The sequence below is a fragment of the Moritella sp. Urea-trap-13 genome (assembly GCF_002836355.1).
Lineage (GTDB): Bacteria > Pseudomonadota > Gammaproteobacteria > Enterobacterales > Moritellaceae > Moritella.
In genome coordinates this window covers 1,326,447-1,384,117 of record NZ_PJCA01000031.1, presented here as the reverse complement: position 1 = coordinate 1,384,117, position 57,671 = coordinate 1,326,447, and the positions used below count along the sequence as shown (strand labels likewise).

The following is a 57,671-nucleotide window of genomic DNA, read 5'->3' as shown; positions in this document are numbered from 1 at the left end:
AGATGATAACTATTGACTCTAGTTGAAAATTATATACCATACCGAGCGGTACATAATAATTTGTACTGATCGGTATGTAACGTTTTGTACCTTTCGGTATTAAATATAGCTCAATACGGTGCAATAAGCGCGGTATCAACTGACACTAATTATCTTGATTTGCTGATTACAAAACATTGTAACGAAGGGACACCATCACATGAGAACAAGCACTATATTCCGCACATTTATACTTACCAGCTTCACCGCGCTGGTATTAACCGCATGTGATAGTGAAACATCACCACAATCCCAAACTCAAAGTCGACCTGCACCCAAAGTCAGTGTGGCTAAGGTGATAAACGAACCTGTTACCGAATGGGACGAATTTACTGGCCGTTTAGAAGCGCCAGAACAAGTTACCTTGATCCCGCGGGTATCTGGTTACATCAATTCAGTGAATTTTGATGAAGGCAGTATCGTCAAAAAGGGCGCGGTTTTATTTCAAATCGACCCCAATGTGTTTACTGCTGAAGTACAGCGCTTAAAAGCGAAATTAAGCAGTGCCAAAATCGCTGAGCAGTTGGCTAAAAATGATTATCAGCGCGCGTTTAAACTGTATAACAAAAAAGCCGTATCAGAAGAGTTAATCGATACCCGTCAAGCCAATATGCATCAAACCACGGCAGAAGTGGCTTCGGTTAAAGCGGCGTTAATGAGTGCCGAGCTCGATCTGGCTTATACCCAAGTTAAAGCGCCTATTGCTGGGCGTGTTTCTTATGCCAATGTCACTATGGGTAACTATGTGACCGCGGGGAAAACAGAATTAACCAGTTTAGTGTCTACGGCGCATATGTACGCTTATTTCGATGTGGATGAGCAAACGTACCTTAGATATGCGCAATTAACGGCGCAGCATAAACGTAATGATCAACGTTCAGACCATAACCCGGTGTTTATGGCACTCGCCAATGAAAACAACTTTACCCATACTGGGGTGATTGATTTTGTTGATAATGCGATCAACCACACCACGGGTACGATCCGAGTCAGAGCGCGTTTTGCTAATCACGATAATGACTTGTTACCGGGCTTATTCACCCGCTTACGGATTGCCGGTAGTGCGACTTACGATGGTATTTTGGTTGATGATAAAGCCATTGGCACCGACTTAAACAACAAGTTTGTGTTAGTTGTCGATGCAGATAATAAATTGCAATATCGTGGCGTTGATTTGGGTGAAAAAGTCCAAGGCCTGCGCATCGTTAAACAAGGTTTATTTGCCGACGATAAGATAGTGGTGAATGGATTGCAAAAAGTACGTCCTAATATGGTCGTTACACCGAATATGGTGGATATGGCAACGCTAGATAATTTAGCGGCATTGCGCCACGAGCAAGCGGTATTAGAACAAGCGCGCGAATTAGTCATAACCCAAGTAACGAAATAAGTTGTTTGCGTTTTTCTAGTCAGTCCAACAGACAAGGTTGTTAACTATGTTTTCTCAGTTTTTTATTAAAAGACCCATTTTTGCAGCGGTGATCTCATTGCTGTTCTTTATCTCGGGGGCGATATCAGTGGGGTTAATGCCGATCACTGAATATCCCGAAGTCGTGCCGCCAACGGTTGTCGTATCAACAAGTTATCCGGGTGCGAATCCGAAAGTGATTGCTGAAACGGTGGCGTCACCTTTAGAACAAGCGATTAACGGTGTGGAAAACATGCTGTATATGTCTTCACAAGCGACCTCTGATGGCCAGTTAAAATTAACCATCACATTCGAGATCGGCACTGATGTTGATAAAGCGCAAAGCCAAGTGCAGAGCCGTGTTGATCGCGCCGTGCCGCGACTACCTGAAGATGTACAACGTTTAGGTGTTGTCACCGAAAAATCATCACCCGATTTAACCATGGTGGTGCATTTAACGGCGCCTGATAATCGTTATGACATGTTGTATTTATCTAACTATGCGGCGTTAAATGTACAAGATGAATTAGCCCGTATCGAAGGTGTTGGCGCAGTCAATTTGTTTGGTGCTGGTGAATACAGTTTACGTATTTGGCTCGATCCAAACAAAGTGGCGTCTTTGGGACTCGCGCCTGCGGATATTATTAAAGCGGTACGTGAACAGAATAAACAAGCGGCAGCGGGCAGCTTAGGTGCGCAGCCAAGTGGCGCAGATTTCCAATTACTGATCAATGTCAAAGGACGTTTAACTACTCAGCAAGAATTTGAAGATATTATCATTGCTGTTGGCGAGCAGGGCGAGATCACCCACTTAAAAGATGTGGCACGGGTTGAACTCGGTGCACAAACTTATGCCTTGCGTTCATTACTCGATAATAAAGAAGCCGTGGCGATGGGGGTATTTCAAGCATCCGGTTCTAATGCCATCCAAATATCTGATGATGTACGCTCAACCATGGCGCGTTTAGCGTTGAATTTCCCTGATGGGTTAGAATATTCAATTGTTTATGATCCGACGGTATTTGTGCGTGGTTCGATTGAAGCGGTAGTGAAAACCTTGTTTGAAGCAATATTGCTGGTGGTATTAGTGGTGGTGTTGTTTTTACAAACCTGGCGCGCCTCTATTATTCCCTTGGTTGCCGTACCTGTATCATTAGTCGGTACCTTTGCATTCATGTATATCATGGGCTTTTCATTAAACGCCTTGTCGTTATTTGGCTTGGTGTTAGCCATAGGTATCGTCGTCGATGACGCTATTGTGGTGGTCGAAAACGTTGAACGTAATATTGAAGACGGTCTTGATCCTGTCGCAGCCACTCAAAAAGCCATGCGCGAAGTGACCGGGCCGATTGTGGCAACAACATTAGTACTTGCGGCGGTATTTATTCCGACAGCATTTATGAGTGGTTTGACCGGGCAGTTCTATAAGCAGTTTGCCTTAACTATCACTATCTCGACCTTTATCTCGGCAATTAACTCACTGACATTAAGCCCAGCGTTATCGGCGTTATTGTTAAAAGGCCGAGATGAGCCGAAAGACAGATTAACCCGTGGTATGGATAAGTTATTCGGTGGTTGGTTGTTTACGCCCTTTAACCGTTTGTTTAATCGTGCCTCGATGCGCTATACCTGGCTGGTACGTAAAGTCATTCGTTTTGGTGGCATCATTGGTATTTTGTATTTCGGTTTAGTGGTATTAACGGGTGTACAGTTTTCACAAACGCCGACCGGTTATGTACCCGGACAAGACAAGCAATATTTGGTGGCGTTTGCGCAATTACCCGATGCGTCATCGCTAGATCGCACAGATGCGGTGATCCGTAGAATGTCCGATATTGCCCTCGATCATCCTGGGGTATTACATTCCGTGGCGTTTCCAGGATTAAGCATTAACGGTTTTACTAACAGTCCTAACTCGGGTGTGGTTTTTGTGACGCTGGATGAGTTTGAAAATAGAACCACGGCTGATTTGAGTGCGAATGCCATTGCCCAGCAACTGAATCAAAAATTTGCCGGAATCGAAGATGCCTTCATTGCCATTTTTCCACCACCACCGGTACAAGGACTTGGCACTATTGGCGGTTTCCGTTTGCAAATTCAGGACAAAGCCAATTTAGGTTATGAAGCCTTATATAAAGCCACGCAAGCCGTGCAATATAAAGCCTGGGCCACGCCTGAGCTAACGGGGGTATTTTCAAGTTATCAGGTTAATGTACCGCAACTTGATTTAGATATTGATCGTACTAAAGCCAAACAGCAGGGCGTTTCATTAGATCAGATCTTTCAAACCTTGCAAACCTACATGGGCTCGACGTATGTGAATGACTTTAACTTGTTTGGGCGCACTTATCAGGTGACCATGCAAGCAGATGAAGCGTTCCGCCAAACACCAGAGCAGGTTAGTCAGCTTAAAGTACCTAATCAACACGGCGATATGGTGCCGCTGGGTTCATTTATTAATATTACCCAGTCATCTGGTCCCGATCGAGTGATGCGCTATAACGGCTACACGACCGCCGAGATTAATGGTGGTCCGGCAGCGGGTGTCAGTAGTGGTCAAGCACAAGCGGCGATTGAAAAGATCCTTGATGAGACGTTACCGATTGGCATGAGCTACGAGTGGACTGAAATCACCTATCAGCAGATCCTCGCTGGTGATACCGGTATGTTGGTGTTCCCTTTGATTATCTTGTTAGTATTCTTGGTGTTAGCGGCGCAATATGAGAGCTTGAGTTTACCACTGGCGATCATCTTGATTATTCCGATGACCATACTGTCAGCGATCAGCGGGGTACTCATGTACGGCGGTGATAACAATATCTTCACGCAAATCGGCTTAATTGTATTGGTTGGTCTGGCCACTAAAAATGCCATCTTGATTGTCGAATTTGCTAAAGAAAAGCAGGATTCAGGCATGAATACCATGGATGCTATTTTAGAAGCGGCAAGGTTACGTTTACGTCCTATCTTGATGACATCGTTTGCCTTTATTATGGGGGTTGTACCTATGGTCTTGTCCACGGGCGCGGGCTCAGAGATGCGTCAAGCGATGGGTGTGGCAGTGTTCTCGGGTATGATCGGGGTCACTATCTTTGGTTTAATTCTAACGCCGCTATTCTATTATGCTTTAGCCAAACGTGGTGAAAAGAATAGTCTTGCTAATGCTAATGCTAATGCTAATGCTAATGCTAATGTGGAGAGTTAGAAGTTAGAAGTTAGAAGTTAGAAGTTAGAAGTTAAGAACTAAGCTCGGATTAGAGCTTAGCTTTAAATCAGTTAAATCAAAAGGCGATATCGTTGCTATATCGCCTTTTGGCTTAATCAGTATTAGAAAGCAAACCTTACCCCAATACCAGCAATTGAAGTGTCAATGTCGGTATCAAACATCAAGTACTCAGCATAAATATCAATAGTATCTAATATATCAACACTGGCCCCGATACCGCCGAAGAACTCTTCGCCATCAGCATCTTCTTTCGACCCATTGACTTCAATGTCAATCGAAGTCAATGCTACGCCCGCTTTGGCATAAATTTCAAAGAATGGCCCTATTGGCAGGTAACCAACAGCGGCGAGTGTGAAAGCTGAGGCATCGATATCATAATTGCTGCTCAGTACAGAGCCGCTATAGCCACCTAGGTCGTAATAACCTAATTCAGCAGAAACCATAAAAATATTCGAATCGATGAGGTTGTAACCGGCAAATACTGCCGGTACCACATCATCGTCATCGAAACTGCCTTGCTCGGCATTGGCTTGATAGGCGCCGGCACCAATATAAAAACCTTCGGCATAAGCTTGTGAAGGGGCTGTTATCGCCAAGACTGAAATGATGCTCGCTATAAATCGAGAATATTTATTCATGTTAGTATCTTCCTCATACATTGAAAATTAGTTTATTCCGTTAACAATGTCATTGAGTATAGTGTAAAACATTAAATGTGAGTCGTTAGGGTCTAAGCCTTTATTTTATAATGTGATCAGAGATAAATTATCGGGTCTCTACAGCAATGATATCAAGGCTGATGAACTGTTTCTGCCATTGCGAGGGGTCAATATCATCAAGTTTGAAAATGCGGCTATCACGCTGCTGAGTCTTGCGTAAATAGGTTTCTGGTAATCTATTTTGCGCCTGCCATACATTAAATTCGCGAGTTGTTATCTTGCTGCCATTATCGTCAAATAACGTTGCGGCAATCGTCACCTTGAGTACAGTTAATGGCGAGGTATTGTCAATACTGAAATCCAGTCCTAACTCTTCATCATCCCAGTGAGCAGATTTGAATGTAACCCGCACGCCTTGCGATACCGTGGTGGTCATTAATGCTGAGTTAGCCATTACTGCGGGTGTTAATTGCACTGTTAATGGTGCCGTTTCTACTTGATTATCCGACTCTGTCAAGAGTACATATTGCCAAGTGAAATCGTCATTCAGTACCACTTCAGTGCCGTCTTCAAGCATGGCTCGGGTGACTTCCGCGGCGGCGCAGTTGCCTGAAAAAACTAAGCTGAAGGCAATAATGTAGGCTTTGTTAAACATGGTAATACTTCCGATGGTCGATGGTGAACGTTCTAGTGGTTAATGTTGTAATGGTTAACTTGGTATAATAGCGCAGATAAGAATTGGCTAGTTTAGCAAGGCGCTATTATGCATGCTACTAGCTGGATTGTCTTAATTTGCTCTAGCTCACAGTTAAACTAATAAACATACTTATTTATGATTATATAGAGGAGCGTGTAAGCGGAGGTTTATTTTTCAATCTAGTATCAAGTAGTTGGTCAGTGGTTGATTTTATCAAAATATAACGATTTTTTGGTCATTAATACCAATAGTGAGTATCAATAATTTCGATTGGCATGGCATAGTTATTGCTTTGTTTTATAGCTTGTGGTGGTTTATTGACATGCTCGACGTGAATTTTAGCAATATGTTATATTTTCTATTTTTGTCGTAGACGACATAGTGTTGTTATCGTGTCAGCGTTAGTATCCGCACCCTAGAATTTATATTCATAGATGATGGTACCCACTTGTGGTTATTTATGATTATTTATAACTGATAATGGTCAATTATGACCCGTTATGGATAGTTATAATTCATGTGTGATGTTAGTGTGTTTTGAATGAAAATTCAGTGGTTGTATTCTTCACTGCCTCGTTACATCGAAGTAACGCAGTGAAAGTGTCATTTTATTATTGAGGTGTGTTAAGCAAATGAGCGATATTATAGGAACTGGTTCAAATACCAGTAAAGTTAACGATAAGGATGTTGAAGAGCTTAGCAAACATAGTCGGTTTTTACGTAAAATCGCCTGGTTAGTTGAGATCATCGTAGTATTTATCGGTCTTTGTATTTCGATATCATTAATGACAAGTGGTAATGATTTAACCAGTGCATTCACATTGGCAGCGCCTTTTGTGATGATCTCGCTGGTGGAATTAACCAAGATCCCGTTTGTGATCGGACTTTGGCATTCGCGTAAATCATTTCTTATGTATTTGTTGATCATTAGTTTCTTGTGTCTTATCACGTTTGAAACTTTACTCAATGGTTTTGAACGCGCATTTTCATCGATTAATCGTCAAATTAATCTCAGTGAAATTGAGATCAGCAAAATTGAAAATCAGATCAAAATCAATGAAGATAATATTGCCATTGCACTGCAAGACTATAATATTAAAACCCAACAAATTGACAGCGATACGACAACAGTTAATACAAACTATCAATCGCAATATGCTAATGAAGTTAGACGTAATAAGCGCTTATCAAAAGATATCCCGCAGTTAAGTCGCGCTCTAACAGCAAAGAAAGAGCAGTTAATTCAGCTTAAAATTGAAAAGTCAGAGCTGTTGCAAGAGCTGTCACTGAAGAAAGAACAACGCTTCAAATCATCGATGGAACGTACTCAAGGTAACGCAGATTTAGTACAAGCTGAACGTACCCGTTTATTAGCCCAGCTTGATAAACTTAATGCCGACAAGATTGTTGCGTTAGATGACTCGAATTTCTTTACTTCACCAGCAGTGAAAAAAGACTACGATGAAAAAATACGTCATGTTGAAACTCAGCTTAATAACATTAATAACAACACCATTATTGCTAAAGATAACAGCCCTGATTTAGAGTCTGTTCAATTCCTCGATGATTATTATACTGATTTACTCGGATTGAAAGATGACATGATCCAGCAGAAAAACGAAGAAGTGCAGCAACTTAGACGTAGCTATAAAAATGCAGTGAGTGCGAGTAATAGTAATTTAGCGGTTAAGCAAAGAAAACTAGCTCAGAATAAAACCACCGCGTTACGTAACTTAGAAATTAAGCGTGATCAAGCTGATGTTCAATTCTTAAGTGAGAAAGACTACATCAGAGAGATCAAGCAAAATAATATGACGTTACGTTATGATATTCGCGTGATCGAAATAGAAGCGAATACGATGGCCTTATCTAATCAGGTTTATCGCATGGCGTCTTATATTGATAATGTCGACCACTACAAAGAAGTTAAAACAGAAACCTTAACACTGGTTGGTTTGGTGTGGTTTGGTTCATTAGCCTTAATTGGTTCTATTACCGGTATTGCACTGACCTTGTCAGGTTTACACCTTAATAGCCTTGCTAAAAAACGTGAGCAAAAAGCGCGCGTCTATTTAACTGACGAAAGTTAACAGACCAAAGCTAACGCTGACGTTATTAATCTAAAAACCTGCCTTCGTGCAGGTTTTTTTATAACGTATTTTTATGATGTATTAATCAATGACCAATAGTCAGTAAAACGATAGACCAAGTCGCGATAGAATACAGCCGAATAACCATGTAAATCATAGGATAATGTTGTTTTTGTTATGGTTGTTTTGATTTGATTACCCATATAGAGGTTTATTTCACTTAATTTAGTAAATAACCGTAAATTCTCAACGATTTCCCTTATTTTATTCCATAATATTATTATGAGTTGAGGATATAAAAGGGAGTTTATATGAATCCAGCTATGCAATATAATGACGATATGATCCGGATAACAGTATTGTCGTTTATGGACCAAGAACCGCTTCTAGTTGATCTTGAGAATAATGACGACATTATGTTTCACACTATTAGTGTCGATGAGTGTGTAGAAGGCAGAACTGAACATGACGTTGAGCAAGAAAGTGATCTATCGTCACTTAATTTAGTGCAATCGGATTTGGTGGTCGTGGTGTATCAACAAGCGCACGTTGACTCTGTTGGTTATCGTTCGAGAAAGCAGATTATTGATGATAATTATATCGCCACTATTTGGCTTAATTTGGACGAGCTTAATAACTACCATCGTCTGGCGGCATTTCGTTTCATTAATCATATGGCAACGATGTTGAATCAAAATAACGTGCTGAAATTTAATATCAGTGACATCTCGTCATTAATATCAAATTCGAAGTCGTTACGATTTTTGGAAGCTGATTGTGAAGACTTAGCGATCGTCATTGCAGCAAACGACAGTAGCATGGGCGCGGATACCGTCAAGAGTATTATTCCTGATGCGGCGATAACGGATTCAGCAGCGATGATTATCGTTACCAAAGAGCCCATTTCAATTCGTAAAATCAATGCTGGATTTGATGTGATAAATCAGGTCTGTGAGCACAAGATACCTTGCTATTACGGTGTGCATATTTCACCTAAATATCGGGCTAAGCACACCTACTTGTATCTTGTTGGTGAGCGTTAACCCGCGAGATACTGCTGCAACTCGACACCAGGAATGGAGCTGGCGGTGGCAACTGCTATCGCCGCCCACTCCGAACCTGTTGTCATTGCTTGTGCTATATCCTGATTAGCCAGTAACCCATGCATTAATCCCGACGCGAACGCATCGCCAGCCCCTGTTGTATCAACGACACTTGCAGCCACTGCCGTAACTGCAATAGCCTTGTGTTGACTATAGGCAACCGCACCATGTTCACCATCGGTAATAATAAAATAACGTAACTGCTCACCACTAATCTGTTGGCCATATTTCCAGATGGCTTGATGAGCGTTCGTGTCTACCCCATGATTGTGCATATCCGATTTGGACGAAATCAACACATGGCAAGGACGGGAGCGATTATCTTTGGCTAATTGCGCGACCACTAAAGTAGAACCAAGTGCGATTTGCGCCCATTGTTCACTGCCGACGGCGGAAGAATTAATGTATAGCGCCTGCCATTGCTTGAAGTCGGGCGCTGGACCTAAGGTAAAAACCGGGCGCTGTGGCCGAATAATAGTGCGTTCACCATCGGGTGTCATTACTAATAATAATTCTGGTGTATCGAGATCATTTCGTTGGAGCAAACTACAGTCTAGCCCTTGAATACTGGCTTCTGCTAATAACCAGTCGGCGGTCTTATCATTACCCACTTGACTCACTAACGCCACTCTGTGACCTGCATAAATCAACCCTAACCCGGTATTGGCACCGCCACCACCTAAGCGTCGGCCATTATCAGCATAATAATGGCGGCCACCGGTTGCTAACTGTCTATCTAGTTGTAACACCCGATCGCAATTTAGATTCGCAAGTAAGAGGATATTTGACATCGTTGTTGGCCTTAAAAGTAGGTAGATGATAATTATCTCTTAATTGCCTAGGAAAGGAAATAACGGCACGCTGACAAGCGATTAAATTGAGCGATATGGCACACTTTTGCGGTAATTTAAACCCAAGGTTAGGCTATGTCTCACCACACCGTATCACCTCAATACGGATCGCCATGGGTACTGATTGATAACCACGATATGTGAGAGTGTAATATATGTAAGTCCGTAGATCACAAATGTGCATACTAAAGGTGATTTAATAAATGTTAATTTAAAGTGACGGTGATACACTCATTATTCATGCTTTAGCATTAGTTTATTTGATTTTGACAGGGCCGTTAAATGACAATGAAAAGGACTTTTATGTTTACCTCGATTCGAGCCAAGTTAAATTTGCTGATGGGCATTTTTATATTCTGTTTGTTGTTTTCTATTTATGAAGGCTCCCGCCTTATTGATTCTGGTAAAACTGCAGTTGATCAGCAAGCAAATATTTACCGTCATGCCAGTACCCTTATTCTTAACGCAGACCGTGATGCGTATCAAGCCTATTCCGCGTTTCAGCAATACATTATCGATGGTGACGTTAATGCGTTTACTGTGATCAACACTAATTTAGATCAAATTAAAACGCGATACGCTAAATATGTTGAACTGGATCCGACACACGAAAATTACAATATATTGTCGCTGATGGCAGGGTGGCGGCAATTAACCAAAGACTATGCCGCTAGTCTGGACGATGAAGACAAAATCATCATTCACTGGGCGATCACTCAAGAGTTTCAAGTATTAAGAACGCGTCTGAACCAAGAGTTCGACCAGATTAATGCGAAATCAGAACAAGCCGTTAACGATTTTCATGTGCATCTATTTAAAGCCTTCACTTGGTTATTAACTGTCTTTAGCATTTTGTTGATATCTATTTTTTGTATTTACGCCTTAATTAAACGCAGTATTATTGCCCGCCTTAATGACTTAAACCGTAATATTGGTTTTATTGCCGCTGGTGATCATGATAAGCGAGTTGCGAACAATATTAATGATGAAATGAGTGATTCTTTTAGTCATTTAGCGGCGCTGCAATCCGAGTTAAAACAAAATATTGCCACTATCACCCAAGAAAAAGATAACGCCAATAAAGCGAATAAGGCCAAGAGTACATTTTTGGCCAATATGTCACATGAAATACGCACGCCACTCAACGGTATTATAGGTATGGCTGAGATCTTAAAAGACTCACAGTTATCGCCAATCCAAAAAGATTACCTGATGACGATTGATTCATCCTCGCAAACCTTGTTGATGTTGATTAACGATGTACTCGATTTGTCAAAGATAGAGTCGGGTAATTTGGCTATTTCGCCGCACACATCCAACGTTAAAGAAGTATTGTTTGATACTGCGTCATTAATCGCAGCCAAGGCACAAGCTAAAAATATTGAACTCGATATTCAAATTGACCCCGAGTTGCCAGCGTTCGTGACCTTGGATGAGCATAAGTTACGGCAAGTGCTGATGAACTTGGCGTCTAATGCTGTTAAGTTTACAGCCGCAGGTAAAATCACGCTGGCATTACAGTCTAAAGCCCTAGATGCTGACAATATGGCCTTATCGTTCTCGGTCAAAGATACCGGTATCGGTATTGATTCAGGTAAGCATGGCAAAATATTTGAAGCGTTTCAGCAAGAAGACAATGACACCACGCGAAATTTTGGTGGCACCGGTTTAGGCCTTTCTATTAGCGCTAAGATTGTCAGTTTGATGGGCGGCAATATAGCCATAACGTCGGTTAAAGGCGAGGGCAGTGATTTCTACTTTACCATCGCAGTCGGCATCGAAAAGGAGCAACCGAAGCAAGTTATATCAGCTCATCAAGCTATTATAATTAATCCTGAAGATACCCAATTCTTACAATTTGAATTGGGTAAATTGGGCATTGAGTCTACCGAGTGTGCTGACGTTAATTGTGTGGCGGCAAGTGTGAAAGCTAACTCCATTATTATTTATAACCAGCAAGAAACCGAACTGGCGAAAATAGAATTGCAAACCTTGCGTCAAAAAGTAGGGAAAACGCCAATATTAGTAGCGCGCAGTAATCACAGTGAGCAATTTAATTATGCACATTTAGTCGATGGATATATTACTAAACCACTGTTCGGATTACGGTTAATTAATATGATCCATGATCTTAATTTAAATGTGGCTGTTGACACTGATGAGATAGCGGCAAAGGTTAACCGTGCTATTTTGTTAGTGGAAGATAATTTAATTAATCAGAAGGTCGCATCAATTAACATTAACCAACTCGGACTTGATGTGATAGTGGCTAAGAATGGCCAAGAAGCAATTGATATGTATGCTGAAAGTCATCAACATATTAACTTAGTATTGATGGATTGTATGATGCCAGTGATGGATGGCTTTGATGCCACAATTGGTATTCGTGAATATGAAGAGAGTTATGCTTTGTCGCGTATTCCTATTATCGCGCTAACCGCGAGTATTTTAGAAGATGACATTCAACGCTGCTTCGATTCAGGTATGGATGATTATTTACCTAAGCCCTTTAAGAAAGAGATATTTAGAGAGAAGATCAACAAGTATAGCCGATAAAATTCCGACCTAAATAGGTAACTTAAAGGTGCCGGGTTAAGCATGCTCACAGGGTGTAACTTGTTGTTTTGTTTCTGGTGATATCCTCGTTGTGGTTAACTGATATTGGTTTATCGGGCTGTTACACATTTCCGAGGCGTTACAAACCTTATTGCGGCCTTCTGACTTCGCTTGATAGAGTGCTTTGTCTGCAGCGTTAATGACGTCATGAATCGATTCCATAGTCAGTGACGCTTGAACTATACCGATGGAAGCTGTTAGTTGAAGAGTTTGATCTTTATGGTGAATTTTCATTTTTGCTATGGTATTTCGGAACCGTTCTGCAATGATTAAGCTTTGTTTGGTATCAGTATTAGGTAGTATTATCGAAAATTCGTCACCACCGATTCGCGCAAATAAATCCCTCTTTCGCAGTTTTCCCTTGATATTATGGGCAAATTCCTTGAGTGCGGTATCGCCTGCGGCATGACCAAAGTTATCGTTAATAGACTTAAAATTGTCGATATCGATGAGTATTAACGTCAGTGGTTGGTGTCCGATTTGAGCATTGTGAAACTCTATTTCTGCCATTTCGTAGAAATTATGGCGATTGCTGATCGTGGTGAGTTCGTCAGTTGATGCTCGTTTATGTAGCTCTTTGGATAATGCTTCTAATTGCATTTCAGCTTGTTTTTTTTCAGTTATATCGGTACTGCTAAAATACAGGATATCGCCACTAACGACTTGCTCTGTAATCAAATACCAGCGACCATCCTGAGTGTCAGTTTCGAAACTGCGAAATGGCACACTGCGTCTTTTATCAGCGGCGGTTGCTAGCCATTTTTCGACGTTATCCGCTTCAATATTAATCCCAGCAGAACGATTGAAGCATTGCTTGATTAGTTCACCAAAGGTTTTGTTTAATGCCTGTGCAGCGGTGCTATCAAATAGCTTCGCCATACTTTCATTGCAATATATGACGGTGTCATTGGCATCAAAGACCGCAACACCGTCATTGGTTAATGACAAAGCACTGAATATAATATCTTGTACTTTTTTTGTCGGAAGAGTCAACATCCATGTACTCCAAGCTGATGTTTTTAAAAATCAATAAAGATTAATTTTTTGAATAAATACAAACTGTCATTGCTGACAATTATAGTGGCCACACTAAAAATGGCCGACTTTTAGTGTGATTATGCGATCTACGCCCCAATTAGAGTTACTACTTAAGGAATATTTCTTGTCAATTACCAGTTATGACTCATGAGTTGGTAGTTATGTCCATTTGTTGCTAATCGTTAATAATATCGATGCATTGATTAGCATGGCTGGTGACTAAAAAGTGACTCGCGCCTGGTATGGTATATTGCTTGTTGTGGGGTAATTCACGACTTAGGTGGTGAACAATGGCTTGTGCAACCGGGTTTGATGCCGAGCCACACACCAATTTTGTGGGTATGCTTAAGGTGTTAAGCGCTGCGCGCTGGTGATAGGTATTTGCGCACAGGGTCCAATGACGGTTATTATTTTCGGTTAATAACACCATTGCTTCTTTGATGAAATCGGGCAGGGGGTTAAATGCGCCTTCGCCACCCCAGAAATCGATTACCTGTCCACATACGTAAGGTTCGTTATTAGAGATACCCTGACGATAACCTTGAATGAATTTACTCACCTGAGTGGTCATTTTTTTATCGCCCACCGATTCAAAAACCCACGTTGAAACTGGTTCAAACAGGGTTAGTTCTCGTATATTTACCGATCCTTTCAGGGCTAACGCAAGTGCGACGACGCCTCCAAACGAATGGCCGATAAGATGAATAGCTTGGTTGGATTGGGCGGGCTGCTCGCACAGTTCAGCAATGACAGATTCAATGATATTCAGTTCAGTCTCTATGTTTGGTGCGGTAAAATCATCAGGATCTGGCGTGCCACAGTGACCGGGTAACTTAATCGAAATGCAATGATGTGTACTGGCGAGTTGCTGGACTATCTTCTTCCATGTCGATGTGGTCGCGTAAGAACCGTGAATAAACACAATCGGACTGCCGCTACCTTGTTGTTCATAATAGCAAGGTGCAGTGTTATTGACGTTAGCGGCGTTGGTTTGATTGTTCTCGTGCTTGCTGTTATTACTCATAAGACGTCCTGTCGACAGAAATAGCTCTTATTTAAGTTTAGCAAATTATGCAGTGAAATTGAGTTAAAAAAATACCGCAGACTGGCTGCGGTATTGTTATGTCGATCGTTATGTCGATCGATTATTGATGTAGACCGATGGTTTATGCCTGTGACTTGACGTCAGCCGACAGTGACAAACGCCGAGTCAAACGTTTAGGCTTAACGTATTACTTTTTATTTTGTAAATCTAAGCTGTAGATAGCAAAACCAAGTTTATCTTCTTTCATAAACTGCATCGGGTATTGGCCTTTGTCCTTGATGAACTGTGCGGCTTTTTCACCTGGTGCGGTTTCAAACGTGATAGTCAGTTTCTTATCGCTTTGTAATGGCGTGAAGTACCAGTTGTTATCGGCACTTGGTGTTACTTGGCCTTTTTCTTTACTTACGCGACTGATGTAGTCAGCAAGTACAGTACGGTTTTCATCGGGTGATGCAAATGCCACAAACGCTTCACCGGTACCCGCAAATTTAGCACTGTAAGCACGGTAGTTATTTGTTGCTACGAGGAACGGCTGCGCAGGATCTACTGGTTTACCTTTAAAGGTTAAATCAGTAATACGGTTTGAGTCCGGATTGATTAGCTTACAGTCACCGTTATAACGTGCAGGTTGCGATAAATCGATACCGTATTTAACCCCGTCAATCACGTCGTAGTTGTAGGTACGGAATTCATCCCAGTTAATGAGACCTTGTGGTGCCGTGCTGTTTAGGTCGATTTGATTAAACTGACCAGCAGAGCATTCCAGCCATTCTTTTACTTCTTTACCCGTTACTTTCATTGCCACTAGGGTATTTGGGTAAAGGTAAAGATCGGCAGCGTTACGGAAGGTTAACTGACCAGATTCAACTTCAGTAAAGTTGGTTGGATCGTTACCACGGCCGCCAGCTTTAAACGGTGCTGCAGCTGAAAGTACTGGAATGCCGTCTAAATCAGGATCACCTTGGATAAAGCGTTCAACGTAATCTGTTTGCGCCAAGTTAACAATTTGAATGGTTGGATCGTCTTGTACTAGCGCAAGGAAGCTGTACATCACATCACTTGCTTTACCGATAGGTTGGTTCACAAAGTTACGTGTTGCTTTGTGGTCAGCTGCTACTGCCGCTACCATTTTTTCATCTGCGGCAACTAATGGCTTTTTCGTGAACTTGTCAAAAATTGGACGCGCTTCAGTCTGGGCGTTGGTTACTTTCCAAGTATCACCTTGCTTGTCTAACACCAGATCCATGATACCCACATGATCACCCCAGCGACCAGGCATAACTGCTGGAATACCGTTGATTGTGCCTTTTTCTATATCAACACCCGGTAGTTTAGAGAAGCTAGCACTTGGGAATACAGCATGGGAATGACCAAACGCAATTGCATCAATACCCGGTACTTGTGTTAGGTAGTAGACTGAGTTTTCAGCCATTACTTTATACGGGTCAGCGGATACACCTGAATGCGGGATAGCCAGAATGATATCTGCGCCTTCAGCTTTCATTTGCGGAACAAATTTTTCTGCTGTTTGTTTGATGTCTAAGGCTTCAACTTTGCCTTCTAGGTTTTTCTTATCCCAGATTAAGATTTGTGGTGGTACAAAACCGATGTAACCAATTTTAACTTGGTGCTCAACGCCGTCAGTATCGGTAAAGGTATTGGTTTTGATGATGTACGGGGTAAACATGTTCTTACCGGTCTTAAGATCGATAACGTTAGCGTTAATATACGGGAAGTTAGCGTCATTTGTCGCTTCTTGTAAGAAGTCTAAGCCGTAGTTAAATTCATGGTTACCTAAATTACCGACTTCATAACCAAGCTGATTCATGGCTTTGTAAACTGGGTGTACATCACCAGGTTGTAGGCCTTTATCTGCCATGTAGTCGCCCATTGGACTACCTTGCAGTAAATCACCGTTATCAACCAGTACACTATTTTCTACTTCAGCACGAGCTTCTCTTACCAATGTTGCAGTACGAACTAGGCCAGTTTTTTCGGTTGGTTTGTTTTTGTAATAGTCATAATCCATTACGTTGGTATGAATATCCGTCGTTTCTAGAATACGTAATTTGATGGTTTCGGCATAAGCAGGTCCGGCCATAGTAAGTAGCCCACCGAGTACTGCGATAGCGACTGGTTTGATAGATAACGACATGAATTTCTCCAAGTTAAATAGAAGTAGATACAGAAAACGCCAAGGTAGCATAAGTTGGCTACTCTTGGCGTTAAATTAAGGCTAATGCATTGCTTTATTTGAGATATTTAGTGCATTTGATTATTTATGTATCAACGTCAGAATAATCAACGCAACAGTGGTGTTATCAGCAGTGTGCACTCATCGTATCTAGTTTGCTGGCACGTGATTAAGCATTGAGAACATCACCGCTGCAATTTTGTCTTTACGTGCTTGCTGCGATAGCCCAACTTTAGCAATGCCTTGGGCTAGTACCTGCCACTCGGTTTGAAAAGTCTGCGGGTTATAAAAGGCGATAAGGGCACTGCCTTTTTGAAATTTATCAGGGTCGAGATGACTCATTGATAAACCAAGATTTGAACCTACCTTGTTAAAAATCTGATCATCAGAGAGTTCAGATTCTACGGCTAAGCCATAACCAATAAGAAAGTCAGCTTGTTGTACATTATAGGTGAAGATATAGCCTTTATCCTGCATTATCTTGGTGATGGCATTTTCAGTATAGTCAGTCAATAAGGCGCTATTGCTGTCTGCGGGCAGGAATGTTTTACCGCGTCCTGGATACCAAGCAAAGGTTAATTTTTGTTGGCCGAATTGAGTGAGATCGCCAGTCTCTACTTTGGTCAATTGATTGATCTTGTTGTAGCCACTCGTGATCGGGTATTCAGCCGTGGTACAGCCGACGAGTAATATAGCCACAAGCAATGGCATGGTTAGCTTTATCATCATACTCTCCTTTGATAGTCCGTTATCAATGTGTATAGATCTATGTGTCTACCTATCTATAGTGTCTAGGTTTCTATTAAACACTTTACCATTGCTATGCGATCATTTATGCGATTTTTACAATTTCTAGTATTTCTACTACGTTTTACTATTTTTTGAACTCTCGATCCATTTTAAATGAAAATGAGATCACGTAGTTTTCCATTTTCTGTAGATCTTGGTCGATATCGTCGAGTTCAGCGGTAATGTTTTCGAGTATTTTCTCGGCTGAATGGCCTTGCTGCCACGATTTAGTCTTCATCGAATGGTTAGCATAGGTACTGTTTTGTTGTTGCTTTTGGATGGGCATTTTTTCTAATAGCAGGCAAGCGATGATATAAATGAGGATCGCCAGAAAGAAACCGGTAAATAAGAATAAGGATACAAATAACAGTCGAACCAACCAAACTTCCGCGCCAAGGGCTGTCGCTAACCCAGCACATACACCACCGAGTTTGCCATTTTGAGTGTCTCGATATAGCTGTTTGTTGATCATCTATCTCTCCATTTCGGCGACTCTTCATCTAAGATCAGTTCGAGTGAGATAATACGATCTTGTAGCTTTTCCGTGCGTTCAATTAGCGAGTGCAGGTTTTCTTGATCTTTTTCTGATAGTCCTTGATTAGTTTGGCGCTTACTACGGTAATGTAAAATCAGCCACAGTGGTGCGACTATGATTAAAAAAATGCTGAGAGGTACTTCAATTAAATCCATGTGATCCCTTTTGCGCACAGATAGCGGTAAATTAACGATGCGGTAATGCTTAATTAATTATGGTTTATTACCGTATTTTATACATATATATACGATTTGTATTGTTTAAAACCCTTGTTCTTATAATTAATTATGCCAGAAATTATTTAAGTCTATATAGACTTGCTGGTATATTTAAGGAATTTTATGATGAGGTATAAAAATATTTACTGTTTCTCTTTTAGCTGTAATGTCACTTAATGCACAGGCTGGAGAATGATCATTAAAAACTGTAAGTGAATGGACAAAAACTGAGATTTATACTGTGGTAGATGAGGCTCTGTTCCCCAAATTATTGCTATTAGCGAGGTGGTTGATTTAATCGATTACTGACTAAACTTGCCACCATAATGGCCAAGTAAAAACTGCCTAAAATAGCTTCAATAAAAACAAAGAACCTCGGTATGGGTAACGCAGGGGAAATATCCCCATAACCCACTGTTGTTAACGTGATAAAACTGAAATAAACCACTTCAAACATATTGTCAAACCAAGGTTTAGCCTCGATACCGTTAAATGCCTGTGGGAAAAGTTCTATCTGGATTAGATAAATAATTGACCATGAGACTCCAATCAGTAGATAAACACATATCGAACCAATAATCTGATTTTTACTGACGTACTCACTTAACATTACTTGTTTTAACGCAGCGAAGGTATGAGAGAGTAGAAAAACTAGCAAGGAGAATAATGTCACTAGAGAAAAGTCATATTCATCTAAAAAGCTAATACTACCTGATATTGCGGCGAGGCTAAGTAAAAAAACATACCAATTTCGATAGAAATAGGGCTTGTGCTTAACGCCAGCAATCGAAACAGCCAAACAAATAATAATCAAGGCCAGAATAGTTCTCTGACCACCATTGAAAAGCTGTTGTAACATGGCACTGGTGAACAATAGCCCTAATAATGCCACCAGTAAAAAGTAGAAATTGTCATCTTTAGATACTTGTTTCATCATGATTTTTCTTTTTCTTTTTCTTTATCTTTGGTTTCATTTTCTAACCAAACTGTGAATAACTGATACGTGAGACTTAATATCACAGCACCGACAAATAAACCGATAATACCTGACATTACCATACCGCCAAGCGCACCCAGTAAAATAACCAGTATGGGTGTATCTGATCCACGGCCTAATAACATAGGTTTAAGCACAGCGTCGCTCGCACTCACCAGAATACACCATATTAAAAATAGTACGGCAGTTGTGGTCGTGTCTACTGTGAATGCATAAATGATAGCGGGCAGTAATGCGAGGATGGGTGGAAGTTGAATGATCGCCACGATCAATATTAGAAACATCCATAGCGCAACCCCTGGGATACCTGCAATTGCAATACCTACCCCAGCTAAAATGGACTGGATAACCGCGACACCGATAACGCCTTGCACAACCCCCCTAACCGTTGTTTTCGATATCGTGGTTAGCTCTTTACCCTGTTTGCCGCCAGTTAAACGACTTGCGACGAGTATGAAGGCTCGTTCACATTTTTCAGCATGAACCATGAAAGCGCCAGCGATGACGGTTGAGATAATAAATTGAATAAAGCTGCCTCCTAGGCTACCGATAAATGAGGCCATTTTACTTATTGTGCTTTTCACTTCGTCACTGTAGTTGGTTAGCATGCTTTCTAAATTTGATGACGCTTGTAGCGTAAAGCCATATACTTTTTCACCAACGATAGGCCAATCTTTGATACTGATATTTGGCGTTGGGATCACTATCGTCCCATCCTGAACGCCTGTGACTAATGCAGAACCACCAGTATACAGTCCTGTTGAGAGCGCTATTAGCGGCATGAATAGTAGTAATACACCGATTACTGAAAGTGCAGTACTGGCTTTAGCCTTACTTATTCCAAACTTGTTATTTGCCCAAGTCACGATCGGATATAATGCTGTTGCGATAATCCCGCCCCAGACCACCATAAGGAAAAATGGCTGTAAAATAGCATAACACCAATATATGAGTAGCGAGATTGCTGCTATTTTTATATATACGTCAATTGCTTGAGTTGAAAAGTTACTATTATTTGTCATGGACATTCCTTGTAGTTATATCAAGACTAGGGCTATATTTGTAAAAACTTCCAGTTTCTTGTTTCTAAGAAGAAAGATACAAAGATCATGTAACCTGCAACTAAAAATAGCTGGAAGATACGTATAAACATATTATTATCGATATCACCTCCGCTCATCAGCGTGCTGCCTAGCAATACTAATACGGTACTAAAAGCTGTGGCATAAATAGGTGCTTTTTCAGGATTAGTATAAATCTGTGTGGCAATCACAATGGCGACTAATGACATAGATAAAGTATAAAATAATACATTTGGTACGAGTGACAGCATGGCGAAAATACCAATCGCTAAGACGCCGCCAATGCTATTACTGATAATGAGGAAAGTACTTAATTTTACTGATTTTTCACCCGTGATCATTAATGACAGTAAGGCAATGAACATCATTGTAAATAGTGCCTCAGTTATCTGAAAGGTAAAGAAAAAGCAGACGATAGGAAAGGATATTAGCATAGCTCGAAAAGCCGCATACCAGCGTTTCTGGGTTGTTAACGGCGATAATTGGTAGCCTTTAAAGTGAGCTTGTTGTTCAGGAAAGTAAATATGCACGAAGGCAAAAATAGCCACTGCTACCACACCGGAACCCGCTAATCCTGTGGCTAAAAATATAGATATACCAGGATTTGAAATTGCCATAAAAGGTAATAATAAGATTGCAATGATAAGAATTGTTGCAAAGAGATTCCATTTTGGATCGGTAAATAAGTAGTAGCCCCACAACATCATTAAACCAATTAACACTAACATGGGTAGTGGGTAGTGGGTGATCCCATTCGATAAGAGTAACCCTAAGGCGATGGTTGCCACCATTGCCATCATCAATTCATAGATAGTTTCTTTATTTAACTCGGCCTTATCAACCAAAAACTTGGCGACAAAGACGGGTGAGACAAATGCTAAAGGCCAATTGAACAATGCAGCAAGTAATACCGCGAGGCCAACACCGACGGTATAGCGGATGATTCTAACTTGAACTTGTTTATTGTCGATCACGCTATTGTCTAAGATGTCTTTGTCGAGCATATTATCGGACATAAGACATCACGCTGACAAAGCGGATCCAGAGCTTACCAAGCATATTAAATATGGGATTATCATCACTGTAAACAATGACATCGACTTGGCCTCCTATACGTATTAAACCACTTGCCTGCGCTTGATCGAATTCGATTGAAATAGGGAGCATTTGCGTTTGCCGTAGCCAGCCTGTTTGCTTGTAGGCTTGAGCTAGTTTTCCGGCTTGCGGATCTTGTCCCCAGTCGACGCCCCAATCGACACTGGTTACTTTGCCTTTAATGACTTTACCTGGCGCAAAATCTAACGCCACTTCGACCTCATCGCCAGCTTCAATATTACCTAAACTGTTTTCACTGAAATAGGCTTCAATCCAAATTTTTTCAGTCGAGACGAATGTCATTAATGGTTGGCCTGCAGATGCAAAAAAACCCTCTGAAAGACTGAAGTTGGAGACTGCACCTATCGTTGGCGCCTTAATGCTGGTACGTTCTAGATTGATTTGAGCCTGTTCAAGCGCGAGTATCGCCGCCTTTATTTTACTGTTTTCTTCGCCATCTAGACCTAGTTGTGATTCAGATTTTTTGAGTTCAGCTTCAAAATTAGTCACGTTGGCTCGCGCTGTGGCTAAAGTGGCACGAGCTTGATCTGCATCGGACTGAGACATAATGCCGCGTTTAGCCATCGCTAGAATACGGTTAGTTTGTAATTTGGCATTTTCAAGTTCAACATTCGCGCTGGTTAAACGTGCTTGTGACGATGCGATCACTGCTGTTTGAGCGCCTACATCTTGTCCTGCGATCATTAAATTTTGTTCTGCTTGCTTGACGGCGATCTCAAAATCGCTTGGATTCAACTTAGCCAGCACATCACCGGCTTGTACCTCTTGATTAGGACGGACTAAAATATCGATAACCTGACCGGAGACTTGCGGCTTAATCGGTACAACGTAACCTTTTACGCGAGCACTGTCTGTAGAGGGAATAATACGGTCTGCAACAATACTAAAAACCAGCATGCACGAAACTGCAATTAGCAAATAATTGGTAAGTTTACGCACTTTGTTGTGCGTTCTCTTTTCACTTCTTTCTATGGCGTTTGGTGTTTCTATGTCGTTGTCTTCAGGCATGAGGGTTCCTAATGATGACTTATGCTTATGCTAGTGGCTGGTTGATTTAGGATTTGTTTTGAGTCCAAGACTAAGCTGTAATATTATTATAGTCTATATTATACGCTTGGTTTTCATGGTGTTATAATTATGCAGTGAAGAGGTGTTACGTGGGATTTATCATCGTATTTACTGTGGGTTATATCGTAATAAAGGCAAATAAAAAGCACTTTAGTTTAAGTGCTTTTTATTGTTTTAAGTAGGTCATCATCTCAGGTTTACTAAGGTGGTTTATCCGATTACGAATCCAGATCTAACTCATCATAGCTGTTATCAATATCTTCTAGTGTCGATAATTCATCCACAAAGTAATCACGACTCGGCTGCTTTGCATGTCGCTTAGTTATTGAATTGTTTGATGTATTTTGGTAAGTGATTTTATGGCTATATTTGCGCCAGCAGCGGGCGAAGTCAGAGGTTAATTCGAATTCACCATCAAGTTCGGCGAGAAAGAAGTGTTCATCAGCAGTGGCGGGTAAGATCTCGCCTTCTTGCAGTCGTAGCATTGTTAAACCGTAATGTTCTAATAACTGTGATTCATCTACATTAAATGCATTTTGTTGTTGAAAACCAAGTGGAAAATGCACTTCATCTAAAAATATACCCATGCTTCTCATATCGATTACCTTGCGTTAAATAAACTGTGTCATAACTATGATTACGGTGAAACAAGCATGATTAGCCGTGTTTATTTCTATACTGAATTATCAGGCTGTCACCGCAATGCCGTCTTCAATCTTTATCATTTTTAACTACAGACTTAGCTGGACTCTAAATTAACGGTAGATGTTGACAGTTTAATGACAATGCTAAATTTTTTTGTAATCCGACGTCACAAATTTACCTTTCGATGTCCTATTCTCGTGCTATTTTTTTCTAGTTATCAATCAATTTTATTCATCGTCACGACAAAAAGAACTCATTTGCCAAACCTTACCTCAAAGCGTTTAATCGCATTCTTTCGCGACTAAAAAGGGATAGGCGGAAATGACATTTACTCAACGACTACGTCAGAATTTAAATCTTTGGTTTTGTTCGATTAAAGTGTTACGACCTTATAAACAGCAATCGACTCCCGGTGCTGTTTTATTAGGTGTGGCAGCGGATGGTCGATTCCCGAGTAATGTCGTTGCGGATAACAGTGTCGTTAATCTGCTATCACAACCTGGGGGCTTAGAAAGTATTGCTCGACGTGTTATGCATACTGCATTCACCAAAACTAATATTCCGGTTTATAACGCGGGCATGCTCGATGATATCGACGGTTTTGATGATTTGGATGTCGATGATATTCAACTGGAACAATACCTAAAAGTGCTGGTGTATTTAATGGCTGGTCATTTCCCTATTACGGTAGGCAGTGCAGATTCCATTTCAATCGCGAACTATCAAGCGTTATCGGCGCATTTATACCAACAGCAGTACCACCAACATCAACACAACAGGTGGTATGGCAGTGAGTATGTAGCGGGTAATAACAAAATAGGCATTATTAATTTTGACCCTAACTTTGAGTTGCGATTAACACCGTCACCTAAGCTAGATTCGGCATTCAATGCCGTGAATCAATATTGCTTAGAGACATTTAGAATTTTTAATTATTTAGGATTAGGCATTTGTAAACGAACAAACACTGAAGATACCTTTGAGTATGCAAAACAGCTTGGTTGTGATTGGCTATTGGATAAACACATGAGCATAAGTCATCGTGAATTAATTCAAGAAACATTAGAACGATTCATTGAGCAAGTAGACCATATCCATTTAAGTGTCGATTTAGCCGTTATATATCAGCAAGTATTACAGTCGAAAAATAGTCATTTACATTCCAGTCAGACGCAGGGCATTACCCTCGAGATACTGACTTTTGCTTTAACGATTATTGCACGCAGTGGCAAATTGAAAATGCTCGATGTTGTCACGCTTAATCCCGATCTGGAATACAGCCATAAAACTGCTGCTTATGTATCGTCGATTATCTGCCCGGTATTACAACACCTGAAGGTATCGAGTTAATTTAGAACATAGTTGGCTGTTAGTGATAATTAATCGCTAACCGTTATTAAAAGTTAAATAGAGAAAGTTAAAATGAAAATAGCCATTTTATCGCAAGGCCCAACGTTATACTCAACACGCCGCATTGTGGAAACTTGTTTAAACCATGGCCATGAGCCTGTGGTGATTGATGTATTACGTTGTTATATGAATATTAACGATACCAAACCCTCGATCCACTTTGATGGTGAAAACTTAGAGGGCTTTGATGCGGTGATCCCGCGTATTGGTACCGAAGTCAGTTTTTACGGTTGCGCGGTATTACGCCAGTTTGAAATGATGGGGGTATTTACCATTAATCCGTCGTTGGCCATTACCTGCTCACGGGATAAATTACAATCGTTGCAGCTGCTCAGCCAGAAAAATATTGGTATGCCAGTGACTGGATTTGCCAATTCACCAACCGATATTCCTGATGTGATTAGTTTGGTGGGCGGCGCGCCTTTAGTCATTAAATTGTTAGAAGGTACCCAGGGTATTGGTGTGGTGCTAGCAGAAACCAATCAGGCTGCTGAGAGTGTGTTAGAAGCGTTTATGGGCATGAAAGCGAACATACTGGTGCAAGAATATATTAAGGAATCGAAAGGCGCCGATATTCGCTGTTTTGTGATTGGTGACGAAGTGGTTGCTGCCATGAAACGCCAAGCGCCAGAAGGCGAATTTAGATCGAACCTGCATCGTGGTGGGCATGCGTGTCAGATTGACATCACCGCTGAAGAGCGTGCTACCGCTATTGCTGCCACACAAGTGATGGGGTTGAAAGTTGCGGGTGTTGATTTGTTACGCTCTGAGCGTGGGCCGTTGATTATGGAAGTAAACTCTTCACCTGGGTTGGAAGGTATTGAGCATACAACAGATATCGATATTGCTAAGTTAATGATTACGTATATTGAAGAGAATGTTGAAGATAGTGTTGAAGGTAATATCGAAGAGAGCCTTGAAGATAACGTGGCAAAGTAACTGAAGAAGAATGTAGATCCGGTATAACTGGGCTATTGATTATTAAATCGGTAATCGACTTTAGACTTTCTGTAAGCTGTAAGCGTTAGTCATTATATAGATAATATCCACCGTCATTGTTATGGTGGATATTACCGTTCACTGCGCGGTTCCTGTCATAAGTCGAATGTTAAACTCCCGTATTCATCATCATCTTCTTCGGTATTTATATTCAAACCTGAATCATCACGCATTGTTGTTGGTCGTTTTGTTTTTGCTCGGCTGGTGGCATTATTATCGAAACGTGTGACCTTGGTGTTGTACTTACGCCAGCAACGAGCAAAGTGCGAGGTGATGGGAAATTCACCATCTAACTCTGCCAAGAAATAGTATTCAGCAGCGGTTAACGGTAGCAAATTGCCTTCTTGTAATTGACGCATGGTTAAACCAAAACTTTCTAGCGTGGAGATTTCTTCTGGACTGAAGGTATTATCTGCATTTAAACCAAAAGGAAAATGTAATTCATCTAAGAATACACCCATATTTCTCATGTTCTTGACCTCATCATTTTTTTGCAGATAATCGTTTAGTTTTTACGACTTGTACAACAAAAAAATTTGCTGCTGACGATGAATAGATTGATTTATGTTTTTGCCTGAGAAGGTGTAGTATTTGTATCTGGTGTGGTGCGTCAACACCTTCTTATTAAGGAATAGCAAGTGGCTAAATTAGATCTTAAATTTAAAAAAAAACCAGTCTTTAGATTTGATGATGACAATGAAGTAGGTGTTGAAGTACGTAAGCAAGAGCAGCGTTCACGCCGCAACTTACGTAAAGCGAGAAAAGAAATGGATGATGATGATTTTATCCATTAGTACTAGACAGGTTAAGTGAAATAAATCAGCGCCTTAGTAGTTTGAACCCCTGCTAAAGCGCTTTTTTTTCAGCATTAATATTATTTTTAACGATTAACGATTAACGATTAAATTAAACTATCAAAAGCCGCCATGGTTGAGTCGCATTTGATTACCCGTCCATGACCTTGACCTTGCGTCGCAATCAGCTTGATATTGCTGGCTGCATTTGCGGCTAACTCTGAAGTCGCGAAAGGGGCAAATCTATCGCGTTTATCGTGCACAATCGTCGTGGTATGCTGGCGAGATACCAGTTTTTGATAAGGGTCGATAGTATCTAAACTGTATTGATATTTATCTTCAATATGGGTGATCATCGCGCCAAATAACTTCATTGAATATCCTGATTTTCCCACCATGTCATATAAGTTATCTACGTAGTCGAGTACCGGTGCAATTAATAATAGTGGTAGCGTATCTACTTTCGGATGACGGCTTTCGAGAACTGATGCAGAGCCCATACTATGAGCAATAATACCCGCGACATCATCGACATTATCAACCAGTTCGTCAAAAGCTTGTACAAACGCGGGTAGGTGAGCATAGCGACCTTCACTTTGTCCATGAGCGGGATGATCGTAAGCCAACGCGGTAAAACCTTGCTCAGCGATGTGCACCATTAACGGGAAGAACTGACTGGCACTGCCAGACCAACCATGGCTTAAGATCCAAACCGGACCATTACCCATTTGATAAGTATTTAGGCGACCTTCAGATGTCAGGTGGGTCGAGCGTAACAAACCTTCTGGATCATCATTCTTCGCGGTGCTACGTACTGGTGTGAGCAATAAGTTACGTGCTGTTTTTAGGGCGTGTTTGGGCGCAATACTGTGGTGTAATCGCGTACCGATATTAATCATGCTACGACGGATAGTAAACTTGCTACGGGTATTAAAATAAATGTTACTGCTCATGGTAAACTCCTAAAATAACACCCTTTAAACGAACGGTCGTGCTATTTATATTGTGTTTAAAAGGCGTTTCCGCCCATTAATTATTATCGATTAATCACTATGTATTTATTATTCACTAGTCGTGGTTTATGAGTAACAACAACGGTGAAGTATTATTGCCACTGCTGATAAAGTTGTTTTACGCCTTGCCAAAACAGTGTGCGTTCATCATTCTCAAGTTCGATGGAATGGAACAGGTGACTACTTAAATACAGGCCGTAAAATTGAAACACCGCTTGTCTTGGGATTAAGTCTTCACGAAATAAGCCACTTTGTTGACCTTTGCTAATCTGTATTTCTAAATAGCTGATCCAAGTGTATAGCTGCTTACGTAATGTTTGCTGCAAGATGTCTTGGTTATTATTACTTTCTTTCCAAGCGTCCATAAACATACAACTGCCTTGGAATGAATGGTTCCAGTCTAACCAGTGATGCAACAGTGATTGTAAGCGTGTACTCACATCGTCATGTTGTTCATGTCTCACCGCAATAATCACCCGCTCGTTGAAACATTCACCGGCGTATTCAATCACCGCGACTTGCAGGTTTTCTTTAGAATTAAAATGTGAGAATAAGCCACTTTTAGACATGCCACAGGCTTTGGCAAGCACACCAATGGTTAGGCTCTCTAATCCCGTTTCACTGGCAATGGTGAAGGCTATATTCAGGATATGTTCTCGGGTTATACGGCCTTTAGTCATAAGTATCACTTGTGCTTTTTAGTGTGGTGAATCGAACGTTATCGGCGATGTCATCAGTGCTTCATCACTAATAAAAGACATTTTTAGCACGACCGTACTTTTAATGCCAGCGCCGCGCTTAGTTATGCTTTAAAATATAACTAAGGGGGTAGGTGAGAGGTTGATAAAGAGGTAACTGTCTATGTCGCGGAGGGCTATTGCTTTGATCTCTTATGTTTAAAGGTGGATGTATCGGTGTTATTTACTGTGGTCGATTATGATTCACTCAAGGTAAAGCTTGGTACTTTTGTGCTGGTTTTTGTCAAAATATGGAAATTAAATAAGCTATTTAGTGCTATTAATAAAGATCTGCTCTACACAGTTACACTGGGATCGTTTATGCTTAAGTCAATTTTTAAAGTAAATTAAGGAAGTCGTATGCGGATCACCGCCAATTTTGATGCTGGTAATATTGAAGTTATTAATTTAGATGATAAAAATGATATTCAACTTGCGATCCGTCCGGACGTAGGCGAAGAATTTTTCCAATGGTTTAACTTCCGTGTTGAAGGGGTAGTCGGTGAGCAATACACCCTGAATATCCTTAACGCTGGTGAAGCCGCTTACCTAGAAGGTTGGGAAAACTACCAAGCAGTAGCATCTTATGATCGCCAGCACTGGTTCCGTCTTCCGACTTTCTATAAAGATGGCAAATTAACTATCATTGCGGATATGGACTGTGAGTCAATGCAAATTGCTTATTTTGCCCCGTACAGCTACGAACGTCATCAAGATCTACTAGCGGCAGTGCAAATGCACCCATTAGTAAGCCTAGAACACCTTGGTGAGACTATTGATAAGCGTGACTTAACCTTAGTTAAAATCGGCGACGGTGCTGAAAACAAACGTAACATCTGGATCACTGCACGTCAGCATCCAGGTGAAACAATGGCTGAATGGTTAGTTGATGGCCTAATGCACAGCTTACTTGATAGTGATAACCCAACGGGTAAAGCATTATTAGACAAAGCTAACTTCTACATCGTACCAAACATGAATCCAGACGGCAGCGCACGTGGTCATCTACGTACTAATGCACTGGGTGTTAACCTTAACCGTGAATGGTTGAACCCAAGCTTAGAAAAAAGCCCTGAAGTGTTCCATGTCGTGAACAAAATGCATGAAACTGGCGTTGATTTATTCTATGACGTACATGGCGATGAAGCGCTACCTTTCGTATTCCTAGCGGGTTCACAAGGCACGCCAAGCTATAACGATAGATTAGCGAAACTACGTGATCGTTTCTCTGAAGTATTCAAACTAGCAAGTGCAGATTTCCAATCTGAATTTGGTTATGAAGTTGATGAACCAGGTACAGCCAACATGACAGTGGCTACACATTGGGTAGCAGAAACATTTGATTGTCTTGCTAACACCATGGAAATGCCGTTTAAAGACAATGATAACTTACCTGATCCTATGATGGGTTGGTCACCAGAGCGTTCTATTAAGCTTGGTGAAGCATCATTAGTTGCTATGCTAGCTGTGGCTGACGATTTACGTTAAGTTGTAAACGAACACTAACGCTATAAGCCCGTGAATTGCTGTTAAAACAGTGTTTACGGGCTTTTTTTATAGCTTAAATTCGCAATTGATGTGCTTTTTCGACCTTTATCAATTTGTTAAATGAATTAACGTGGTCGAAATGACGAATGTAGACATATACTCATTAATGTTGACTAAGTTGGTGGAGGGTATGGGGTTATGTCACAAGAAGGCAATCAGATCATTGTACATGGTAAGGTGCAAATGGTCGGTTTTCGTTATGCAACCGTGCAGCAAGCATTACAACTTGGTTTAACTGGGCGTGCTATTAACCTTAAAAATGGTGATGTCGAAGTACAGATTTTTGGTGATAAGACCGACCGTGATAAGCTTATTTTATGGTTAAGAGAAGGGCCTGAAATGGCACAGGTAGATGCCTTAGAAATTAGTAGTGTTGATTATAAAAAATTAGCCGGATTTACTCAGGGTTAATTAGCGAAAGTGATAGCTCTTACTCTTAAGTGAACACTTATATGCTGTTAGTCCGTATTCTATATGTAGTCAGTGGCTATTCTGTAGGTCTTGAGTGAAATAGTGCCGTGTGCAGAAAGTAGAATACCTTCGGCGGCAAGCTGTTGCCTTTGATAATCACCTCGATCCCCTGGCAGTGATATTTTCCCTTGGCTATTCACAATACGATACCAAGGCAGTTTACTGTCGGCTGGTAAACGACTGAGCACTTTACCAACCTGACGTGCGTTACTAGGCATTCCCGCTAATTTAGCGATATCACCATAGGTGGCAACTTTACCTGCAGGTACTTGATAGACGAAAGCAAATACCTGCTGAGCAAAATTATTCACATTAAAAACGCAGTTTAGTCACTAGTTGCTCACCTAACTGTACGTTATTTGATGAACCACTTAATGCTTCACGGGTATCATTAAGCAATGATTCCATACCCGTTTTAATCGTGTGTGAATGGCTTAACTGTTGTTGAACTTGACTGATTGTCTGTTCAACTAAGCTTGAGCTTGAATTCGCTTGTGATACCAATTCTTGTAAACTTTTCATCGTTACTGTCGCGATATCGACACTGTCATCAATAATGCTGGTTACTTGCTTCTGCTTATTAATGATAGCTGCAGAGATATCCATGATTTTTTTCATTTCACCTTGGATCTGATCAGCTGATTGATTCGCGGTATTAGCAAGTGCACGTACTTCATCGGCTACCACGGCAAACCCGCGGCCATGTTCACCCGCACGTGCCGCTTCAATCGCCGCATTTAGTGCCAGTAGGTTCGTTTGATCGGCAATGCCTTTAATCGAGTCAACTAATTGACCAATATTCTTGTTGTTATCGTCTAAGTTGGCTAGCAAAATAGTGAATTCGGCAATAAAGCGTGCAGAATCGGTAATGTTACCGGTTAGCTCTTCAAGCTGTTGAATACCAGTCTGAGAGATATTCGCCGTGCTTTGCGCAGAACTGAAGGAGTCATTAGAAAGACTTTCAATGCCTCTTGATTGTTCCATAAACCCTTGAACTAAATCGAAATTTTGTTCAATGTTTCCGAGTCTTTTCGCCGACGAGGTATTTACACTTTGGGCATTTTTGGTAATTTCTTGAGCAATAGACAGTGCGCCACTGCTCTGTAGTTGCTCTAACATGCTAACTTTACTTTGCAGCGCTGCTAAGTCTGTTTCTGAGATAAGAACTTGTCCAAGAGGGACTTTATTAGAATTGAAAAAATTAAACATAGCTTAAATCTGCCTTATGCGAGTCGTTTATAATTTATAGCGGCAAATTTTGCTCCCGCTGAATACTATTAAGCAATAATTAGACCGTAATTATTAATAATCTAATATTTATTTTTGTTATTAATTATATAGTTATTATTTATTGGCGCAGTGACTAACCAATACTGAGTCATACCGTCACATTTTGGTAAATAGTCAGTCACAAGTGTCGCTAACAATCGTTGGTAAACAGTTGATAACGAATTGTTAAAATAGTGATATAAGTAATATCGGCAACAAGTGCTATTTGTTTAGCGATTTGCTCAGCTATTTACTCGGGAGTGGTGTGCGCTAAATTTAATGATATGGCTATCTAGCGCTATAATGTTAACTGTGCCGAGTTATGAATATGAATATGAATATGAATATTTTGGTAAAGCTATCGACATTTATAAAAAGTTAAGTATATTGTGCGCAAGACAATTAAGAGAGGTTACCCTGATGTCAGAATTGAATGAAGAGACGATGTTGCACTTAGATAATCAGGTTTGTTTTGCTTTATACAGCGCTACGAATGCCATGGTGCGTGCGTATCGGCCAATGCTAAAAGCCCTTGACCTAACTTATCCGCAATACTTAGCTATGTTGGTTTTTTGGCAACAAGATGAAATTAGTGTGAAAGTATTAGGCGAGCAACTACATCTTGATTCGGGCACCTTAACACCTTTGTTAAAACGTTTAGAATTGAAAGGTCTTATTCGCCGTGACCGCAGTGAAGAAGATTCACGTGCGCGTATATTATGTTTAACAGATGCTGGATTTGAATTAAAACAACAAGCTAAAGCCGTGCCGGTGAATATGTTTTGTCAGGCAGGTTTACCAAAAGAAGAACTGTTGATGATGAAAGCCAGTTGTGAAGCATTGTTGAATAATCTAACTGATTAGTCGTGATTATAGCCGTGGAAATAACTGCGGTAATAGTTGTGGTAATAACAACGACAGAAGAACAAGAGGGCTGCTGATTACAGCCCTTTTATGTTAATACGGCATCATCACATGATGACGATAATCTAGGTTATTCTGGACGCCAGCTTAGTGCACTTGCGATCGAACCTACTACGATCAGGTCTTGCTTGTCAGCCGATAAGTCAGGTAGTGTTTGTAAGCTCAATAAACCATTAGTTTGCACTGCGGCAATACTTTGTGTGCCTTGCTCAAAAACGTAGCCAAGTGGATTTTCAACAGTCATGAATAAGTCGTCAGACTTATGCACTGATTTTACGTTTAAGTGCTCGTTGTTGATACGGACAACACCCGATTCATATTTTGCTACATCAAGTGAGATTGCAGCGCTTGATGATTTCATTTCATATTCACCAACAGTTTTGCTATCAACGCTAATATCACAACGGTATGGGTCGTTACCACCGAATGATAAACCGCCAATATTGACACTGGTACCGCCACCGCTACATACCAATACCCAAGTATCGCCATTATCTGTACGGGTAATTTCGGCAACCATGTCACCTTCAGTGGTGCTAACCGTGTTAAACCAAGTTGAACCAGACGAACTGCGATCGTATTTCCCGGTATATTTTCCTGCGATATCAAAGCTGCCTTCTTGGCCTAAACCCCAAAAATCGCCATCTGTTTTGATCAACATTTCTGGCTGTGCTTTCAATTCACTCGTTTTGGTCATGAGTGCAACGCTACCGCAGCCTGAAATTAGGGTTGCTGCAAGTACAGGAAGAATAATTTTTTTCATTATATGTCCATTGTATATATCGGAAAATGACTGGAGTAGTCTGTATCGCGGGCATTATCATTATAAACATACACTAAGTCTAGTTTGGTGAATCGATTAAATGTAAGCGAATGTAAGCGTTTGTCACTTAGCATTTCAGGGGCTGGAGAGTTAAGTAAATAAGCAATAAAATAAGGTGTAAGAAAGGTATAGTAACGGTGTCGTTACGGCGTTAAATAGTCTGCATTAGTACTCTTTATTTAGTATTCTGCAAAGTATTGATTAAGCGCCTGCTGCCATTCTGGACTTTGGCGTACATTCAGCAGCGCGCGGTTTAATTGTTCCGTGTAAGGGCTGCTGTCTTTAATCGCTAAACCATAATTTTGTTTTTCAAACTGATAAGGTAATACCGATATATGCTGATAGCGTCCCTCTTGCTTGGCCTGCTTAAGCTTGTATTTTAATATCGCATTATCATCGACAATCGCATCCACCTCACCGTTATTTAAGGCTATGAGCATTTCATCAATATTATTAAATGTCTGGTGCACTATGCCTAAGTTAGTTAGATAAATAGAGGAGGTGGTTGATACTTTTGCGCCAACATTAAGGTGAATGAGATCGTACGGCCCCTTAATGTCGCTGTTCATCAAACCTAGAGTGAAGGTACTGGCAAGAATTGCGGTCACACTGGCAATAAATAGCGTTGAGGTGATACCAAGTAATACCGTGACTACCCGACCTGTCAAGGTCTTAAACTCGAAGTAATTAAACGGCCCTTTGGTGATAAATAATAACCCTAAAATGAAAGCTTCTAACCATTGTCCTCGCTTTGATGGCATTGAATAAAGTTTATCGTTAACGCTATGTTCGAGTTTGTAAAATATCCAGCCTATGATGCCCGCTAGCAGTACTATAATCGCTAAGATTATAAGCAGGGTGATGTTGGTGATTAAATCGATGAACGAGCTGAGGTAGCCTTTTTCTTTTACTGCAATAGCCAAGTGGGTTTCGTAAAAGGAGTGAGAGAAGTCCATGACTAACTCACGCTCTGGGGTAATGGAGATACAGGAAATACCGACTTCAACATTGCCTGTTTCAATCTCATCGAGTAGATCTTGTAAGGCATAGTTTTTAATTTTGTATTGCAAATCAAGACTGTTGGCGATGCGTTGCCATAATAAAATGCTCAGCCCAGAGCTGGTGGATAGTGGACTACCATTTGGGTGTAAGCTCATGACAAAAGGCGGGCAGTGATAACTTCCGACGTTTATGACAGGTTTGCTAGCATTATTAACTGAGCTATTAATCGTATTGACTGAGCTATTAATAGTAGAACTACTTATATTAATAACTGAACTAGTGTAGCCATACGATGCCATACTGTACAAATAACAAAATACACCCAGTTTTATGATTGAACGTAATAGTAGCGGCATAACAATCCTTAATACTTTGTCAAAAGCGCGATGTCAGCTCTGTCAAAGATCTGGTCTATGTTGCTATTTTCTTATTAAGTTTAGTGGAAAACGGAAAAAGGTTTATCAATATGAAATTTAAATTGCCAGCATCTTTATTATTAATGGGTATGTTAAGCGGCTTACTGATTGGTTGTACAAGTGGAAGTCAGAATGGAGGTCAGAGCGAAACTGATAATGGCAGCACTAATACTGCAGTCGCGAAAACGGAAACCTATTGGGTGGCGCCTGAACGTGTTGCTTGTCAAGGTATCGTACCGATGCAGTGCTTAGTCGTGAACAAAGTCGTTGATGGAAAAACCAGTGGCTGGCAATATTTTTATAACGATATTGCCGGCTTTGAATATGCACCGGGTTCGTTTTATAAATTATCGGTAGAAACCACTGAAGTGGCCAATCCCGCGGCTGATGCTTCAAGTTTATCGTATAAGTTACTTGCAGAAATGGATAAAAAGCAAAATCATTATGCCGATAATACGATGTTAACCGAAAGTCGACAGTGGAATTTGAAGCAACTGACAGGCTTAGGTGACGTTAATCCGATGATGTTAGAACGACCTGCGTATATCAGTATTGCTGGCGATCGTTTGTCTGGGTTCTCGGGCTGTAATAATTTCTTTGGTCAAGTGCAGCATTTATTTGAAGACGAACAAGTGAAAAATTCGTTATTAAAGCTGGGTCCAATAGGCTCAACTTTAATGGCGTGTGCGGATCCCAATGGCAATGCCGTTGAACAAAAACTGCAGCAAGCACTGGCTGTGGTGAATGCAATTCAAGTACAGTGGCCGTTCTTAAACATGTATCAGAATGATGAACTGATGATTCAATTTGTCGCTGAAGATTGGGATTAAGCTTTAACCTTAAATTTAAGCGCTAGCTATTGACGGTATCTAAGCCTAACGGATAAAACATCTCAATGTTGTCATTAAATTTGAGGTGTTTTATCTATGCGTCACGGGAATTTAGGGAGGCTAACAGACGAATCTGTTAAGTAATATTAAGCGCAATACGCTCTACCAATTTTATCTCTCGGCTAAATTTCACCGCAAGTAACTGGGCCTCTGGCTGCCAACGCACCACTTTTGAGGGGATCACGTCGGTAAAGTAATTATCAAACTTAATAATGATACCTTCATCAAGGCTAAATTTACTTTCGCTTTGCACTCTCACTAACATCCCTGATTTGGAGATATTTAGCACTTGAACTGGTATCTTAAAAAAATCAAATAACCCGAGTTTGTCCACATATAATACCGGAAACGGATCCCAATAAGTATAACGAGCATGATCACGATCACGCTTGAATGACAGATCTTTTTTTACACTAAACATGGTATATCCGTATGTGTATGTATATTTTCAGATGCGCAGATGCGCAAATTGAGTGTATTTAAGTTATTCAATATAACTGAAAATTGATAAGTTATCGCCTTAACAGTCTGTAAAAATAAACTTTCTTAGTTTTAGCTATTGATATTAATCAAGCTATGTAGAATCTTTCTTGTACTTAAAGCTTATCTTCATTAAAATACTAATACGAATTGTTTTTATTTAGGTATTTGGACTGTGGCGCAAATTCTTATCGTCGATGATGATATACAACTGTGTGAATTACTAACTGAAGTTTTAACCGAAGATGGTTACCAAGTGCATAGCGTGCACTGTGGTGAAACTGCCCTCGATTATATGCAGGCTAAACCGGTTGATTTAGTTTTGCTTGATGTAATGTTACCAAATATTAATGGCTTGCAAGTCGCAAGACGTATTTGCCAACGCTTTGCTACGCCGATTTTAATGCTAACGGCATTAGCGGATGAAAGTGCCATGCTCGATTGTTTGCAGGCTGGTGCTGATCAGTATATTGCCAAACCTTATAGCGTACCCGAACTATTAACCCGCATTCAAGTGATGCTACGGCGTGTCGGTTTGGAAAAGCAAAGGCAAAACTTGGGTGGCGAGAGTTCCGTTCTCACCCAGTTATCACGTTTGTCATTAACTGGGACTGAAGCTGAACTACTGGAATACCTGGTTTCTCGCCATGAAATTGTGGTGTCGAAAGGTGAATTGCAAAAACAAGTATTAAAGAAAGACTTATGTCCGTTCGACCGTAATCTTGATATGCACATAAGTAATATCCGTCGCAAGATGGTGCAATCAGGCTTGTCGAAATTACATATCAAAACGGTTCGAGGTAAAGGTTACAGCTTCTTTGAGCATGTCGGTAGCATGGCAATATGAGTAAAGGTATTGTGAATACTGCGAGACAGTTATTTTTTTTAGGTGATCGCCAAGGACTGGCGTTTCGTTTATTCAGCTACTTCGCTATTACGTTGGTACTGATCCTGAGCTTACAAAGTATTGCTGAAATGGCGTTAGTACGGGTATTGCTACATTTACCCGCGACGGTTAAAACTGAAATGTTAGATCTTGCCGAGCAGGCTAATGTATTGCTGGATAGTAAAGACAACGAAGGCAATATAGACAGTCACAAATTGGCAGCATGGGAGGCGGCACAGTCGAGTTATTTGTTTGTGCTTAATGATGATTTCGAAGAAGTCAGTACCCGTGTTATGCATCCGCATTTTAAATTTAAACTGCGTTTTATTCGTCAACTCGATACCATTTTAGAAAAGCATGTGAGTAAGCCTGTTATTGGTTTGCCGTTACGACCTGGTTATCAACTTGTAGTGCAGTTTTCTGATAAGCAACATCCCGCCCATTACTTCCCTTATTACTTTGCCGCGATCCAATTTGTGATCACTAGTATTCTGCTCGCTATATTTTCACTGTTACTGGCGCGGCATTTACAGCAGCCGTTGCATCGTTTACAGGCGGCCAGTCGCGGTCTAGCTGAGGGGGACTTTAGTATTCGGGCATCGCATCAAGTCGGCAATAGTGTGACTGAGTTTAATCAGCTAGCACAAGACCTGGATGATATGGCGGAACACATAACCTTGCTGATTGGTAAGCAGAAGAAATTAATCACAGATGTATCCCATGAATTAAGAACGCCATTAGCACGGCATAGTTTGATCTTGCACTTGTTGCGTAAACGCTGTCCACAAGAAGTGAGTGGGTTGTTAGATAGATTAGATAATGAATCGACTGAAATGAATAACTTGGTGAGTGAGATATTAGAGTTTGGTCGTTTGGGGCATGAGAATGTATCTGTGAAACTGGTGCCAATCCAGGTCGAGTCCTTGTGCCAGATCCAAGTCATGCAAAATGAAATGGATTTAAAACCCCAGCAGTTGCTAACCGTTGAATTAGATAATGCCACCCCCATGGTACTTGCTGATAGCCGCTTATGTTTAAGGGCTATCAAAAATGTGCTCGAAAATGCTATTAAGTATGCGGGTGATAATGCCGTCATTGTCGTCATGGTACGTCAACAAGATCATTATGTTGAAGTCATTGTTAGCGATGATGGTATTGGCATACCTCCACAGCAACTAGAGCGCGTATTTGATCCATTTGTACGCATTGAGCAGGCGAGAAACAAACAGTCTGGCGGTTATGGACTTGGACTAGCAATTGTAAAGGAAGCAATGCTGATCATGCGCGGCGAAGCGATAGCGGAACTTAATGTAAATAATGGCGTCACGGTAAAATTACGCTTCCCTATCCAATAATGGTTACTTATCACTAGGCTTTTATGGAAACAGCTTATTTCACTGTGAAATAAGCTGTTTTATTATTCGATAAAGGTCAATAAACCCCCACTATTTCTGCTTCATTAATCTTTTCCCTCATTTCAATTGCAAAGAATGTAAATTTAATGCAAATGGTAATGATTATCAATTAGAATTATGTTCATCAAGTCGACCTACTGTAGTAGGCGTGAAATTTAAATTAATGAAAATGAATCGGAGATAACGGAATATGTTTTGTAAAACTCGATTAGCTGTCGTGATTGCGACTGTGTTAGCAGCGCCAAGTGCTTATTCTACTGAAACGGTAGAGACTGATGAACACATGGAAGTCGTAGGCCGAGACTATGGTTATAAAGTTGATACCAATAGCACTGCAATGCGTGTTGAAGCAACACAGCTGGAAACACCGGGACAAGTAATGGTGATTGATGAGCAGCTAATTGATGAGCAAAGAGCAAGCACACTAGGTGACGTACTGAAAAATGATTCAAGTATTTCTGCTGGCGGTGTAAGCCGTAACCGTGAATCATTTAAATTACGTGGTTTTGGATTAGATAGTGGTAGTGGTTTCTTACGTGATGGCAAACAGCATTGGTCTCACTACCGTCAACCTATTGAATTACTAGAGCGTGTTGAAGTATTGAAAGGTCCTGCAGGCCTACTTTACGGTAAATCGGCACCAGGTGGCTTAGTAAACATGGTTTCTAAAAAACCAACTTACGAAACCCAAGTTAACATCAGTCAAGACTTAGGCTCTAACAATGATTCACGTACCACTGCAGATGTAAGTGGTTCATTAAATGATGCACAAACATTACGTGCGCGTGCTGTTGTTTCAAAACAGAGCTACGATTCATGGCGTACCTACAGCGATGGCAGTACGCCGTCGACAGAACGTTTTGTTGGTGGTCTATTTGTTGATTACGACTTAAATGACAAAGTAACTGTATCTGTGCATTACGATAAAACCAATGATAACGGCAGTGTTGATTCTGGTGCTTATATCGTTGATGGTAAGCCTGTTGGTGGTGATGAATTTATCTGGGATGCTGACTGGTCAACGATTGAAAATGATGTTGAAAATATTGGTTTTGATATTGCGGCACAATTATCTGACAACTGGAATATGAAATTAGGTTATAACAATCAAGACTTTAAACGTCGTGATATTGAAAGTTTTACTAATCCAATTCCAGATAAAAATGGCGACATTACTTATAGTGGTTACGATCGTTTTGATCATTGGGAGTTTAATACTGCCTTTATTGATTTTGTCGGTGAATTTGATGCATTAGGTATGCAACATCAAACATTGATTGGTGCTAACTGGCTAGGTTATTACTATCTTGGCCAAACGCATAAAATTGGTGGGCAAACGGCTAAGCCTGGTGATTCTTTAGAAAAACCAGACGGTTTACATTACAGCAATGGTTCGGTTAAAGATCCTACAGAGCGTGATTCTTACGGTCTCTATGTACAAGATATGGTTACGGTTAATGACCAATGGCAAGTGCTTGCTGGTCTGCGTTTTGATCACGAAGTAACGGCTAAAGATACTTACAACAACTTGTTACCGAAACTAGGTCTAATTTATCATCCGCAACAGAACGGCTCTATTTATGCGACTTACTCAGAAAGTTTTGAGCCGAAAGATGCAATTGATAGTATTAATGATATCAATAATGGTAAAGAGCTTGATCCGGTAAAAGGTAAGTTATACGAGCTTGGTTCGAAATGGGAACTGATGGATAAGCAACTGTTTGTATCCGGTGCTGTCTTCGATATTACTCAAGAAAATATAGTCATTTCACAAAAAATTGGTACTACCAGTCAAACTGAAACGACCCAAGCGGGTAAACAAGTTCACCGCGGTGCAGAATTCAGTGCGATGGGTTATGTCACTGAAGCTGTTTCTCTTAGCGGTTCAATGACTTATTTAGATGCTGAAATTCATGATGCATTTGATACCGCTATTGATGGTAACCGTCCTGCTGATGTACCTGAGTTCTCTGCCAGTGTTTGGAGCCGTTACTCGTTTGCGAACAACACAGACGTAAACTTAGGTGCTATCTATGTTGGTGAACGTTTCGGTGATGAGAAAAATACTTACAAGAAAGACGCTTACACGCGTTTTGATACCGGTATTGCCCATACCATTAATTACGATAAAGACATGGACCTAGTATTACGTTTCAACATTGAAAACTTGTTTGATACGGATTACTTAGCTGGCGGTAGCCAAACTAAAACTATCGTTGGTGAGGGCCGTAACTACATGGCTTCAATCCAATTACGTTACTAAGAATAATGGCAGCCATATGCTAAGCGAATATACGCTCAAGCTAAATAGCTAAAGCCTTCATAAACAGCAGCAATCGACTCTTGGATCCAATAGATGTCGGTTGTTGCTTTTTGTGGTTTGAATCCTTTTAAACTTTAACTCGAATGTTGATTAATTATGCTTTTAAAAAAACCTTACTCTCTATTGTTTGTTGCTGCACTTAGCAGTATCACGTTTAGCAATTCAGTGCTGGCGCAAGCTAGTGATAGTGCACAAGCGATTGAGCATGCTCAAGCTCAGACGCATAACATGAATAACAGGGCTGCCACTAGCCAGTTAAACATAGATAGCAGTGCCGACCGTACTTTGAGCATGCAAGCAGAAATAGAACGTTTGCAAGAAGAAGTCGACAACTTAGCTGTATATCGCAACCATCTTGCTAAATTAGTTAACAATCAAAATCAAGAACTGAGTAGTTTAGATGAACAGCTAGCAGGGATTAAAAGTACCCGCCAAGGCATAGTGCCGTTAATGTATAAAATGATCACCGGTTTAGAAGACATTATTAATACCGGCAAGCCAATTAAAAAACCGCAACGTTTAGCGCGCCTAGATAAATTAAACGCGATGATGGGTCAAGCAGATGTCAGCGATGCCGAGAAATACCGCCGTATCTTAGAAGCGTATCAAATTGAAATAGATTACGGCACTAAGTTAGGTGTTTATCAAGGCGAAATAGCACTGGCGTCAATTGGTCAATCTATCACGGTGGATTTGCTCCACCTAGGTCGTATCGCCTTTGTTGCCCGTAGCTTAGATAGCCAACATTATTGGCAGTGGCACGATGAACGTCAAGAATGGGTAACGATCTCGGAACATACTGATGATATCGATAAAGCCTTCAAAATGGCCAATAAACAAATTGCGCCAAGCTTAATTTATCTTCCTGTGACGACCGCTCAACGTGTAGGTACTGCCCAATGAAACCATTTAATGTAATGAACGCTCCAGTGCTAATGAACAAAGCACAATCATTTTTAACCCAGGCATTGGTTATTAGTGCGTTAACAGTCAGTGCGCATACTTTTGCTGCGGATAATGTGGCCAATGCTAATAATGCAGCGCGTGTCGTGAGTGAAAAATTACTTAGCGATACTGAGCAAGACAATAAACAGCTAACCAAAGCATTGAAACAACGTGAAGCTAATTTCAAATTAACAGAACATGAAATAAAGCAACAACGCCAAGCATTATTAACTCAGCAGCGCCAATTGCAAACTGAAACCGAGTTATTAAGTCAGGTATTTACCCGTAACGAAGAAACATTAGCCAAGCAAGAAACACGATTACGCTTAGAAACTGGTAGTTTGGGTGAGTTGTTTGGTGTGGTACGCCAATCGGCAAAGCAACTTAGCAGCGAGATTAATACCGCGGTAACCGCTGTTGATCGTGCGACCTTCTCTCCCATCGTGACAGATATTGTTGCGGCGAAAAAATTACCGTCAATGCTGCAATTAACCGGTTTATGGTCAGCGCTATCAGAACAAATTAAAGCCAGTGCTGAAATCAAATCAGTAAACCTTGCTGTGATTGATGGCGCAGGGCAATTAACAGATAAACAAGCCGTGCGTCTTGGTAGTTTTGGCCTCGTCGGTGATCAGGGCTATCTCGCTTGGAATAGCGAAAAGCAAACCGCAACCGCTTATCTAAAACAGCCAGAACAAGGCCCTGTTGCTGCAGATCTAGCTGCTGCTAATTCAGCTATTAACTCAACTGATAGCTTTGTGGTATTGGATCCGTCTCGTGGTTTGATGCTGGCACAATTGGCAAATACCCCAACCCTAAAAGATCGTTTGGAAAATGGTGGCACAGTCGGTTACGTGATCATTGCATTGCTTGTGGTTGGTTTGTTGATTGCGCTGGTACAAGGCATTAAGTTGATGCTTGCGCGTCGCAACATCCAGCAACAGTTAGCTAACCCAAGCCAGATTGGCAACAACCCCTTGGGTCGTATTCTGCAAGTCTATGTAGACAGTAATGTTAAGTCAGCACTGCATAATAGTACCGAAGCGTTAGAACTGCGTTTAATGGAAGTAGTTGTTGATGAGCAACAAGGTTTAGAAAAAGGTCTATCAATGCTGAAGTTGCTGGCTGCATTGGCGCCGATGCTCGGTTTGTTAGGTACGGTAACCGGTATGATTGAAACATTCCAAGTGATCACTCAGTTTGGTAATGGCGATCCGAAAGTAATGGCTGGCGGTATTTCAATGGCGCTGATCACTACGGTACTCGGTTTAGTGGCTGCGATGCCATTATTACTGGCTCACAATATCTTAAGCACACAAGCGGATAATATTCGCGATACGCTGGAGAAGCAGGGCATTAGCTTAGTTGCAGCAGAGGCTGAAAAGCTAGCTATTAGTGCTTTTGAGGCTTTTGAAACTAGTGCTGTTGCAACCAGCGCAGAGGCTATTAACGCTGAGCAGGCGGTTCCTCTTACTCAACAAGCGGGCTAACGGATGCATTTTGATATTAGTGCAATTGATTGGCTCGAAAGCGTCAATCATTTTATGCAGCAGGGAGGGCATATCCTATATTGGCTTGCCGCTGTCGTCATGCTGTGTTGGTTTTGTGTCATGGAGCGGTTGTTGTATCTGTATGGTTATTTCCCTGCGCAACAACGTCAATTGTTAGCGCGTTGGAATGCACGTGAAGAGCAAGATTCTTGGCATGCTCACGCTATTCGTGGTGGTTGGCTGTTACAGGCGCAACAAGCTCTGCAGCAAAATCTTAATTTTCTAAAAGTGCTGGTGGCTATCTGCCCTATGTTAGGGCTGTTAGGCACAGTTACGGGCATGATCAGTGTGTTTGACGTCATGGCGACATTGGGTAGTAGTGAACCTAAATTAATGGCATCGGGTATTTCACTGGCGACGTTACCGACAATGGCGGGCATGGTTGCTGCGTTGGCGGGGATGTTTGCTCATGCGCGTTTAAGCAAGGCTTGTGATAGTCGTTATAACAAATTAGAAAAATTATTAAGACCATCTATTAAGACCATCTATTAAGACTATTTATAAGGAAAGATCATGAGATTTAATCGCCGTTCAGCCGCTCGTGAAGATGCGCAAATTGATATGACTTCGATGTTAGATATCGTGTTTATCATGCTGATCTTTTTTATTGTCACCAGTTCATTTGTGCGTGAATCCGGTGTTGAAGTTAACCGCCCTCAAGCAAGCAATGTCGTTAGCCAAGCTGGCGCAGGTATCTTTATCGCGATAACAGCAAACAATGATATTTATATTGATAAACGCATGGTGGATGTCGAGCGTGTTCAAGCCACCTTAGAGAACTTATTACTTTCTCAACCAGATGCGTCTTTGGTGATCCAAGCGGATGAACACGCCTTTAATGGTACGGTCGTTAAAGTGATGGATGCCGCCAATGGTGCCGGCGTTAATGGTATCGCATTGGCGGCGGAGAAGTCTTAATGTTACGTTTTTTACTGGCGATACCCTTGGCGTTAGGCATGACGTTGGGTCTATTCACTATGATGGCTTGGATGGTTGATAACGGCCATTCAGGTAAACCTGAAGAATCAAACGCACAGGCATTTGATATTGTCATGGTTGAGCAAGAACGTGATGTGAATCGTCGTCAACGGGCACTGCCTGAACAACCTAAAAATGCGCCACCACCGACAGATAGTGTACCTGTTGCCAATGCCGAATCAACAACCTTAGCCTTGCCTGATATGCCAGTACTTGGTATCGATATGGCCGGTATTGGCGTTGAAGTCGGGTTGCCTGCAATTGGTGAATTTACTGCTAATCAGCAAGCTATGCCCTTGTATCGTGTGGAGCCGCGTTATCCATCTCGCGCCATGAAACAAGGCGCCCAAGGTTGGGTGAAGATGTCATTCACGATTGATACCTTAGGCCGCCCAGTTGATATCAAGGTGCTGGATGCTAAACCAAGACGTTTATTTGAACGAGCAGCAGTGAAAGCATTAAGAAAATGGAAGTATCAGCCCAAATTGGCAGAGGGCAAGGCGATAATGCAAGTTAACCAAACACTGACCTTGGAGTTTAAATTAGAGCGATGAATTTATTATCTTTAACTGTATTTTTAGCTGGTTCTAAAGCCAAATTATACAGAGGTAAAACCAGTTTAAATAAACTACAGCTTAATTGGTTATTAGCGCTGACATGTTTTTTCACCGCATCTGCTTATGCGAGTCCTCCGCAGTTAACGCAATTTATTGCCGGTAAGATCCAAGCAGCGCAGGCTCTGCAGCAGCAAGAACGTTACAGTGATGCTATTGAGCTATTAACGGATTTAACCCCAAGGCAAGACTATGATAAAGCCTTTGTACAACGTGTATTAGGTATTTTTCATTGGCAACAAGAGAATACTCAGCAAGCGGTGAAGTATTTATCCTTAGCGGTTGATAGTCAGTTATTACCTAAACAGCAAGCTTGGGTAACGCAGCGTATGGTCGCCGATATTTTACTTAGCCAGCAGCAGTATAAGCAGGCGTTAGCACATTACTATGTGCTCGTTAATGACTATGCATTAGTCGATGGTGTACTGGTAAATACGGCTTTAGACAGTGATAAAGAAATCGATGTAACGGTAACGAAAGGTAAACAAAAAACATCGAATATCAAGCGCCAAGAATTTACAGAGCTGTGGTTGCGCATCGCCCAAACTCATTACCAATTACGTCAATGGGATAAAGTGCTGAGTGCCGTTAACGCCTATGAAGGTTTAAATAATCAAGGTGATCAAGTACAGGCATTAAATTTACAACTGACGGCGCAATCACAGCTGCAACGCTGGCCAGCAGCTATTGCGACATTAGAGCGTATTATTGCTGTAGAACCGGATAAGTTATTATGGTGGCAACAGCTTGCTGGTTTACAGCTACGAACCTCGCAGCCACAAGCGGCATTAACGACCTTGATTTTAGCTCAACGTCAGGGGCTTAAACTAAGTACAGCAGAGCGTCGTACGTTAGCGCAGCTGTATGTACAACAAGGTATACCGGAACAAGCGGCACTCGAATTAGCATCTTTGGCAGCAGAAACAGCTGATAATGATAAACGTCAAGCCTTGTTGGTTGAACAAGCGCAGTATTGGCAGATGGCAAAAGAATGGCAATACGCCATTAATACCTGGCGTGATGTGGTTAGCTTGTCTGTAGACGGGGTAGGGCAATACCGTTGGCCGTTAGCACAATTACTATTGCAACAGGGGCATTATGATGCTGCGTTATTAGAACTAAATCATGCTGAAATCCAGCAGGATAAGAGTAAGAAAGAGCAGGCAGCTATCGAATTAGCCAAAGTACGTGCTTACTATAAACTGCAGCAATATGACCGCGCGATCACCCACGCCAAGCTTGCGCAGCACATAGTGCCATCAGCGAGTGCCAAAGGCTGGCTTAAATACTTGCAGCAGGTACGTCAGATTAATAGTTAGCACTAACATACATTATAACCCTAAGGCTGTTATTTTAAGCTAATGTCGGATGACTCTCCGGCATTAGTCTCCCGAGCAGGTATCGACTTATATTACAGATATGCCTGTGTTACGAGTACGTCCGACATTAACGGCGAATGTATTAGAAACCGCGTGTCCATAACCGTATAGATTCCTCTTCACTATTTATATGAGCTTATATGACCTAATTCTGGCCCTGCATTGTTCAACGCGAATGATGCGGGACTTTTTTGTGTTTGAATGATTAGCCGCGTAATAAAGCTAATAACGCCAATTCAATAATTTGGGTATCATTTAGCTGCTGATACTTGTCTTGTTGTTTCAGTGTTTCCAGCATGTTTTTGTGGGTTTTACTGAGCTTTAGATAATGGCTATTAGCATCCAATGCGGTCAAATTCTGTGTTTGCAGTGATTCTGTTATAACGCGTAAATAAGCAGGACGTAGGTGAGTCGTTAATATCGTCAAGTATTGCTCAGGATCTTTGCCTTGATATTCAGTCACGGCGATCTGCACGTCGATAGAGACGTTATTATCGATAAAAATCTCATCAAGCTGTTTAGTGGCAATATCCGCGGTCACTTTACGGCTGAGTTTACGGGCGTCATCGTTAGATATTGTAGATGAATCGCTGTTAGGATTTGTCACGTTATTTTTACCTTTCAATGTGGTCATGTAATGTGGTTATGTATAGAGCGTTATTTATTTCTAAATGGCTGCGTTAGCATATTCTGTAGTTGGTATTCCTTGGCGTCACGAAAATACGGTAAACCAATCTGCATCTGTTGATGACCTAATTTAGGTTGCGCTTGGTAACTGCCAAATAAACGATCCCACCAAGGTAAACAAAAACCGAAATTATGATTGGTTTCTCGCCCATTAGTTGAGTGGTGTACCCTGTGCATATCTGGCGTCACTAACAAGTAGCGCAGGTAATGGTCGACCTTAATTGGCAATCTAATGTTGCTGTGATTAAACATCGCGGTCAGATTCAATAACATTTCAAATAATACCACGGCAATCACAGGGACACCCAAGGCAATAATAACGGCAATTTTGATCAGCATAGATAACACTATTTCGATGGGGTGAAAGCGGATAGCTGTGGTGAGATCGATATCTAGATCGCTATGGTGCATTCGGTGTAAACGCCATAGAACGGGAATTTTATGGAATACTCGGTGCTGAAAATAAATAGCAGCATCAAGCAGCATTATAGCTAAAACAACGATTAACGTACTAGTCATTATGTCTGCTTCAGCCATTAGGGTGACTAATCCCCAGTGCTGTTGCTGGGCATACAAGGCGGCATCAAGAGCCAAAAATGGCATCAGTAGTTTTAGGGTGAGATTATTCAACATCACCATGGCAATATTGTTGCCCCAGCGCTGGAGTTTTACCACCGTTAGCGGTCGTTTCGGTTGATAGTGCTCCCACAGGGCTAATATTATAAACAAACCAATAAACGCACCTAGTCGCAGTGCATTGCTGTTGCTGATAAACCAGTCGCTCATAGTTTCTCCTGATGGGCTGTTTGTCGTCAAAGATGTCTTAATGCATTATTGTGCGTTATTGCCAAGCAAAGTGCACTTAATCTTTATTGCTGCAATAGACATATATCAATTACAACTAACCAGTGCTTCCGTAACATGGTGGTTATATTACTACTGTTTGTTATTTGAGGCCTTTATGCACACTATTCCTGATTTTATGACTGCGCAACATCGTCATTGTGATGATTCTTTTATTGCTGCTGAATCTGCAGTTTCGGCAAAAAAATGGCCAGAAGCTGATAGTCAATGGACTATATTTACCACCGACCTTGAGATCCATTTACAACAAGAAGAAACGATTTTATTTCCAGCGTTTGAACAAGCGACGGGGATGACGATGGGACCAACGCAAGTGATGCGTGCTGAACATGCGCAAATGCGTCAATTAGTGGCAGAAATGACACAACAATTGTCTGTGCAGAATAAAGAGCAATTTTTAGGCTTTTCGGAAACCTTAATGATCTTAATGCAACAACACAATATGAAAGAAGAGCAGATGTTATATCCCATGACCCAGGCGCATTTACCTGATGCCGATGCGGTATTACAGCAAGTTAAAGCGTACTCATAATGGCGATAGACTTACAACCAATTCAGCTGCAAGCCATTAAAATACAACCGACTAAACTGCAAGTGATTCAGCTTGATGTCAGTGAGCTCGCTATGCCAGAGCCTATGCGTCAAGTATTACAGGCGTTAGCGGTATTAACGCCTGGCCAGTGTTTGGTTATTCATCATCGTAAAAACCCTACGCCGTTATACCCCAAGTTAGCCGAGTTAGGGTTTGTCTACCGAGTTGATATTGATTATGCAGGTAATGACTCGTCAGCACTTTTCGATAATTCTAATAGTGATAGTAGCAGTGACAAGGCAAAACATGGTGATGGCAGCGGTGAAGATTTAGCGGTTGTAATCAAGGTCACTTTTAAAGCCGATGAATCGGCATTAGCGTCATTTTCCGAGATGGAAGTGGAATGAATCTTACAGGGTTAGATTTTGATAACATACCGCCATTTTCAGTACCGATGCGGTTTTTTTTTGTCGCGCCGGTATTTGCATTAATTAGCGCGTTGATTATTGCTTTTGCCGGGGAGTCAATGTGGTTAAGCCGCTGGCACCCAGCCACTCTCGCGGTTACCCATGCCATGGTGCTCGGCGTTATTTCGATGATCATGTGTGGGGCTATTTTACAGTTATTACCGGTACTGGCAGGCAAGTCTTTGCCAAAGGTTAAGCTGATTTCAACGCTGACACTGGCTTTACTGTCGATAGGTACTTTGTCATTGATGACTGCATTTTTCGCCAATATGTTTGGTTTGCAGAGTAATGTATTTTTTACCCTTGCAGGTGTAACGCTTACGCTTGGGTTCGGTGGCTTTATCAGTGCGATATTATGGCTGATCCGACAGCGAAGTAAGGCGAATATATCAATCAATACTATGCGTTTAGGCTTTATTGCTATGCTGGTGGTTGGCATTATTGCGAGTTTGCTCTTAGCCGATTATTTGTTCGCCAGTCAATTCAATATCACTAAACAACTCACCGATAATCACGCTAGTTGGGGATTAATTGGTTGGGTCAGTTTAGTTATTATTGGCGTTAGCTTCCAAGTTCTGCCTATGTTTCATGTTGCACCTGCTTTTCCGCGGTGGTGCTCGCGTTATCTACCTGGTTTTCTGTTCATTACATTATTGATTTATACGTTAGTCACCTTGGGAATGACTCAATTTACTATTATGACCGTTCTTGATATTGATAGCGGTAGTACGGTGTGGGCATTCATACAGGCTATTTGTACTGGTTTATTACAGCTTGGCTTGATGGTATATGCCGTCACGGCTATGCATTGTTTATACCGACGTAAACGAAAAATTAATGATGCCAGTGTCACCTGTTGGTTTATTGCCTTAGCTTGCTTATTTCTTTGCTGTGCGGTTAGTTTAGTGATTAGCTTAATGATGAGTTCAATAACGAGTGTAGAAGCTTGGTTACTCAGTTTTGGCTGGTCACCGTTAACGTTAGTATCGGTGTTCATCTATGGTTGGATATTAAGTGTGATCATGGCGATGATCATCAAGATTGTGCCTTTTTTGGCATACCTACATCTGCAACGTCAGTGTGGTTTTCATCTGCAAGCATTTGCGCTATTGCCTAATATGCACGAGTTATTGAGTAAGTCGCGTATGCAGTATTTATTATATAGCCATGTGTTTAGTTTATTTGCTTTGTGTATCACTTTATATCATTCCGCGAATTACTGGATATTATCATTAGCGATAGTAGGGCAGTTTGGCTATTTATTATTTTTGATGGCTAAGGTGAGTGGCCGTTATCGTGACATAGCGAGTGCTATCGATGAGGCGTTATTAACTTAGTGCATTAAGTTTTAATTAATGCACTAGGTCGTAAGGTAACTAAAGAGTAGTTAAGTAGCTACGTAACTCAGAGCAGCTAAATAAGCTAACTAGTTTACAAACAAGCTTAAGACGTAAATAGTACCCAGCTATAACCAATAAACATAATTAACAGTACTGCACCAGAAAGGCGACCGAAGCGATAGTTTAGTTTACTGTCTACAGCGATTAACTCATCTGTTTGTTGCTCAGGATTCAAATCAGAACGACGTTTATTTACTGCAAAATAAGTCATGGTGAACGAGATCACCATAAATGCAGTCATAATCGACAGCATTGGAATGTCACGTGTTAATACTTCTGCTGGCAGTTGTAGACCATCACCGATTAAACCTGGGAATGCCAGTACACCTAATAAGTTAAAGGTATTTGAACCAATCACAGTCGCGAATGCAATCTCTGGCATACCACGACGAACACCGGCAATCGCAGCCGCTAGTTCAGGTAAGCTAGTACCAAATGCCACAATCGTTAAACCAATTAATAAGTCGCTTACGCCCATTGCTTTCGCAAGCTGTACACTACCCCAAACCATGATTTGTGAGCTGATTAATAGTACGATCAGCATCGCGATAGTTTCGACTATTGCACGTGTTTGACTCACATCTAAAAACTCTAACTCGCTTTCAATATCATCTTCTGACGATGATTTCGCCAGATAGATACAGTAAAATGCCAGCAATAAGATCAGGATAAGACTATCCCACATGGTAATTGAACCATTCGACATTAATGCGATCACTGCAATAAGTGCGATAACTAGAATCGGTAATTCACGTTTAATAAAACGTACTTGAATTACCAGTGGCATAAACAAGGCACAAAGTGCTAATACTAAGCCGCAGTTGATAATGTTAGAGCCAATCGCATTACCGACAGCAAGGCCTTCTGCACCATTAAATGACGCAATCGCGCTAACGACTAATTCTGGGAATGAAGTACCAAAGGCAATGACGGTCATACCAATAAACATGACAGAAACACCAAACTGTTTGGCTAATGTGGATGATACTAAGATAAGACGGTCGGCACTTACTGTGAGTAAGATGAAGCCAATTAATACAGCTATGATAGGTAATAATAAAGACATAGGATTCTCGTACGAGGGCATTTAGACATAAACAAGCGACACCCCGCCCTCGAAAGTAGGTGTTTACTTGTTCAAGTCTCATCAAACTTAGTTTAGCGCTATTAGCTTTAAACTAGGTTGAATACACCACGACCTGTGGGTCAGTTATGTTGATGTATTCCTTCACATGGTGAAGCGACTACTCCCTCGAATAGATACGCGCATTATAAGATAGAATGGGGTTAACGCAAGCAGAAAATGTCATTAAATTACGTTATTTTAAAAACATCTAGAGGCATAAATAGTTATATCTATGGATAGCCTTATTTAACCTGTAATTTAGTTTCTTAACTGCAAGCTAATTTGGACGACAGCATGGTCAGTACTTTCGCTATCACGCTCATAGATAGGGTTAATCAGGTGACGGTCATAAGTATGGTAGTTACTGACTTCATAAAGACTGCGCTGATACTCAGCATTAAACTCACACGATAATAAGATGTAATCTAATACCGAGCCTTTGTTAAAAAAGTAATGCGTAGCAGGGCGAGGGGCGGGGGTAATACTTGCGACTGCACCATTTTCCGCATGTTGATATAAATGCCAGCTATCTTGCAGGCTGAATTGTTTTACAATATTTTGTGCTTGCTGGTCTGAATTGAAACGTAATGTATTCATGGTTAAATGGGATAAAACACCGTCGCGATCATTATCTAATCGGTCATTGAAATCACCCATTAACATCATCGGATTATTAGTCGCTAGTCGACGTTGGATCATTTGTTGGAATAATAATGCCGCTTCCGAACCGCGCTGCATCGACGATCCCCAGGTTCCACACATCTGCTTGGTGAAGGCATCTAACACTGCTCTAGTCGTTGCTAGTTCGTTATCTTCACTTTCTAACATTGGCCGTTTAGATTTGAAATGCACCACATAGCAATCTGTTGTACCTAAGTGTGGTAATACAATACTGGCGCGCAGTGGTTTGCGGCTAAATTGATATTCTGCTGATAACCCCATGCTCACAGCAAGTTCGCTATCAGGTATGACTGCGGTGATATCTGTGATCGGGTAACGTGAGGCTATTGCTACGACTGGGCTACGGAAAATATAGTCCTCAATAACATCTGCGCTATCGACAACTGCAAAATAGGGGTAATCACATTCTGCCACTAATGCTTTTAATGAATCAGGGCTAAACACTTCTTGAAAACCAATCACGTCAGGCTGATGTTCGGCAAGGTAATCTCGTATCCACTTTTGCTTTTTCTGCCATTGTTGCTCGTCATAGATACGATCAAAATCATAACAAGCAAACGGTGGTTCGATGTAATTGAACAGATTAAAGGTGGCAATTTTTAGCATAGGTAAGAGATACCAGATAGAGAGAAAACAACAGTTATGGTTATAACAAGCTTAGCAGGATGGGGCAAGTAAGTTTTGCGTCCTCATTATTTACAAAGCGCTTAAGGTATGTTGCCTAATAACTAACTCATTATTCGACAGGCTGTTGTCTTACGTGTGTTGCATTATTGAATTTTTATCAATAAGTCATTGATAAAAATTGCTTTGCCCTGTCTTATTATAATTATATTAATGAACCATTATTGTAATTTACTGTAAGTTATTGTAATTGAATGTTCGATGAATTGTTTTCTTAAATGTGTTTGTTAGACTCCGCGCCTTATTAGTCTTTAGAGGTAGTATGATGAACAACAACACGCATTTAACAATGGCAATGACGGCACTTATCAGCAGTTCATTTTCTGTATCCGCCAATGATCATCTATTTACCTCTACAGATTTAGAATCGACCAACAACAGTAACGTGAAACATATTGTCGGTATTGAACAAACGCAGGTGGTATCGACTACGTTAACAGAATCTGAAAGTGAGTTACTCAGTGCTGCAGAATATGATCGCTACGAACGTAACTTTCCTATTTGGGCACAAGAAGCTATCGATTTAGGGCATGAACTACCAAAGCCATATGGTTTTAGCATGACCTATATGAAGATGGAACAGCCATTGGTCGTCGACTCAGTTGCCTTTAGCGGCATTGGACCGATTATTGATGATCGCGTGAAAGTCGGCACATCGACAGCACAACAAGAATCAGAAACACTTACTTTACGGGGTGATGTTTGGGTATTACCGTTTTTAAATGTCTATGGCATTCTCGGTTACACTCAGGGCAGCAGTACAGCGATGGTTAGTCCCGTTGTTGATTGGTGGATACGGGATCCTAAGGAATATGGACCATACGCTTTTGAATTGAATTTTAAAGGTATTACCTATGGCGCTGGCACCACGATTGTTGGTGGCATTGATAATTGGTTTGCCTTGCTCGATGTCAACTACACCAATACCGCATTAGATATTCTCGATGGTGAAATCAGCTCTATTGTCGTCTCTCCACGTGTTGGCTATCGCTGGAAATTTAAAGGTCATGATATGCAGTTATGGACTGGCGCCATGTATCAGAATGTAGAACAAACGTTCGAGGGCAATCTTAGTGACATAGGTGTTAATTTACCGGGTAGATGGGGTAATGGTAAATTTAAAGTCGAGCAACACCTTGAAGACAAATGGAACACCTTAATCGGTGGACAAGCACAAATTACCAACAATGTCGATCTGCTCATGGAAGCAGGTGTAGGCACTCGCCGTAGCATGATGGTCAGCCTAGGGTATCGTTTTTAATGACTGCATCTTTTAATGCTGTAACCCACAACATAGGCCCTAATAAAATACAACTGATTAAAGTGTCTATTTTTGCGTTTGGCGCTATGTTATTAACTGCTTGCAGTCAAGATTGGCAAGTTCGTTCATTACCAACTGATGAAGCTGTCGCTGAAGCACTAACGGCGCAGCCTGATCGGAATGTGCTTGCAAGTACCGAGTTAAATGGATTTTCCAGCTTAGCGATGCCAGGTGATGTAAGACCATGCTGCGCCTTTGGTAATGCGCAAAAAGTCAAAGTTGGAACATTACAAGTGCCGTTCTTTCGTTATGCTAATACGCTTGGTGCCAATGATATTGGCGCACATGCTTTTGATGCGGGTACATTCAGTTATGTAAAAGCCTTGCCAGACGGCAGTAGCAGCGGTGAAAATAATGGCCAGATCTATACGCGACTTGGCGGCTTCATCGATTTAGCCCATGTACGTGACACCGCTGATAACAGCATCATTTTGTTTTATAAAATTTATAAGCAGTTAGGTCAAGAAGCAAGAATAGAGTTACCGCCTGAAATTGGCCCGCGTTACATTCAATTAAAAGCCTTTGACATTGAACATCTTGACCCATTACAGCGCTGGAATTTAGCCGCAGATATGGCTGCAAGGTTAGGCTATTTAATGGCGGAGTCTCATGAAATAGCACAATGGCATGGTTATCGCAGTTGGGCACTTTGGTCTGAGGAAGTATCAGCTTATTCACCTGAAGATATTTACTCAAATATGCTTGGTGCTAAGATCGCATTAGCGTTAATTAGTAATAACTTAGCGATGAACAAAACTTTGTTTAATCAACACATGAACGGCTGGCTAACAGCTGCAATCAATCAACTTGAGCCAGTAACAGCTGAGCAAACTAATGCATTGTTTGATGTGATTGACGGCGATTGGTGGGATTCAAATGAACCATTGCCAAATAAGTTTATGTTATTAAAACGCCATTATGCCTTGGGTGATGTTCAGTCGCCGTATTTGGTGGATAAACAAGCCGCCCAAGCACATGCTCATTGGCCTTTGCTAGCGCCACTCTATTTACCAGGGGAATGTTTGTCAGAGGATCGCCAGCAAGGTGAGTGTCAGCAAGAGCATCAAGCCAAACAATTATCGCTGCCACGTTACAGTCAGGGTATTGATATAGATGTAACGGCAAAATTGTGGTTATTTATTGATGATAAATTTAAAGCTAACTTTAGCCATATACCTGCAAAACTGTGGTCGCATGGTTTTACCAGTGAGCAATTTTTAGCATTGTCTGCATATAACCAGGTTGAAGATGACAAGCAGTTAAAAGCCAAGCGCCTGGATGATAAATCATGAGTCGTTATCGAGCAAAGCTAAAGTCACGGTTACTGCTCTCGGGTTTATTCGTGCTGACGACGGGGCTGAGCGCTTTTGCGGATGACGGCAGTTATATAGATGAAAGCAACTATGTAGATAAAAGCGCTAGCGCCGAGCAAGGTAGTTGGATTGATGGGTTATTAGAGAACCTTGGCGCTGATGGCGAGTATAACCAAGACAAGGTGATTGACTTTAGCGTATTACCTGGACCTTTTTATAATCCAGAAATGTCATTTGGGGTTGGCGTTTCGGCAATTGGCCTTTATCAAGTAGATAAAAATGATCAGGTGAGCCAGCTATCGTCATTAATTATTAACGGTTTTGCTTCTGCTAATGGGGCGCTGGGGGTTGCTGTTGAAAATAAAACATTTTTACAGCAAGATACCCTACGGTTTTATGTTGATGCCGTTATCGCAGATGCACCTGAAGTATATTATGGCCGCGGTTATGATGAAAATAGACTGGACGGTAATAAGGTGACATTTGATAATCAGCAATTATCACTGGCGCCTTCGTTACGCAAACGTATTTCCGTGCAAAGCTTTATTGGTATTGGCATGGATTTTAACTATAGTTCAGCAGATGATATTGATAGCTTGGAATCGACAGTCGATAGCAGTATGTTGATGGAGAGTAGTCGTAGTGTCGGGGTTAACTTATTGGTTAACTATGATAGTCGAGATAGCGTGCTGAGCCCGAGTTCTGGCCGTCTTGTCGAGCTTGATTCGAAGTGGTATCGTCAAGAGTTTGGTAGCCAAGCTGACTTTAATGTTCAATCGTTATTATATAGTGAGTACCTGAGCATAGGTGAGAGCGGTGATGTATTAGCATGGCAAGTTCATGGCCGTTTTACCCAGGGGGATGTGCCTTGGGATCAACTTTCGGCGTTAGGCGGTGGCGGGTTGTTACGTGGTTATAACTCGGGACGCTATCGCGATGAACAAATGTTATTAGCACAAGTTGAATATCGTTTAAATCTGCCTGGTCGACATGGCATGGTATTTTGGGGCGGTGCTGGTGGGCTTGCCGATAACATTGATAAATTATCCACAGATGAGCTATTGCCAACGGCCGGCGTGGGTTATCGGTTTGAAGTAAAACCCAAAGTTAATCTACGCTTAGACATGGGTTTTGGTAATGGGGATTCAGGATTCTATTTTAATGTTAATGAAGCGTTTTAAGCGCATTTATTAACACGTTTAACGGAATTCATGAAAATACAGTTAAGTATTGTTTATAGATCTTAACATGAATGAAATATAATTAGGTTATATATGAAACATGTGACAATTATCACTTTATAGGCAAGCCTGCTGCATTATCATTGTTTTTTAATATTTACCGCCATTTTTAATACTGATATTTATAGTGACGGTTCTCTCCGGTTTTAAGGAATATGCTATGACTACTGCAAACGTTTTTCACCTTGGTATCAATAAAGCAGACTTACAAGGTGCCGAATTGGCTATCATTCCAGGTGATCCAGCACGTGTCGAAAAGATCGCACAGCAAATGGAAAATCCTAAATTTTTAGCAAGTCATCGAGAATACACGGTTTATTTAGCCGATTTAGAAGGTAAGAAAGTTGTAGTGTGTTCAACTGGTATTGGTGGTCCATCGACTTCTATTGCTGTTGAAGAACTTGCGCAATTAGGTGTAACAACATTTTTAAGAGTTGGCACAACTGGCGCGATTCAAAAGCACATTAATGTTGGCGATATGATTGTCACAACAGCCTCTGTACGTCTTGACGGTGCAAGCTTGCATTTTGCGCCGATGGAATACCCTGCAGTAGCGGATTTTGCTGTTGCGACTGAAATGAAAGCCGCTGTAGACGCTGAAGGTATTAAGGTGCATATGGGTGTTACGGCATCAAGTGATACTTTCTACCCAGGTCAAGAACGCTACGATACATTCTCTGGTCGTGTAACACGCCGTTTCCAAGGTTCTATGCAAGAATGGCAAGATATGGGCGTGCTTAACTTTGAAATGGAATCTGCAACACTCTTTACTATGTGTGCAAGCCAAGGTCTAAAAGCAGGTTGTGTTGCTGGTGTTATTATTAACCGCACCCAAAAAGAGATCCCTGATGAAGCAGCAATGAAGCTTGTTGAAACAAGATCGATTAAAGTTGTTGTTGATGCTGCTCGTCGTATGTTGACTGCTTAGGCTCAAAATATTGTCAGCACTTAATTATTGAAATATAAACAGTATTATAAAAATTGTTATAAATAATTAAGCTAAATATTTCGTTTGGGATAATTAAATTTCAAACGAAATATTCCCTCCTGCTTTTATCCAGTACTATTTCATC

54 protein-coding genes and 1 riboswitch are annotated in these 57,671 nt (G+C 41.1%); of the genes, 28 read left to right on the top strand and 26 right to left on the bottom strand.

The window, feature by feature from the left end; genetic code table 11:
• The first annotated feature begins 199 nt into the window (after positions 1-199).
• Both CXF93_RS14215 and CXF93_RS14210 read left to right on the top strand, forming a co-directional pair.
• The gene (locus CXF93_RS14215) at positions 200-1,429 is read left to right on the top strand and encodes an efflux RND transporter periplasmic adaptor subunit (protein WP_101063135.1); all 1,230 of its coding nucleotides are present in this window, start codon (positions 200-202) and stop codon (positions 1,427-1,429) included.
• Between the two features lie 46 nt (positions 1,430-1,475).
• Entirely contained in the window at positions 1,476-4,652 is a 3,177-nt protein-coding gene (locus CXF93_RS14210; RefSeq protein WP_101063134.1) for an efflux RND transporter permease subunit, read from the top strand.
• Between the two features lie 122 nt (positions 4,653-4,774).
• Here CXF93_RS14210 and CXF93_RS14205 read toward each other — a convergent pair whose 3' ends face one another.
• Together CXF93_RS14205 and CXF93_RS14200 are read right to left on the bottom strand one after the other, a co-directional pair.
• Positions 4,775-5,311: a porin family protein gene (locus tag CXF93_RS14205; RefSeq protein ID WP_101063133.1), complete on the bottom strand. Its 537-nt coding sequence runs from the start codon at positions 5,309-5,311 to the stop codon at positions 4,775-4,777.
• Positions 5,312-5,438: 127 nt separating this feature from the next.
• Entirely contained in the window at positions 5,439-5,987 is a 549-nt protein-coding gene (locus CXF93_RS14200; RefSeq protein ID WP_101063132.1) for a DUF3157 family protein, read from the bottom strand.
• A 674-nt stretch (positions 5,988-6,661) separates the two neighbouring features.
• On the opposite strand from CXF93_RS14200, the gene CXF93_RS14195 reads away from it, so the two are divergent.
• A complete protein-coding gene (locus CXF93_RS14195) occupies positions 6,662-8,119 on the top strand; it encodes a hypothetical protein (protein ID WP_101063131.1) in 1,458 nt (485 codons plus the stop codon).
• Between the two features lie 311 nt (positions 8,120-8,430).
• The gene (locus CXF93_RS14190; protein WP_101063130.1) at positions 8,431-9,162 is read left to right on the top strand and encodes a hypothetical protein; all 732 of its coding nucleotides are present in this window, start codon (positions 8,431-8,433) and stop codon (positions 9,160-9,162) included.
• Here the strand turns inward: CXF93_RS14190 and CXF93_RS14185 are convergent.
• Complete coding sequence (locus CXF93_RS14185) at positions 9,159-10,013, bottom strand: PfkB family carbohydrate kinase (RefSeq protein ID WP_101063129.1); 855 nt, start codon at positions 10,011-10,013, stop codon at positions 9,159-9,161. The genes CXF93_RS14190 and CXF93_RS14185 overlap by 4 nt on opposite strands.
• Positions 10,014-10,376: 363 nt before the next feature.
• On the opposite strand from CXF93_RS14185, the gene CXF93_RS14180 reads away from it, so the two are divergent.
• The gene (locus CXF93_RS14180; RefSeq protein WP_101063128.1) at positions 10,377-12,629 is read left to right on the top strand and encodes an ATP-binding protein; all 2,253 of its coding nucleotides are present in this window, start codon (positions 10,377-10,379) and stop codon (positions 12,627-12,629) included.
• Between the two features lie 36 nt (positions 12,630-12,665).
• Here the strand turns inward: CXF93_RS14180 and CXF93_RS14175 are convergent, their stop codons facing one another.
• The 11 genes from CXF93_RS14175 to maoP (CXF93_RS14125) form a co-directional block, all read right to left on the bottom strand.
• Positions 12,666-13,685 (bottom strand): sensor domain-containing diguanylate cyclase, encoded by a 1,020-nt coding sequence (locus CXF93_RS14175; RefSeq protein WP_101063127.1) that lies wholly within the window; start codon positions 13,683-13,685, stop codon positions 12,666-12,668.
• Positions 13,686-13,902: 217 nt separating this feature from the next.
• Positions 13,903-14,751 (bottom strand): alpha/beta fold hydrolase, encoded by an 849-nt coding sequence (locus CXF93_RS14170; protein WP_101063126.1) that lies wholly within the window; start codon positions 14,749-14,751, stop codon positions 13,903-13,905.
• Positions 14,752-14,959: 208 nt separating this feature from the next.
• Positions 14,960-16,927, bottom strand: a complete 1,968-nt coding sequence (locus tag CXF93_RS14165; protein WP_101063125.1) for a bifunctional 2',3'-cyclic-nucleotide 2'-phosphodiesterase/3'-nucleotidase — start codon at positions 16,925-16,927, stop codon at positions 14,960-14,962.
• Between the two features lie 189 nt (positions 16,928-17,116).
• Positions 17,117-17,695: a DUF4136 domain-containing protein gene (locus tag CXF93_RS14160; protein WP_232784221.1), complete on the bottom strand. Its 579-nt coding sequence runs from the start codon at positions 17,693-17,695 to the stop codon at positions 17,117-17,119.
• Positions 17,696-17,840: 145 nt separating this feature from the next.
• Positions 17,841-18,227, bottom strand: a complete 387-nt coding sequence (pspC, locus tag CXF93_RS14155) for an envelope stress response membrane protein PspC (RefSeq protein ID WP_101063123.1) — start codon at positions 18,225-18,227, stop codon at positions 17,841-17,843.
• A complete protein-coding gene (gene pspB / locus CXF93_RS14150; protein ID WP_101063122.1) occupies positions 18,224-18,445 on the bottom strand; it encodes an envelope stress response membrane protein PspB in 222 nt (73 codons plus the stop codon). The genes pspC and pspB overlap by 4 nt, the downstream gene beginning before the upstream one ends.
• A gap of 340 nt (positions 18,446-18,785) precedes the next feature.
• Positions 18,786-19,445 (bottom strand): potassium channel family protein, encoded by a 660-nt coding sequence (locus CXF93_RS14145; RefSeq protein ID WP_232784220.1) that lies wholly within the window; start codon positions 19,443-19,445, stop codon positions 18,786-18,788.
• On the bottom strand, positions 19,442-20,527 hold the full coding sequence (locus CXF93_RS14140) for an AI-2E family transporter (RefSeq protein ID WP_101063120.1): 1,086 nt from the start codon (positions 20,525-20,527) through the stop codon (positions 19,442-19,444). Before CXF93_RS14140 ends, CXF93_RS14145 begins: the two co-directional genes overlap by 4 nt.
• A 32-nt stretch (positions 20,528-20,559) precedes the next feature.
• Positions 20,560-21,603, bottom strand: coding sequence for a DUF2955 domain-containing protein (locus CXF93_RS14135; RefSeq protein ID WP_232784219.1), 1,044 nt, complete (start codon positions 21,601-21,603; stop codon positions 20,560-20,562).
• On the bottom strand, positions 21,593-22,711 hold the full coding sequence (locus tag CXF93_RS14130) for an HlyD family secretion protein (RefSeq protein ID WP_101063119.1): 1,119 nt from the start codon (positions 22,709-22,711) through the stop codon (positions 21,593-21,595). The genes CXF93_RS14135 and CXF93_RS14130 overlap by 11 nt, the downstream gene beginning before the upstream one ends.
• A gap of 278 nt (positions 22,712-22,989) precedes the next feature.
• On the bottom strand, positions 22,990-23,367 hold the full coding sequence (maoP, locus tag CXF93_RS14125; RefSeq protein WP_101063118.1) for a DUF413 domain-containing protein: 378 nt from the start codon (positions 23,365-23,367) through the stop codon (positions 22,990-22,992).
• 370 nt (positions 23,368-23,737) lie between these two features.
• Between maoP (CXF93_RS14125) and CXF93_RS14120 the strand changes: the two genes are divergently transcribed.
• Positions 23,738-24,766 (top strand): arginase family protein, encoded by a 1,029-nt coding sequence (locus CXF93_RS14120; protein ID WP_101063117.1) that lies wholly within the window; start codon positions 23,738-23,740, stop codon positions 24,764-24,766.
• Positions 24,767-24,838: 72 nt separating this feature from the next.
• Positions 24,839-25,765 carry a 30S ribosomal protein S6--L-glutamate ligase gene (rimK, locus tag CXF93_RS14115; RefSeq protein WP_101063116.1) on the top strand — a complete coding sequence of 309 codons (927 nt, stop codon included), beginning with the start codon at positions 24,839-24,841 and terminating at the stop codon, positions 25,763-25,765.
• 155 nt (positions 25,766-25,920) lie between these two features.
• On the opposite strand, the gene maoP (CXF93_RS14110) is transcribed toward rimK, so the two are convergent.
• Positions 25,921-26,295: a DUF413 domain-containing protein gene (gene maoP / locus CXF93_RS14110; protein WP_101063115.1), complete on the bottom strand. Its 375-nt coding sequence runs from the start codon at positions 26,293-26,295 to the stop codon at positions 25,921-25,923.
• Between the two features lie 168 nt (positions 26,296-26,463).
• On the opposite strand from maoP (CXF93_RS14110), the gene CXF93_RS22135 reads away from it, so the two are divergent.
• On the top strand, positions 26,464-26,619 hold the full coding sequence (locus tag CXF93_RS22135; protein WP_198551662.1) for a hypothetical protein: 156 nt from the start codon (positions 26,464-26,466) through the stop codon (positions 26,617-26,619).
• Between the two features lie 107 nt (positions 26,620-26,726).
• Here the strand turns inward: CXF93_RS22135 and CXF93_RS14105 are convergent, their stop codons facing one another.
• Together CXF93_RS14105 and CXF93_RS14100 are read right to left on the bottom strand one after the other, a co-directional pair.
• On the bottom strand, positions 26,727-27,572 hold the full coding sequence (locus CXF93_RS14105) for an alpha/beta fold hydrolase (protein ID WP_101063114.1): 846 nt from the start codon (positions 27,570-27,572) through the stop codon (positions 26,727-26,729).
• 152 nt (positions 27,573-27,724) lie between these two features.
• Positions 27,725-28,312, bottom strand: coding sequence for a TetR/AcrR family transcriptional regulator (locus tag CXF93_RS14100; RefSeq protein WP_101063113.1), 588 nt, complete (start codon positions 28,310-28,312; stop codon positions 27,725-27,727).
• A 417-nt stretch (positions 28,313-28,729) separates the two neighbouring features.
• Here CXF93_RS14100 and CXF93_RS14095 point away from each other — a divergent pair, with 417 nt between their 5' ends.
• Both CXF93_RS14095 and CXF93_RS14090 read left to right on the top strand, forming a co-directional pair.
• Positions 28,730-29,857, top strand: a complete 1,128-nt coding sequence (locus CXF93_RS14095; protein WP_101063112.1) for a M14-type cytosolic carboxypeptidase — start codon at positions 28,730-28,732, stop codon at positions 29,855-29,857.
• 198 nt (positions 29,858-30,055) lie between these two features.
• Positions 30,056-30,328: an acylphosphatase gene (locus tag CXF93_RS14090; protein WP_101063111.1), complete on the top strand. Its 273-nt coding sequence runs from the start codon at positions 30,056-30,058 to the stop codon at positions 30,326-30,328.
• Positions 30,329-30,387: 59 nt separating this feature from the next.
• Here CXF93_RS14090 and CXF93_RS14085 read toward each other — a convergent pair whose 3' ends face one another.
• The gene (locus CXF93_RS14085) at positions 30,388-30,699 is read right to left on the bottom strand and encodes an MGMT family protein (protein ID WP_101063110.1); all 312 of its coding nucleotides are present in this window, start codon (positions 30,697-30,699) and stop codon (positions 30,388-30,390) included.
• Between the two features lies 1 nt (position 30,700).
• Entirely contained in the window at positions 30,701-31,372 is a 672-nt protein-coding gene (locus tag CXF93_RS14080; RefSeq protein WP_232784234.1) for a methyl-accepting chemotaxis protein, read from the bottom strand.
• Between the two features lie 705 nt (positions 31,373-32,077).
• On the opposite strand from CXF93_RS14080, the gene CXF93_RS14075 reads away from it, so the two are divergent.
• Positions 32,078-32,521, top strand: a complete 444-nt coding sequence (locus tag CXF93_RS14075) for a MarR family winged helix-turn-helix transcriptional regulator (protein WP_101063367.1) — start codon at positions 32,078-32,080, stop codon at positions 32,519-32,521.
• A 130-nt stretch (positions 32,522-32,651) separates the two neighbouring features.
• Here the strand turns inward: CXF93_RS14075 and CXF93_RS14070 are convergent, their stop codons facing one another.
• Together CXF93_RS14070 and CXF93_RS14065 are read right to left on the bottom strand one after the other, a co-directional pair.
• The gene (locus CXF93_RS14070; protein ID WP_101063108.1) at positions 32,652-33,344 is read right to left on the bottom strand and encodes a hypothetical protein; all 693 of its coding nucleotides are present in this window, start codon (positions 33,342-33,344) and stop codon (positions 32,652-32,654) included.
• Positions 33,345-33,583: 239 nt separating this feature from the next.
• Complete coding sequence (locus CXF93_RS14065; RefSeq protein ID WP_255418844.1) at positions 33,584-34,705, bottom strand: ABC transporter substrate-binding protein; 1,122 nt, start codon at positions 34,703-34,705, stop codon at positions 33,584-33,586.
• Between the two features lie 167 nt (positions 34,706-34,872).
• Between CXF93_RS14065 and CXF93_RS14060 the strand changes: the two genes are divergently transcribed.
• Positions 34,873-35,652 carry a DUF4377 domain-containing protein gene (locus tag CXF93_RS14060; RefSeq protein WP_101063106.1) on the top strand — a complete coding sequence of 260 codons (780 nt, stop codon included), beginning with the start codon at positions 34,873-34,875 and terminating at the stop codon, positions 35,650-35,652.
• Positions 35,653-35,788: 136 nt separating this feature from the next.
• On the opposite strand, the gene CXF93_RS14055 is transcribed toward CXF93_RS14060, so the two are convergent.
• Positions 35,789-36,133, bottom strand: coding sequence for a PilZ domain-containing protein (locus CXF93_RS14055; protein ID WP_101063105.1), 345 nt, complete (start codon positions 36,131-36,133; stop codon positions 35,789-35,791).
• 234 nt (positions 36,134-36,367) lie between these two features.
• On the opposite strand from CXF93_RS14055, the gene CXF93_RS14050 reads away from it, so the two are divergent.
• The 9 genes from CXF93_RS14050 (at position 36,368) to CXF93_RS14010 (ending at position 46,222) form a co-directional block, all read left to right on the top strand.
• Entirely contained in the window at positions 36,368-37,039 is a 672-nt protein-coding gene (locus tag CXF93_RS14050) for a response regulator transcription factor (protein ID WP_101063104.1), read from the top strand.
• Positions 37,036-38,433, top strand: a complete 1,398-nt coding sequence (locus CXF93_RS14045) for an ATP-binding protein (RefSeq protein WP_101063103.1) — start codon at positions 37,036-37,038, stop codon at positions 38,431-38,433. Before CXF93_RS14050 ends, CXF93_RS14045 begins: the two co-directional genes overlap by 4 nt.
• 250 nt (positions 38,434-38,683) lie before the next feature.
• Positions 38,684-40,756: a TonB-dependent siderophore receptor gene (locus tag CXF93_RS14040; RefSeq protein ID WP_101063102.1), complete on the top strand. Its 2,073-nt coding sequence runs from the start codon at positions 38,684-38,686 to the stop codon at positions 40,754-40,756.
• A gap of 156 nt (positions 40,757-40,912) precedes the next feature.
• Complete coding sequence (locus CXF93_RS14035) at positions 40,913-41,719, top strand: DUF3450 domain-containing protein (RefSeq protein WP_101063101.1); 807 nt, start codon at positions 40,913-40,915, stop codon at positions 41,717-41,719.
• A complete protein-coding gene (locus CXF93_RS14030) occupies positions 41,716-43,251 on the top strand; it encodes a MotA/TolQ/ExbB proton channel family protein (protein ID WP_198551661.1) in 1,536 nt (511 codons plus the stop codon). Before CXF93_RS14035 ends, CXF93_RS14030 begins: the two co-directional genes overlap by 4 nt.
• Positions 43,252-43,254: 3 nt before the next feature.
• Positions 43,255-43,803 (top strand): MotA/TolQ/ExbB proton channel family protein, encoded by a 549-nt coding sequence (locus CXF93_RS14025; protein ID WP_101063100.1) that lies wholly within the window; start codon positions 43,255-43,257, stop codon positions 43,801-43,803.
• A gap of 21 nt (positions 43,804-43,824) precedes the next feature.
• Positions 43,825-44,229, top strand: a complete 405-nt coding sequence (locus CXF93_RS14020) for a biopolymer transporter ExbD (protein WP_101063099.1) — start codon at positions 43,825-43,827, stop codon at positions 44,227-44,229.
• Positions 44,229-44,843: an energy transducer TonB gene (locus tag CXF93_RS14015; RefSeq protein ID WP_101063098.1), complete on the top strand. Its 615-nt coding sequence runs from the start codon at positions 44,229-44,231 to the stop codon at positions 44,841-44,843. The genes CXF93_RS14020 and CXF93_RS14015 overlap by 1 nt, the downstream gene beginning before the upstream one ends.
• Complete coding sequence (locus CXF93_RS14010) at positions 44,840-46,222, top strand: lipopolysaccharide assembly protein LapB (RefSeq protein ID WP_101063097.1); 1,383 nt, start codon at positions 44,840-44,842, stop codon at positions 46,220-46,222. The genes CXF93_RS14015 and CXF93_RS14010 overlap by 4 nt, the downstream gene beginning before the upstream one ends.
• 265 nt (positions 46,223-46,487) lie before the next feature.
• On the opposite strand, the gene CXF93_RS14005 is transcribed toward CXF93_RS14010, so the two are convergent.
• Entirely contained in the window at positions 46,488-46,889 is a 402-nt protein-coding gene (locus tag CXF93_RS14005) for a hypothetical protein (protein ID WP_101063365.1), read from the bottom strand.
• Positions 46,890-46,939: 50 nt separating this feature from the next.
• Complete coding sequence (locus CXF93_RS14000; protein ID WP_101063096.1) at positions 46,940-47,755, bottom strand: sterol desaturase family protein; 816 nt, start codon at positions 47,753-47,755, stop codon at positions 46,940-46,942.
• A gap of 175 nt (positions 47,756-47,930) precedes the next feature.
• Between CXF93_RS14000 and CXF93_RS13995 the strand changes: the two genes are divergently transcribed.
• Genes CXF93_RS13995 through CXF93_RS13985 form a run of 3 tightly spaced genes read left to right on the top strand, consistent with a single transcriptional unit; the run spans position 47,931 to position 50,169 of the window.
• Positions 47,931-48,365, top strand: coding sequence for a hemerythrin domain-containing protein (locus CXF93_RS13995; RefSeq protein ID WP_101063364.1), 435 nt, complete (start codon positions 47,931-47,933; stop codon positions 48,363-48,365).
• On the top strand, positions 48,365-48,772 hold the full coding sequence (locus CXF93_RS13990; RefSeq protein WP_101063095.1) for a DUF2249 domain-containing protein: 408 nt from the start codon (positions 48,365-48,367) through the stop codon (positions 48,770-48,772). Before CXF93_RS13995 ends, CXF93_RS13990 begins: the two co-directional genes overlap by 1 nt.
• Positions 48,769-50,169 carry a hypothetical protein gene (locus tag CXF93_RS13985; RefSeq protein WP_101063094.1) on the top strand — a complete coding sequence of 467 codons (1,401 nt, stop codon included), beginning with the start codon at positions 48,769-48,771 and terminating at the stop codon, positions 50,167-50,169. Before CXF93_RS13990 ends, CXF93_RS13985 begins: the two co-directional genes overlap by 4 nt.
• Positions 50,170-50,275: 106 nt before the next feature.
• Here the strand turns inward: CXF93_RS13985 and CXF93_RS13980 are convergent, their stop codons facing one another.
• Positions 50,276-51,298 carry a calcium/sodium antiporter gene (locus CXF93_RS13980; protein ID WP_101063093.1) on the bottom strand — a complete coding sequence of 341 codons (1,023 nt, stop codon included), beginning with the start codon at positions 51,296-51,298 and terminating at the stop codon, positions 50,276-50,278.
• 12 nt (positions 51,299-51,310) lie between these two features.
• Positions 51,311-51,484, bottom strand: a riboswitch (yybP-ykoY riboswitch).
• A 132-nt stretch (positions 51,485-51,616) separates the two neighbouring features.
• Positions 51,617-52,645, bottom strand: coding sequence for an endonuclease/exonuclease/phosphatase family protein (locus CXF93_RS13975; RefSeq protein ID WP_101063092.1), 1,029 nt, complete (start codon positions 52,643-52,645; stop codon positions 51,617-51,619).
• A gap of 343 nt (positions 52,646-52,988) precedes the next feature.
• Here CXF93_RS13975 and CXF93_RS13970 point away from each other — a divergent pair, with 343 nt between their 5' ends.
• The 4 genes from CXF93_RS13970 (at position 52,989) to udp (ending at position 57,526) form a co-directional block, all read left to right on the top strand.
• Positions 52,989-53,984 carry a virulence protein gene (locus tag CXF93_RS13970; RefSeq protein ID WP_101063091.1) on the top strand — a complete coding sequence of 332 codons (996 nt, stop codon included), beginning with the start codon at positions 52,989-52,991 and terminating at the stop codon, positions 53,982-53,984.
• Complete coding sequence (locus tag CXF93_RS13965) at positions 53,984-55,336, top strand: DUF4056 domain-containing protein (RefSeq protein WP_101063090.1); 1,353 nt, start codon at positions 53,984-53,986, stop codon at positions 55,334-55,336. The genes CXF93_RS13970 and CXF93_RS13965 overlap by 1 nt, the downstream gene beginning before the upstream one ends.
• Entirely contained in the window at positions 55,333-56,538 is a 1,206-nt protein-coding gene (locus CXF93_RS13960; protein WP_101063089.1) for a BamA/TamA family outer membrane protein, read from the top strand. The genes CXF93_RS13965 and CXF93_RS13960 overlap by 4 nt, the downstream gene beginning before the upstream one ends.
• Before the next feature lie 220 nt (positions 56,539-56,758).
• The gene (gene udp / locus CXF93_RS13955) at positions 56,759-57,526 is read left to right on the top strand and encodes a uridine phosphorylase (protein WP_101063088.1); all 768 of its coding nucleotides are present in this window, start codon (positions 56,759-56,761) and stop codon (positions 57,524-57,526) included.
• The last annotated feature ends 145 nt before the right edge of the window (positions 57,527-57,671 follow it).

Bases quoted from the DNA above. Each gene is read 5' to 3' on its own strand.
- CXF93_RS14170 (WP_101063126.1), bottom strand. From the start codon at position 14,751: ATGAGTAATAACAGCAAGCACGAGAACAATCAAACCAACGCCGCTAAC.
- CXF93_RS14210 (WP_101063134.1), top strand. From the start codon at position 1,476: ATGTTTTCTCAGTTTTTTATTAAAAGACCCATTTTTGCAGCGGTGATC.
- CXF93_RS14055 (WP_101063105.1), bottom strand. From the start codon at position 36,133: ATGTTTAGTGTAAAAAAAGATCTGTCATTCAAGCGTGATCGTGATCAT.
- CXF93_RS14045 (WP_101063103.1), top strand. From the start codon at position 37,036: ATGAGTAAAGGTATTGTGAATACTGCGAGACAGTTATTTTTTTTAGGT.
- pspB (WP_101063122.1), bottom strand. From the start codon at position 18,445: ATGGATTTAATTGAAGTACCTCTCAGCATTTTTTTAATCATAGTCGCA.
- CXF93_RS13990 (WP_101063095.1), top strand. From the start codon at position 48,365: ATGGCGATAGACTTACAACCAATTCAGCTGCAAGCCATTAAAATACAA.
- CXF93_RS13965 (WP_101063090.1), top strand. From the start codon at position 53,984: ATGACTGCATCTTTTAATGCTGTAACCCACAACATAGGCCCTAATAAA.
- CXF93_RS14025 (WP_101063100.1), top strand. From the start codon at position 43,255: ATGCATTTTGATATTAGTGCAATTGATTGGCTCGAAAGCGTCAATCAT.
- CXF93_RS14010 (WP_101063097.1), top strand. From the start codon at position 44,840: ATGAATTTATTATCTTTAACTGTATTTTTAGCTGGTTCTAAAGCCAAA.
- CXF93_RS14040 (WP_101063102.1), top strand. From the start codon at position 38,684: ATGTTTTGTAAAACTCGATTAGCTGTCGTGATTGCGACTGTGTTAGCA.
- CXF93_RS14035 (WP_101063101.1), top strand. From the start codon at position 40,913: ATGCTTTTAAAAAAACCTTACTCTCTATTGTTTGTTGCTGCACTTAGC.
- CXF93_RS14165 (WP_101063125.1), bottom strand. From the start codon at position 16,927: ATGTCGTTATCTATCAAACCAGTCGCTATCGCAGTACTCGGTGGGCTA.
- CXF93_RS13975 (WP_101063092.1), bottom strand. From the start codon at position 52,645: ATGCTAAAAATTGCCACCTTTAATCTGTTCAATTACATCGAACCACCG.
- CXF93_RS14195 (WP_101063131.1), top strand. From the start codon at position 6,662: ATGAGCGATATTATAGGAACTGGTTCAAATACCAGTAAAGTTAACGAT.
- CXF93_RS14130 (WP_101063119.1), bottom strand. From the start codon at position 22,711: ATGCCTGAAGACAACGACATAGAAACACCAAACGCCATAGAAAGAAGT.
- CXF93_RS14090 (WP_101063111.1), top strand. From the start codon at position 30,056: ATGTCACAAGAAGGCAATCAGATCATTGTACATGGTAAGGTGCAAATG.
- CXF93_RS14140 (WP_101063120.1), bottom strand. From the start codon at position 20,527: ATGACAAATAATAGTAACTTTTCAACTCAAGCAATTGACGTATATATA.
- CXF93_RS14180 (WP_101063128.1), top strand. From the start codon at position 10,377: ATGTTTACCTCGATTCGAGCCAAGTTAAATTTGCTGATGGGCATTTTT.
- CXF93_RS14060 (WP_101063106.1), top strand. From the start codon at position 34,873: ATGAAATTTAAATTGCCAGCATCTTTATTATTAATGGGTATGTTAAGC.
- pspC (WP_101063123.1), bottom strand. From the start codon at position 18,227: ATGATCAACAAACAGCTATATCGAGACACTCAAAATGGCAAACTCGGT.
- CXF93_RS13985 (WP_101063094.1), top strand. From the start codon at position 48,769: ATGAATCTTACAGGGTTAGATTTTGATAACATACCGCCATTTTCAGTA.
- CXF93_RS14100 (WP_101063113.1), bottom strand. From the start codon at position 28,312: ATGACTAAAGGCCGTATAACCCGAGAACATATCCTGAATATAGCCTTC.
- CXF93_RS14020 (WP_101063099.1), top strand. From the start codon at position 43,825: ATGAGATTTAATCGCCGTTCAGCCGCTCGTGAAGATGCGCAAATTGAT.
- CXF93_RS14200 (WP_101063132.1), bottom strand. From the start codon at position 5,987: ATGTTTAACAAAGCCTACATTATTGCCTTCAGCTTAGTTTTTTCAGGC.
- CXF93_RS14095 (WP_101063112.1), top strand. From the start codon at position 28,730: ATGCGGATCACCGCCAATTTTGATGCTGGTAATATTGAAGTTATTAAT.
- CXF93_RS14015 (WP_101063098.1), top strand. From the start codon at position 44,229: ATGTTACGTTTTTTACTGGCGATACCCTTGGCGTTAGGCATGACGTTG.
- CXF93_RS14070 (WP_101063108.1), bottom strand. From the start codon at position 33,344: ATGAAAAAAATTATTCTTCCTGTACTTGCAGCAACCCTAATTTCAGGC.
- CXF93_RS14135 (WP_232784219.1), bottom strand. From the start codon at position 21,603: ATGTCCGATAATATGCTCGACAAAGACATCTTAGACAATAGCGTGATC.
- CXF93_RS13995 (WP_101063364.1), top strand. From the start codon at position 47,931: ATGCACACTATTCCTGATTTTATGACTGCGCAACATCGTCATTGTGAT.
- CXF93_RS14105 (WP_101063114.1), bottom strand. From the start codon at position 27,572: ATGAGCAGTAACATTTATTTTAATACCCGTAGCAAGTTTACTATCCGT.
- CXF93_RS13970 (WP_101063091.1), top strand. From the start codon at position 52,989: ATGAACAACAACACGCATTTAACAATGGCAATGACGGCACTTATCAGC.
- CXF93_RS14145 (WP_232784220.1), bottom strand. From the start codon at position 19,445: ATGATGAAACAAGTATCTAAAGATGACAATTTCTACTTTTTACTGGTG.
- CXF93_RS13980 (WP_101063093.1), bottom strand. From the start codon at position 51,298: ATGTCTTTATTATTACCTATCATAGCTGTATTAATTGGCTTCATCTTA.
- maoP (WP_101063118.1), bottom strand. From the start codon at position 23,367: ATGAGAAGCATGGGTATATTTTTAGATGAAGTGCATTTTCCACTTGGT.
- CXF93_RS14080 (WP_232784234.1), bottom strand. From the start codon at position 31,372: ATGGAACAATCAAGAGGCATTGAAAGTCTTTCTAATGACTCCTTCAGT.
- rimK (WP_101063116.1), top strand. From the start codon at position 24,839: ATGAAAATAGCCATTTTATCGCAAGGCCCAACGTTATACTCAACACGC.
- CXF93_RS14175 (WP_101063127.1), bottom strand. From the start codon at position 13,685: ATGTTGACTCTTCCGACAAAAAAAGTACAAGATATTATATTCAGTGCT.
- CXF93_RS14075 (WP_101063367.1), top strand. From the start codon at position 32,078: ATGTCAGAATTGAATGAAGAGACGATGTTGCACTTAGATAATCAGGTT.
- CXF93_RS14185 (WP_101063129.1), bottom strand. From the start codon at position 10,013: ATGTCAAATATCCTCTTACTTGCGAATCTAAATTGCGATCGGGTGTTA.
- maoP (WP_101063115.1), bottom strand. From the start codon at position 26,295: ATGAGAAATATGGGTGTATTCTTAGATGAATTACATTTTCCTTTTGGT.
- CXF93_RS14190 (WP_101063130.1), top strand. From the start codon at position 8,431: ATGAATCCAGCTATGCAATATAATGACGATATGATCCGGATAACAGTA.
- CXF93_RS14120 (WP_101063117.1), top strand. From the start codon at position 23,738: ATGACATTTACTCAACGACTACGTCAGAATTTAAATCTTTGGTTTTGT.
- udp (WP_101063088.1), top strand. From the start codon at position 56,759: ATGACTACTGCAAACGTTTTTCACCTTGGTATCAATAAAGCAGACTTA.
- CXF93_RS14030 (WP_198551661.1), top strand. From the start codon at position 41,716: ATGAAACCATTTAATGTAATGAACGCTCCAGTGCTAATGAACAAAGCA.
- CXF93_RS14065 (WP_255418844.1), bottom strand. From the start codon at position 34,705: ATGGCATCGTATGGCTACACTAGTTCAGTTATTAATATAAGTAGTTCT.
- CXF93_RS13960 (WP_101063089.1), top strand. From the start codon at position 55,333: ATGAGTCGTTATCGAGCAAAGCTAAAGTCACGGTTACTGCTCTCGGGT.
- CXF93_RS14160 (WP_232784221.1), bottom strand. From the start codon at position 17,695: ATGATGATAAAGCTAACCATGCCATTGCTTGTGGCTATATTACTCGTC.
- CXF93_RS14205 (WP_101063133.1), bottom strand. From the start codon at position 5,311: ATGAATAAATATTCTCGATTTATAGCGAGCATCATTTCAGTCTTGGCG.
- CXF93_RS14215 (WP_101063135.1), top strand. From the start codon at position 200: ATGAGAACAAGCACTATATTCCGCACATTTATACTTACCAGCTTCACC.
- CXF93_RS14000 (WP_101063096.1), bottom strand. From the start codon at position 47,755: ATGAGCGACTGGTTTATCAGCAACAGCAATGCACTGCGACTAGGTGCG.